The organism is Chryseobacterium sp. (assembly GCF_029240215.1).
Classification (GTDB): domain Bacteria; phylum Bacteroidota; class Bacteroidia; order Flavobacteriales; family Weeksellaceae; genus Chryseobacterium.
On the sequence record NZ_JARBTK010000008.1, the window covers coordinates 1 to 57,671 of the forward strand.

At 34.2% G+C, this 57,671-nt stretch carries 59 protein-coding genes and 1 riboswitch (1 of these 60 running past the window's edge); of the genes, 34 read left to right on the forward strand and 25 right to left on the reverse strand.

Annotation, left to right across the window (positions count from 1 at the left end; all coding sequences use genetic code 11):
* Nucleotides 1-31: 31 nt before the first annotated feature.
* From K0R77_RS17190 to K0R77_RS14735, 14 genes are all read left to right on the forward strand, one after another.
* Nucleotides 32-838, forward strand: a complete 807-nt coding sequence (locus K0R77_RS17190; protein WP_367182748.1) for an RHS repeat domain-containing protein — start codon at nt 32-34, stop codon at nt 836-838.
* A gap of 17 nt (nt 839-855) precedes the next feature.
* Nucleotides 856-1,395, forward strand: a complete 540-nt coding sequence (locus K0R77_RS14680) for a hypothetical protein (RefSeq protein ID WP_300353923.1) — start codon at nt 856-858, stop codon at nt 1,393-1,395.
* A 121-nt stretch (nt 1,396-1,516) separates the two neighbouring features.
* Nucleotides 1,517-1,654 carry a hypothetical protein gene (locus tag K0R77_RS17195; RefSeq protein WP_367182749.1) on the forward strand — a complete coding sequence of 46 codons (138 nt, stop codon included), beginning with the start codon at nt 1,517-1,519 and terminating at the stop codon, nt 1,652-1,654.
* 12 nt (nt 1,655-1,666) lie between these two features.
* On the forward strand, nt 1,667-1,810 hold the full coding sequence (locus K0R77_RS17200) for a hypothetical protein (protein WP_367182750.1): 144 nt from the start codon (nt 1,667-1,669) through the stop codon (nt 1,808-1,810).
* Nucleotides 1,811-2,082: 272 nt separating this feature from the next.
* Nucleotides 2,083-2,565 carry a hypothetical protein gene (locus tag K0R77_RS14690; protein WP_300353926.1) on the forward strand — a complete coding sequence of 161 codons (483 nt, stop codon included), beginning with the start codon at nt 2,083-2,085 and terminating at the stop codon, nt 2,563-2,565.
* A complete protein-coding gene (locus tag K0R77_RS14695) occupies nt 2,547-2,903 on the forward strand; it encodes a hypothetical protein (protein ID WP_300353928.1) in 357 nt (118 codons plus the stop codon). Before K0R77_RS14690 ends, K0R77_RS14695 begins: the two co-directional genes overlap by 19 nt.
* Before the next feature lie 9 nt (nt 2,904-2,912).
* Nucleotides 2,913-3,257 carry a hypothetical protein gene (locus K0R77_RS14700; RefSeq protein WP_300353931.1) on the forward strand — a complete coding sequence of 115 codons (345 nt, stop codon included), beginning with the start codon at nt 2,913-2,915 and terminating at the stop codon, nt 3,255-3,257.
* A 164-nt stretch (nt 3,258-3,421) separates the two neighbouring features.
* Nucleotides 3,422-3,775: a hypothetical protein gene (locus tag K0R77_RS14705; RefSeq protein WP_300353934.1), complete on the forward strand. Its 354-nt coding sequence runs from the start codon at nt 3,422-3,424 to the stop codon at nt 3,773-3,775.
* An 18-nt stretch (nt 3,776-3,793) separates the two neighbouring features.
* A complete protein-coding gene (locus K0R77_RS14710; RefSeq protein ID WP_300353937.1) occupies nt 3,794-4,159 on the forward strand; it encodes a hypothetical protein in 366 nt (121 codons plus the stop codon).
* Between the two features lie 19 nt (nt 4,160-4,178).
* Complete coding sequence (locus K0R77_RS14715) at nt 4,179-4,544, forward strand: hypothetical protein (RefSeq protein ID WP_300353940.1); 366 nt, start codon at nt 4,179-4,181, stop codon at nt 4,542-4,544.
* A gap of 189 nt (nt 4,545-4,733) precedes the next feature.
* The gene (locus tag K0R77_RS14720) at nt 4,734-5,639 is read left to right on the forward strand and encodes a hypothetical protein (RefSeq protein WP_300353943.1); all 906 of its coding nucleotides are present in this window, start codon (nt 4,734-4,736) and stop codon (nt 5,637-5,639) included.
* Between the two features lie 2 nt (nt 5,640-5,641).
* Nucleotides 5,642-5,983 carry a hypothetical protein gene (locus K0R77_RS14725; RefSeq protein WP_300353946.1) on the forward strand — a complete coding sequence of 114 codons (342 nt, stop codon included), beginning with the start codon at nt 5,642-5,644 and terminating at the stop codon, nt 5,981-5,983.
* 291 nt (nt 5,984-6,274) lie between these two features.
* Nucleotides 6,275-6,772 carry a hypothetical protein gene (locus tag K0R77_RS14730; RefSeq protein ID WP_300353949.1) on the forward strand — a complete coding sequence of 166 codons (498 nt, stop codon included), beginning with the start codon at nt 6,275-6,277 and terminating at the stop codon, nt 6,770-6,772.
* A 308-nt stretch (nt 6,773-7,080) separates the two neighbouring features.
* Nucleotides 7,081-7,749, forward strand: a complete 669-nt coding sequence (locus K0R77_RS14735) for an IS1 family transposase (protein ID WP_300353952.1) — start codon at nt 7,081-7,083, stop codon at nt 7,747-7,749.
* Between the two features lie 77 nt (nt 7,750-7,826).
* Here the strand turns inward: K0R77_RS14735 and K0R77_RS14740 are convergent, their stop codons facing one another.
* From K0R77_RS14740 to K0R77_RS14775, 8 genes are all read right to left on the reverse strand, one after another.
* On the reverse strand, nt 7,827-8,591 hold the full coding sequence (locus K0R77_RS14740) for a sulfite exporter TauE/SafE family protein (protein ID WP_300353955.1): 765 nt from the start codon (nt 8,589-8,591) through the stop codon (nt 7,827-7,829).
* On the reverse strand, nt 8,582-9,034 hold the full coding sequence (locus tag K0R77_RS14745) for a FixH family protein (RefSeq protein ID WP_300353958.1): 453 nt from the start codon (nt 9,032-9,034) through the stop codon (nt 8,582-8,584). The genes K0R77_RS14740 and K0R77_RS14745 overlap by 10 nt, the downstream gene beginning before the upstream one ends.
* Before the next feature lie 12 nt (nt 9,035-9,046).
* A complete protein-coding gene (ccoG, locus tag K0R77_RS14750; protein ID WP_300353960.1) occupies nt 9,047-10,501 on the reverse strand; it encodes a cytochrome c oxidase accessory protein CcoG in 1,455 nt (484 codons plus the stop codon).
* A 100-nt stretch (nt 10,502-10,601) separates the two neighbouring features.
* Nucleotides 10,602-11,480 (reverse strand): c-type cytochrome, encoded by an 879-nt coding sequence (locus tag K0R77_RS14755; protein WP_300353962.1) that lies wholly within the window; start codon nt 11,478-11,480, stop codon nt 10,602-10,604.
* A 10-nt stretch (nt 11,481-11,490) separates the two neighbouring features.
* Nucleotides 11,491-11,688: a cbb3-type cytochrome c oxidase subunit 3 gene (locus K0R77_RS14760; RefSeq protein WP_300353964.1), complete on the reverse strand. Its 198-nt coding sequence runs from the start codon at nt 11,686-11,688 to the stop codon at nt 11,491-11,493.
* Nucleotides 11,689-11,703: 15 nt separating this feature from the next.
* On the reverse strand, nt 11,704-13,965 hold the full coding sequence (ccoN, locus tag K0R77_RS14765; protein WP_300353965.1) for a cytochrome-c oxidase, cbb3-type subunit I: 2,262 nt from the start codon (nt 13,963-13,965) through the stop codon (nt 11,704-11,706).
* A 5-nt stretch (nt 13,966-13,970) separates the two neighbouring features.
* Complete coding sequence (gene ccoS / locus K0R77_RS14770) at nt 13,971-14,198, reverse strand: cbb3-type cytochrome oxidase assembly protein CcoS (protein WP_300353967.1); 228 nt, start codon at nt 14,196-14,198, stop codon at nt 13,971-13,973.
* Nucleotides 14,199-14,307: 109 nt separating this feature from the next.
* Nucleotides 14,308-16,686 carry a heavy metal translocating P-type ATPase metal-binding domain-containing protein gene (locus tag K0R77_RS14775; RefSeq protein ID WP_300353969.1) on the reverse strand — a complete coding sequence of 793 codons (2,379 nt, stop codon included), beginning with the start codon at nt 16,684-16,686 and terminating at the stop codon, nt 14,308-14,310.
* A 90-nt stretch (nt 16,687-16,776) separates the two neighbouring features.
* On the opposite strand from K0R77_RS14775, the gene K0R77_RS14780 reads away from it, so the two are divergent.
* The 5 genes from K0R77_RS14780 (at nt 16,777) to K0R77_RS14800 (ending at nt 22,380) form a co-directional block, all read left to right on the forward strand.
* On the forward strand, nt 16,777-17,490 hold the full coding sequence (locus K0R77_RS14780; protein ID WP_300353971.1) for a Crp/Fnr family transcriptional regulator: 714 nt from the start codon (nt 16,777-16,779) through the stop codon (nt 17,488-17,490).
* Between the two features lie 59 nt (nt 17,491-17,549).
* Nucleotides 17,550-18,365, forward strand: coding sequence for a 3-methyl-2-oxobutanoate hydroxymethyltransferase (panB, locus tag K0R77_RS14785; RefSeq protein WP_300353973.1), 816 nt, complete (start codon nt 17,550-17,552; stop codon nt 18,363-18,365).
* Nucleotides 18,365-18,691 carry a hypothetical protein gene (locus tag K0R77_RS14790; protein WP_300353975.1) on the forward strand — a complete coding sequence of 109 codons (327 nt, stop codon included), beginning with the start codon at nt 18,365-18,367 and terminating at the stop codon, nt 18,689-18,691. Before panB ends, K0R77_RS14790 begins: the two co-directional genes overlap by 1 nt.
* A 2-nt stretch (nt 18,692-18,693) precedes the next feature.
* On the forward strand, nt 18,694-19,371 hold the full coding sequence (locus K0R77_RS14795; RefSeq protein WP_300353976.1) for an RluA family pseudouridine synthase: 678 nt from the start codon (nt 18,694-18,696) through the stop codon (nt 19,369-19,371).
* A 168-nt stretch (nt 19,372-19,539) separates the two neighbouring features.
* Nucleotides 19,540-22,380, forward strand: a complete 2,841-nt coding sequence (locus K0R77_RS14800) for a fibronectin type III domain-containing protein (protein WP_300353977.1) — start codon at nt 19,540-19,542, stop codon at nt 22,378-22,380.
* A 70-nt stretch (nt 22,381-22,450) separates the two neighbouring features.
* Here K0R77_RS14800 and K0R77_RS14805 read toward each other — a convergent pair whose 3' ends face one another.
* Both K0R77_RS14805 and K0R77_RS14810 read right to left on the reverse strand, forming a co-directional pair.
* Nucleotides 22,451-24,595: an outer membrane beta-barrel family protein gene (locus K0R77_RS14805; protein ID WP_300353979.1), complete on the reverse strand. Its 2,145-nt coding sequence runs from the start codon at nt 24,593-24,595 to the stop codon at nt 22,451-22,453.
* Between the two features lie 288 nt (nt 24,596-24,883).
* Nucleotides 24,884-25,723, reverse strand: coding sequence for a DUF5694 domain-containing protein (locus K0R77_RS14810; protein WP_300353981.1), 840 nt, complete (start codon nt 25,721-25,723; stop codon nt 24,884-24,886).
* Between the two features lie 158 nt (nt 25,724-25,881).
* Here K0R77_RS14810 and K0R77_RS14815 point away from each other — a divergent pair, with 158 nt between their 5' ends.
* Together K0R77_RS14815 and K0R77_RS14820 are read left to right on the forward strand one after the other, a co-directional pair.
* On the forward strand, nt 25,882-26,898 hold the full coding sequence (locus K0R77_RS14815; protein ID WP_300353983.1) for a sensor histidine kinase: 1,017 nt from the start codon (nt 25,882-25,884) through the stop codon (nt 26,896-26,898).
* Nucleotides 26,885-27,568 (forward strand): LytTR family DNA-binding domain-containing protein, encoded by a 684-nt coding sequence (locus tag K0R77_RS14820; protein ID WP_300353985.1) that lies wholly within the window; start codon nt 26,885-26,887, stop codon nt 27,566-27,568. Before K0R77_RS14815 ends, K0R77_RS14820 begins: the two co-directional genes overlap by 14 nt.
* A gap of 81 nt (nt 27,569-27,649) precedes the next feature.
* Here K0R77_RS14820 and K0R77_RS14825 read toward each other — a convergent pair whose 3' ends face one another.
* Together K0R77_RS14825 and K0R77_RS14830 are read right to left on the reverse strand one after the other, a co-directional pair.
* A complete protein-coding gene (locus K0R77_RS14825) occupies nt 27,650-29,917 on the reverse strand; it encodes an aconitate hydratase (protein WP_300353987.1) in 2,268 nt (755 codons plus the stop codon).
* Nucleotides 29,918-30,228: 311 nt separating this feature from the next.
* Nucleotides 30,229-33,009 carry a bifunctional aconitate hydratase 2/2-methylisocitrate dehydratase gene (locus K0R77_RS14830; protein ID WP_300353989.1) on the reverse strand — a complete coding sequence of 927 codons (2,781 nt, stop codon included), beginning with the start codon at nt 33,007-33,009 and terminating at the stop codon, nt 30,229-30,231.
* Between the two features lie 409 nt (nt 33,010-33,418).
* Here K0R77_RS14830 and K0R77_RS14835 point away from each other — a divergent pair, with 409 nt between their 5' ends.
* From K0R77_RS14835 to K0R77_RS14870, 8 genes are all read left to right on the forward strand, one after another.
* Nucleotides 33,419-34,180, forward strand: coding sequence for a WG repeat-containing protein (locus tag K0R77_RS14835; protein WP_300353991.1), 762 nt, complete (start codon nt 33,419-33,421; stop codon nt 34,178-34,180).
* A 34-nt stretch (nt 34,181-34,214) separates the two neighbouring features.
* Nucleotides 34,215-34,308, forward strand: a riboswitch (TPP riboswitch).
* Nucleotides 34,309-34,352: 44 nt separating this feature from the next.
* On the forward strand, nt 34,353-36,455 hold the full coding sequence (locus tag K0R77_RS14840) for a TonB-dependent receptor (protein WP_300353993.1): 2,103 nt from the start codon (nt 34,353-34,355) through the stop codon (nt 36,453-36,455).
* Nucleotides 36,456-36,910: 455 nt separating this feature from the next.
* Nucleotides 36,911-37,672, forward strand: a complete 762-nt coding sequence (locus K0R77_RS14845; protein ID WP_300353994.1) for a hypothetical protein — start codon at nt 36,911-36,913, stop codon at nt 37,670-37,672.
* Nucleotides 37,660-38,187, forward strand: coding sequence for an acyl-CoA thioesterase (locus K0R77_RS14850; protein ID WP_300353995.1), 528 nt, complete (start codon nt 37,660-37,662; stop codon nt 38,185-38,187). The genes K0R77_RS14845 and K0R77_RS14850 overlap by 13 nt, the downstream gene beginning before the upstream one ends.
* Nucleotides 38,188-38,238: 51 nt before the next feature.
* Nucleotides 38,239-39,171 (forward strand): 2-hydroxyacid dehydrogenase, encoded by a 933-nt coding sequence (locus K0R77_RS14855; protein ID WP_300353996.1) that lies wholly within the window; start codon nt 38,239-38,241, stop codon nt 39,169-39,171.
* A gap of 93 nt (nt 39,172-39,264) precedes the next feature.
* Nucleotides 39,265-40,527, forward strand: coding sequence for a serine hydrolase (locus K0R77_RS14860; protein WP_300353997.1), 1,263 nt, complete (start codon nt 39,265-39,267; stop codon nt 40,525-40,527).
* Between the two features lie 25 nt (nt 40,528-40,552).
* The gene (locus K0R77_RS14865) at nt 40,553-42,310 is read left to right on the forward strand and encodes an Ig-like domain-containing protein (protein ID WP_300353999.1); all 1,758 of its coding nucleotides are present in this window, start codon (nt 40,553-40,555) and stop codon (nt 42,308-42,310) included.
* Nucleotides 42,310-42,768: a heme-binding domain-containing protein gene (locus K0R77_RS14870; protein WP_300354000.1), complete on the forward strand. Its 459-nt coding sequence runs from the start codon at nt 42,310-42,312 to the stop codon at nt 42,766-42,768. Before K0R77_RS14865 ends, K0R77_RS14870 begins: the two co-directional genes overlap by 1 nt.
* Nucleotides 42,769-42,818: 50 nt before the next feature.
* Here K0R77_RS14870 and K0R77_RS14875 read toward each other — a convergent pair whose 3' ends face one another.
* From K0R77_RS14875 to K0R77_RS14895, 5 genes are all read right to left on the reverse strand, one after another.
* Nucleotides 42,819-43,334: an NUDIX domain-containing protein gene (locus K0R77_RS14875; RefSeq protein ID WP_300354003.1), complete on the reverse strand. Its 516-nt coding sequence runs from the start codon at nt 43,332-43,334 to the stop codon at nt 42,819-42,821.
* On the reverse strand, nt 43,331-44,248 hold the full coding sequence (gene xerD, locus K0R77_RS14880; RefSeq protein ID WP_300354006.1) for a site-specific tyrosine recombinase XerD: 918 nt from the start codon (nt 44,246-44,248) through the stop codon (nt 43,331-43,333). The genes K0R77_RS14875 and xerD overlap by 4 nt, the downstream gene beginning before the upstream one ends.
* A 19-nt stretch (nt 44,249-44,267) precedes the next feature.
* The gene (locus K0R77_RS14885) at nt 44,268-44,693 is read right to left on the reverse strand and encodes a dCMP deaminase family protein (RefSeq protein WP_300354191.1); all 426 of its coding nucleotides are present in this window, start codon (nt 44,691-44,693) and stop codon (nt 44,268-44,270) included.
* A gap of 32 nt (nt 44,694-44,725) precedes the next feature.
* The gene (locus K0R77_RS14890) at nt 44,726-45,493 is read right to left on the reverse strand and encodes an enoyl-CoA hydratase-related protein (protein ID WP_300354009.1); all 768 of its coding nucleotides are present in this window, start codon (nt 45,491-45,493) and stop codon (nt 44,726-44,728) included.
* Nucleotides 45,494-45,593: 100 nt separating this feature from the next.
* A complete protein-coding gene (locus tag K0R77_RS14895; protein WP_300354012.1) occupies nt 45,594-47,081 on the reverse strand; it encodes a catalase in 1,488 nt (495 codons plus the stop codon).
* A gap of 128 nt (nt 47,082-47,209) precedes the next feature.
* Between K0R77_RS14895 and K0R77_RS14900 the strand changes: the two genes are divergently transcribed.
* The 5 genes from K0R77_RS14900 (at nt 47,210) to K0R77_RS14920 (ending at nt 51,918) form a co-directional block, all read left to right on the forward strand.
* Complete coding sequence (locus tag K0R77_RS14900) at nt 47,210-48,160, forward strand: LysR substrate-binding domain-containing protein (protein WP_300354014.1); 951 nt, start codon at nt 47,210-47,212, stop codon at nt 48,158-48,160.
* Between the two features lie 233 nt (nt 48,161-48,393).
* Nucleotides 48,394-49,674, forward strand: a complete 1,281-nt coding sequence (metK, locus tag K0R77_RS14905) for a methionine adenosyltransferase (protein ID WP_300354016.1) — start codon at nt 48,394-48,396, stop codon at nt 49,672-49,674.
* An 83-nt stretch (nt 49,675-49,757) separates the two neighbouring features.
* The gene (locus K0R77_RS14910; protein ID WP_300354019.1) at nt 49,758-50,249 is read left to right on the forward strand and encodes a hypothetical protein; all 492 of its coding nucleotides are present in this window, start codon (nt 49,758-49,760) and stop codon (nt 50,247-50,249) included.
* A 188-nt stretch (nt 50,250-50,437) separates the two neighbouring features.
* Nucleotides 50,438-51,025, forward strand: coding sequence for a sigma-70 family RNA polymerase sigma factor (locus K0R77_RS14915; RefSeq protein ID WP_300354022.1), 588 nt, complete (start codon nt 50,438-50,440; stop codon nt 51,023-51,025).
* 197 nt (nt 51,026-51,222) lie between these two features.
* The gene (locus K0R77_RS14920; protein ID WP_300354025.1) at nt 51,223-51,918 is read left to right on the forward strand and encodes a YjjG family noncanonical pyrimidine nucleotidase; all 696 of its coding nucleotides are present in this window, start codon (nt 51,223-51,225) and stop codon (nt 51,916-51,918) included.
* An 87-nt stretch (nt 51,919-52,005) separates the two neighbouring features.
* On the opposite strand, the gene trpS is transcribed toward K0R77_RS14920, so the two are convergent.
* The 8 genes from trpS to ileS form a co-directional block, all read right to left on the reverse strand.
* Nucleotides 52,006-52,974: a tryptophan--tRNA ligase gene (gene trpS / locus K0R77_RS14925; protein WP_300354028.1), complete on the reverse strand. Its 969-nt coding sequence runs from the start codon at nt 52,972-52,974 to the stop codon at nt 52,006-52,008.
* Nucleotides 52,975-53,216: 242 nt separating this feature from the next.
* On the reverse strand, nt 53,217-53,636 hold the full coding sequence (locus K0R77_RS14930; RefSeq protein ID WP_367182751.1) for a vancomycin high temperature exclusion protein: 420 nt from the start codon (nt 53,634-53,636) through the stop codon (nt 53,217-53,219).
* A 4-nt stretch (nt 53,637-53,640) separates the two neighbouring features.
* Complete coding sequence (locus tag K0R77_RS14935; protein ID WP_300354031.1) at nt 53,641-53,853, reverse strand: hypothetical protein; 213 nt, start codon at nt 53,851-53,853, stop codon at nt 53,641-53,643.
* 14 nt (nt 53,854-53,867) lie between these two features.
* Nucleotides 53,868-54,506 (reverse strand): lipoprotein signal peptidase, encoded by a 639-nt coding sequence (locus K0R77_RS14940; RefSeq protein ID WP_300354034.1) that lies wholly within the window; start codon nt 54,504-54,506, stop codon nt 53,868-53,870.
* Nucleotides 54,506-54,700 (reverse strand): DUF2683 family protein, encoded by a 195-nt coding sequence (locus K0R77_RS14945; protein ID WP_300354037.1) that lies wholly within the window; start codon nt 54,698-54,700, stop codon nt 54,506-54,508. The genes K0R77_RS14940 and K0R77_RS14945 overlap by 1 nt, the downstream gene beginning before the upstream one ends.
* 47 nt (nt 54,701-54,747) lie before the next feature.
* Nucleotides 54,748-54,993, reverse strand: coding sequence for a DUF6576 domain-containing protein (locus tag K0R77_RS14950; RefSeq protein WP_300354040.1), 246 nt, complete (start codon nt 54,991-54,993; stop codon nt 54,748-54,750).
* An 85-nt stretch (nt 54,994-55,078) separates the two neighbouring features.
* A complete protein-coding gene (locus K0R77_RS14955; RefSeq protein ID WP_300354042.1) occupies nt 55,079-55,459 on the reverse strand; it encodes a TraR/DksA C4-type zinc finger protein in 381 nt (126 codons plus the stop codon).
* Between the two features lie 59 nt (nt 55,460-55,518).
* Nucleotides 55,519-57,671 carry the 3' portion of an isoleucine--tRNA ligase gene (ileS, locus tag K0R77_RS14960; RefSeq protein ID WP_300354045.1) on the reverse strand. 1,285 nt of this gene lie beyond the right edge of the window, so only the last 2,153 of its 3,438 coding nucleotides appear in the window; the start codon falls outside the window, past its right edge; it ends in the stop codon at nt 55,519-55,521.

A 57,671-nucleotide genomic window follows, 5' to 3' on the forward strand; every position in this document is an offset into this window, starting at 1 on the left:
TGCATATTCTTATCAATAAAATGCTAAAGAATTGCAGAAAGAAACCGGATGGAACGATTACGGCGCAAGAATGTATATGCCCGAAATCGGAAGATGGGGTGTCATAGATCCTTTGGCAGAAGCTCTAAGAAGACATACACCATACAATTACGGCGTTAATAATCCTGTAATGTTTATCGATCCCGATGGAAGATTGTCACAATCTTTTATTGACGGAATGATGAGTTCGGGAAGTGGTACGCATTACAATACAGGAAGTGGTTTCAGCAATGGGTTAGCTTATGATGAAAGACTGGGAGGAAATAATAAAGCCAGTGGGGTTAATAATTCTTTTGGGGATAATGAGAATACTAATTTTAATGCTTTCAATACAGCGCAGTTTGGTGGTGATGATGAGAAGACAGCGCTTGCATACAAAAAACAGTATGAACTTAATCGAAACATTCAAATGGCTGAAACTATATTATCCGAAGCTTTATTAGAAAGTACTTATGATGGTAAAATTCTTCGATATGGTCAAGCTCTTGAATATTCAAGAAAAGCATTAGTTAAAGTGTATGGAAATGATGATATAAAATCTATAAACAAAGTTTATTCTATATTGGTAAATAAACTTAATTTTTATAAAAAAAGCTTAGTGGGTTCAGATGGTGTAGCTTATTCTATAGTCGTTTCAGGTATTATAGTGGCACTTGGAGCAAATACTCTAAAATTAGAAATGAAAAACGAATATATTCTACATCAAATAAAAAAAACAGATATTAACGTATATAAATCGATTTTCCCCACATATGAAACAAGTCGTTTTGGTGGTGGTGGATCAAAAGGAAAATGGTAATTAAATAATAACAATATATGAACAGAACTACAAAAGGTTGCTTAATATCTTTCATTATAATAATTTTCAGCATATTTGGTATTATGTTTTTGATAATTCAAAGAATTGATAAATCCTTTGTTTCAGATAAACAAGAAGTTGATATATCTTGGGAAAACTACATAAAAAAAATACGCTATAGAGATAGTGTTTTATTAAATAATTACAATATAGAAAATATTAATGCTCAAATTAATAAGACAGAAAATTACTTGAAAGATTATCAGTTAAAAAAAGATTTGCTTAATAATGAATACACTTTGAATGATAGTTTAATAAAATATGTAAATATTCCTCATATCAATGATAAATTAAATAGATCATTGTCAATTTATAATTCTAATGTAAAAGAGTTTAATGCAAAATACTCCTCTTTCCCTTATAATTATTTACGTATTAAAAAGTCTGTTGATTTATATGATTATTTTGAAATTCAATATGGCTTGAATAATGATGAAATTATAAAAAAGGATCAAAAAATTAATGATTGGATAAAGAACGGCGGAGAGTTAAAATAAAAAGTGGTAATGTATCAGAAGTGTTGTTTTCTTTTATTAATGAATATTTAAGAAAATATTACTCATAAAATGAATAAAAAGAGTAACTATTTGGTTGCTCTTTTTAAACTAATATGACCATTTGGGAAATATCAGGTTAAGTTATTATAACAGCGCAGGTGTCCCTGCTATTTTAGAAGAAAACAACTATTATCCTTTTGGGATGAAGCATGACGGGTATAATGCTTTGGCTGGAAATCCTGCATATTCTTATCAATAAAATGCTAAAGAATTGCATACTCCTTACAATTATGGCGTTAATAATCCTGTGATGTTTATCGATCCTGACGGAAGATTGTCACAGTCTTTCATAGACGGGATGATGAGTTCGGGAAGTGGTACGCATTACAATACAGTGGTTTCAGCAATGGGTTAGCTTATGATGAGAAACTTCCGGGTGGTAATAAAGCGAGTTTTGCAAGCTCCTCAACAGATCCTGGTCCTTCAACGTGGCAGTCTATTAAAAGCTTCTTCAGTAATATTTTTAGTGGAAATAAGAAAGGCGCAGGTATTTCAACTTTTGCACCAGGTGCTATTGTAACGCGTATACCTCCTGTTCAAGTAGGCCCTTTAATTTCTGAAGGAGTAGCTACGGAAGCAATCGCCAGTATTGAAGCTACAGTTGCAGCTATTACATCTGCTGGAGCATTGACACTTGGAGCAATTTTAATACCTACAATGGGGCATTGCCCAACAACAGATTGGACGAAAACCGCTTATGGGGATGTACCAATAACAACAACGGATAAACCAAATACGGAAAATTTATATTTATATAGAAATATGTTGGCAATTGGAAATTTTCCAGTGTTAGGTCAAAACAGATTTACTTTAGGAATTAGACCACTTGACATCGGTGGTAAAATAGGAACAGAATACGTATATCCTTCTTCTTTAGATGGGTTGTCAACAACATTAGGAATAGGAAATGTAATACCTCCAAATGTACCAAATGCGACTAATAAAACGACTTTATTTAGAATAAATGCAGCTACTCTACCTGCTCAAGGATTAGTTCCTGCACCAATTGAAGGAAATTACTATAGAGTAATTCCTGCATATAGAATGACTGCTCAAGAGTTTAACTTAAGAATACAAGCAACAGCACCATTATGGACACCGGTAAGATAAAAATTGAAGAATTAAAAGATATCATTAGCGAAAAACTAAATTATAATATTATAAGTAAATTATCTGTCGATGAATATCGTAAATTTATTTATGATTTTTTTAATATTCTATCCTTGTATAAGCAACAAGGAGTTAAAAGAGAAGATATTGAGGGCTTTATTAATAAACTTTATACCAATCAGTCTTCCCATTTTAGCGGAGATATAATTAAAGAAGATATGTTTAGTTTTATTACTGAAGAAATATTAAATTTTTGTCCATCACCTTTTTTTTGGAATATATCATTGGAAGAATATATGCAAAAATGGGAAAAAATTTATTTTTCTAGCTTAAATTAAAGCATAACTATGGAAACCAATAAGATGATAAACCAATTGAATTATCTATTTGAATTATTAGATTTTGAAACTATTTCGTCGTTAAGCAATGAGAATTATAAAATATTAATATTAGATTTTTTTATAAAAGTTAAAAAACTTAAATATGAAGGTTTAAATTTAAATGAAGATTTAAAAAGTTTTATAAATAATAAACACATTCAGTACTATGATTATTATGAAAAAAATCATATTTATGAAGAAAGGATGCAAATGATACTTTCAGAATTAATGGGATTTTGTTCACCACCAAAATTTTGGAACGTTTCTTTTGAAGAATATATGAAATTAAAATGGGGAATAGACATTAATTAGCAAAGCCCCGATCTCGCAGATTTCTAATTTTTGATTATCTATTCCGAAAACTTTAAATTCTAAATAATGGACAGATTCAATCTGCAATTTCCATTACCACAGGGATATTTATAACATTAATTCAAAGTACTTCCCCAACTTGGCAACCTGTAAAATAATTAGATATGGAAGAAAGAGAAATAATTATACAACAAATTAAAGAAAAATTAAAAACAGATTTAATTCCAGAAAATATTTGTTCATTGACTTTAGATGAATATAGAAACTTCGTTATATCATTATTTGAGCACATAAATTTATACAAAGATAAATATGTTTTAACATACTATGATTTTAGGGAGTATGCGGATACTATTTATAGAGAAAATGAATTCGAAGATAATTGTTCAGAAAGATTAGCATTTATAGTTGATGAATTGGGCGTTTTCTATACTCAATCTCCTCATTTTTGGGATTCTAATTTTGATGATTTCAAATATAAAATGAAAAGACATATCTCGGAAGGTAGTGGTTTATAAAAATTCTCAAAAGATTATATGGAAGAAAGAGAAGTTATTATAAGAAAAATTTTAGAAAAATTATATATTGAATTTAATCCGAAAAATCTATATCAGTTGACTCTGGACCAATACGGAGATTTCTTGATTTCAATATTTGAATATATAAATTTGTACAAAGACAAGTACCATTTGAGTGAAAAGGATTTTGTAGAATTTAGTGAGGTTATTCATCATAAATATGATTATGATGAATATGAAGATAATTGTTGGGAAAGAGTAGCATTTTTTATGGATGAATTAATATTCTGTTTTTCTACACCTGCTCCATATTTTTTTGATTCCAACTTTGAAGATTTTAAAAATAAAATTAAAAAAGATATGAGGCAAGGTAATGGTTTATGAAAATTTTTGAGCGATTATTATGAAAAAAAGAGACGTAATCATAAAGCAAATTCAAGAAAAATTAGAAATTGAACTAAGACCAGAAAATATTTCCAAGATGACCTTGGATGAATATAGAGATTTTATTATTTCTATGTTTGAGTATATAAATTTATACAAGGATAAATATCTTTTAACATCCTTAGATTTTAGGGAATTTGCAAATGATTTTATTTATAATTATGACGATGATGATTATGACGATAATTGTGGCGAAAGAGTAAGATTTTTTATGGATGAATTAGCTATTTTGTATACTTATCATCCCCCATTTTTTTGGGATTCTAACTTTGAAGATTTCAAATATAAAATGAAAAGACATGTCTCAAAAGGTAATGGTTTATAAAACTGGAGTTTCTATCTTTTTTAGGACAAAAAGTATATACTTCTTATACTCCTAAATTGAGGTAATATTTAAAGATTAGGGTATTGAAATCTCAATATCCTAATTTCATCATAAAAACAGCGCAGAAGTTCTAACGGTAAAGAAGTACAGAAAGAAACAGGCTGGAACGATTACGGGGCAAGAATTTATATGCCGGAAATCGGTAGATGGGGTGTTATAGATCCTTTGGCTGAACAATACAGAAAATGGACACCCTATAATTATGTAATGAATAATCCTATTAAGTTTACTGATCCCGATGGAATGAGAGCAGGTACTGACTTTTATAGTATGATAAATGGTTGGGCAGAAAGTGTGAATAATGCAAATGGTAATAATCCTGATGGAAGTAAACCTCCAGATTGGTATCAAAAAAATGGAACAAATAACGTAGAATGGAAAGATACTAATAAAGCAGTAGAGGGTTACACAAGTTTAGGTAGAAGCAATACAATTGGAGCTTCTGCTGATGGTTACGCTAGAATGTATTATCTACATGCAAATGGTTCTGCTACAGCAACAACAGGAGATGGTGAAACCACTCTTTTATATGCGGAGGGTGGTGAAACTTTAAGTATAATTTCAGGTGGCACAATCACTACATCTGCAACAAGTGCGAGTGGTTTAGCTGCTCAAATTTCATATAATAGACAATTTTTGGGACCCATTGGGCTTACAGGAAGCGTTGGTTATGTAGCAGATTCCTATAAAGGAACTTTTGGAGGGAAGTTCTATTTTTCTTATGGCTTTTCCTTATCGAATAGCAGTGGTTTTTCGGCTGAATTTAATACTATAAAAGCTGCAAACCCCGATACTTTGTTTAAAGTTAGTGACTTTAAAGGTTTTGGAAATAGTTTTACTTCTGGATTTGGAGGGGGATATTCATGGGGAGGATCTTCTCAAGTTCAAGCACATGATGGCGTAAATATGGCAACTAAGGAAGAATGGGGAAGATATCCAGGAGGATATTCTACCTTTGGAGTTTCATACGGATTATCAAAACCTGCATTTGGAATTTCATTATCAAGAACAGAAACTAGATTTTTTAAAGATTAATGATGAGTAGAAATAAAAATACTTTAATTATATTGATTTTCATTGCGATATTATTTTTATATAATATCATTTCTCCCTCAAAAAATAGTGAAAGTTTTTTAGATAAAATGAGAGAAAGGGAAATAAAATCAATAATTAGTAAAAAATATATTAATTATGCGAATCACAATATACCATTTTTAGTTTATGGTAATCAAGACAGTATAGTGATTTACAGAGACTGGTATGATGAGGTCTCTGTCGGAGATTCAATAATAAAACCAAATGGTTCCTTAGAGATAGTTATCAAAAGTTCTAATGAAATTAAAAGATTTAATTATAAAGATAAATTTGGTTTAGAATAGTTAGGATAGGACGAGTAATATTTAAACGGATTATTTTTCACTTATGCTAATTATGTTCATGATTTTAGTTGAAACGGAGAATTTCAGTTTCTTATGGAAAGGCTAACGGATAAATGTTAGGAATAGGAGGTGATTTTATTCCTATTAAACTACAAATCCGGATCAAGTGTTTCATGTTAATAATTTTGCAGGGTATGGCAATTTATACTCCGCGGGTTTTGGAGCAACTATTAGCTATGGAGGAACTACAGATAAGAAAACCTCCTTTTCTGAAAATATTGATCCAAACCAATGGGGAAAAACGATAGAGGATATACAATAAAAGGAGGGGCAAATGGATGGGGATTAGAAGCCGGTGCTACGTGGATGAGAACTAATACTAAATTCTTTAAAAAAAGAGAAATAATGAACATTAATAGAAGGAGTAGTTCTGTTTTTATATTATTATCTGCCCTTGCGGTAGTTTGTATATTTTTATTAATTAATTTTTATTTTTACTTATTTCCAACCAATGATGAAAATAAAGAGTTATTTGAAAAAATCAAAAGTAGAAATATAAGATCATTGGTAGTGCGTAAAAGCATTGATTACAGTAATCATGGAGCTACATATGTTATATATGAAAAAGATAGTTTGCCAATTCATTCCGATTGGGAAGAAAAGATAGAGATAGGAGATTCAATAATTAAACCTTTAGAATCTTTAAAGTTAGTTATAAAAAGTCCTCTTAAAATAGATACATTAGATTATGAAAAACAAAAAGAAGTAAGATTAACAACTAATTTTTAAATATTGATCAAAAAACAGCATTTAACTTTTTGCCGAAATGCAGAATGGAACTGTTGATGTTCCTGATAGTGTTGCAGGTTCAATTAATGAAGTTATAAATGATTCTAAAGTTAATAGTGGCGATTATAATGATAAAGGTTTTAATTGTTTTTTATGCGCCATAAATGTGGGTAATGTATCAAAGTTAGTGATGAACATTTTCGAAAGATTAACTCACTGAATTTCAGAACTTATTTAATTTTAAGTAATCAAAACAAGAGTAGGCATTCCCTGCTCTTGTTTATTTTTGTTGATAAAAACATATCTAAATGACTGAAGATCATTCCTCGTGTATCAGAGTTAGTGATACAGGAATTTGTAAAAACTGTTATTCAAAAAATATTATCAAAAACGGAACTACAAAAACTAAAAAACAGCAGTATATCTGTAAGAACTGTAATAAACGATTTTTAGAATCTTACAGTTATAAAGCTTATCATAAGAATATCAATTCAAAAATAATTCAACTGACAAAAGAAGGTTTAGGAATCAGAAGTATAGCCAGAGTATTAGAGATTTCCGCAACAACTTTACTTAGAAGAATTATTAAAATTGCAGCGGATATTACTCAACCTAAAATCTGCTATTATCAATCTTACGAACTTGATGAAATGAGACTTTTCATCAGAAAGAAATCAAATATGCAATGGTTGGTTTATGCTATTGATAAAAAAAGTAAAAGAGTTGCTAGCTTCTACATAGATAAACGAACAAATAAAACCTTAAACACTGTAATAAAAACTCTTCTCAATTCTAATCCGGAAAAGATTTATACCGATAATCTCAGGAATTACAAGTATTTAATTCCAAAAGAAATTCATGAAACCAAAAGATTTGGGACAAATTCCATTGAGCGGAAAAATTTAAGTATAAGAACGCATCTGAAAAGATTTAACAGAGGAAAACAATCTGTTTTAGTAGAAGTGTTCTCGTATTAACGTCTATTCTGAAACTCTATTTTTGGTCATAATTTAAGTCTCCCACGATCACATGTAAAATTGATCATTATTATTAATCAATGACAATTCGCATTATGCGGATGTGTGCTGTGGTCTCCCGGCAAATGACATTCACCATTGTTGTCTTTAGAAATCGTCATCGCTTCAGCTCTCGGAGAAATGTAAGGAATACCCAATTCTAAACCTCTTACGATGAACAGACCTCCAAGAATAATCATAATGACCGGAACTGCTTTTAAAATCTTAAGTCTGAACGCCTGATTCATCAGGTTTCCGACCAAAACTACGGTAAACATGAATGGAAGTGTTCCCAAACCGAATAAAGCCATATATGAAGCTCCCTGCCAAATTCCACCGGATGCTAAACTTGCAGTTAAAGCCATGTAAACCATTCCGCAGGGAAGAAATCCGTTGAGAATTCCTGTAGTGAATCTTGAGCGGTAATCTGCCTTCTGTAAAAGTTTTCCTAAATTGGATTTTACTTTAAACAAAAATTTAGAAAAGAAAGGAATTTTTGAAGCAAAATCTTTCCCTCCAAATGAAAATAAAGCCATTACAATCAACAGAATTCCTACTGCAATTGTCAAATACTGTTGAAAACCCGCCATTTCAAAACCTTCGCCGATAATTCCTAAAATTCCGCCTAATAAAGCATAGGTGAAAATTCTTCCGAACTGATAGGTTAAATTCTGAAGATAAAAATTAGTAGACTGTTTTTTCGTTAATCCCATCGATAATGCAATAGGACCACACATTCCGATACAGTGAAAACCGGAAGCAAAACCTAAAGCGATTGCCGATATTACAAGTGCTATTTCCATATCACATCATAGTCGAGTCGATAGTCTGTCTTGTCGATAGTCCACATCAATCGTAACGTATAATTTCCTTTTGTTAAAACTTTTGCAGGAATGGTAAATGATTGATTGGCATCAAGCTGCTCAGATCTTTTGATGTCTAAATTCTGATCATCAGATCTGTTTAGTACAAATTTAATCTTAGAATTTGCGTTGTTGATATTTTTAGGAAAAGTCAAAGTAATTCCTGATGCATTCTGAGAAAATGCAGGTTTTTCTTTCAAAGTATCTGCTCTTCTCTTTGCATCGATTACGGTTTGATATTCCAGCTCTTCTTCGTAATACTTATCGGTTACCATTTCGGAATTTTTTTGTCCGTTAGGAAATAAGAAAAGCATGGATAAAATAAATATAATAAAAGAACCAAGTGCTATCAATACACCGTGTCCCCAAGTGAAATTTTTCATTTTTAAAAAAAATTAAAATTGTAATTTAAATGGTCCTTCGAAATACGTTTCATAAGAATCTATAAGCTCACCTTTCATGTCATAAACACCGATGGTGATATTTTGTTTAGACAATTTCATGGCATCTTCCGGGAAACTTATATTAATCGTTCCTTTTGTGATCTTATCTCTGTTTACTGTAATTTTGCTTGATGCACTGGAGCTGATTTCGCCTCTTGCAGGTTCTATCACTTTGATGGTAACGATTTTTTTATCGTTGGTCTTATTCAGGAAAGTATAGTTGTACGTATTGGTGATTTTTCCTTCTCTTACAAAGAATGTACTTCCTGCAGGTTTAATGAATTTAGCTTCCATCTCGCCGCGACTTGATAAAAGATACCCTAAGAACCCTACCAATACAACAAGAACAATGGCAAAGCCTTTCATTCTTCCGGTAAATTTATATGGAGCTCCGGTTTCTATTTCTTTTTCTGATGCATAACGTACCAAACCTTTTGGTAAGCCTACTTTTTCCATGACTTCATCACATGCATCGATACAAGCGGTACAGTTAATACATTCTAATTGCTGTCCGTCTCTGATGTCGATTCCTGTAGGACAAACGACCACGCATTGATAACAATCAATACAATCGCCTTTTCCGGCGGCTTTCCGGTCTTCACCTTTTCTCCATTTCGAACGGTTTTCACCTCTGTTGAAATCGTAAAAAACATTGATTGTTTCTTTATCGATCAAAACTCCCTGCAATCTTCCATATGGACAAACCAATGTACAAACCTGCTCTCTGAACCATGCAAACACAAAATAAAATGCTGCGGTAAAAAGAATCATCACGATAAAATTGGTAGGATGTGCAAAAGGACCATCAGAAACAATATTGAGTACCTGTTCGTAACCCACAATATACATAAACATAAAGTGCGTAATGATCAATGAAATGACAACGTAGATTGACCATTTCAGGCTTCTCTTCCAGATTTTTTCACTGTCCCATTCTTGTCTGTCAAGCTTCATCTGCTTATTTCGGTCTCCTTCAATCAGATATTCAATTTTACGAAAAATAGATTCCATAAAAATTGTCTGAGGGCATATCCACCCGCAGAAAATTCTTCCGAATGCAATCGTAAAAATGATTATAAATAGGAGAGACGCAATAGCTCCTAAAGTAAGGATGAAAAAGTCCTGAGGATAAAAAGGCTGTCCAACAATGAAAAACTCTCTATCAATTACATTAAATAAAAAGAAAGGATTCCCGTTGATTTTTATAAACGGTACAATGAAATAAACTGCCAGTAATAAATAACTGACGATGTTTCGGTAATTGGTGTATTTACCTTTTGGTTTTTTAGGAAAAACCCATTTTCTTTTTCCGGATTGTTCCATTGTTCCTATAGAGTCTCTATAGGTTTCAGGATCTAAAACCTGTCCCTGTCCGCCGCGTAGAATTTCTACTTCTTTTTCTGACATTTTTAGTGTGGTTTTATTATTAAAAAAGAAAAAACATAATTCGTTACTATTTTTAATTTAATAACAAATTATGTTTAATCATATATTTTTAAGTTTTAATTTACTGTTTCTCCCACTTTGCTTCATCACCGTAAGCTGGTGCACCGCCTTGAGCAGGAGTAATTGGTGGCTGTTCCTGGTTGATGTGATATACATACGCTGCAACATTCTGAATGTCTCTTCCTGTAAGTACACCATTTTTACCCCAAGCCTGCATTGCAGTTCCTGTAACACCATTTTCAACAACGTGGAAAACGTTTTTGAATAATGTTTTTTCAGGTTGGTTGTGCCAGAAGTTATCTGTAAGGTTAGGACCGATACCTCCTTTACCACCGTCTGAGTGACAAGAGACACAGTTGGTTTTGAAAACTTCCTCACCTGCTGCGATATTGTCTTCAGAGAATTCTGCAGTCTCTATCGTCACCTGTGGCTGGGTTTCTTCATACTTTGCAATACTTGCAATCTGCTCTTTGTATTCAGTTTCATATTCATTTAATGGATGTGCAAAATCTGTGAATGAATAAGCGCAGATATACACTGCACAAAATACCGTTCCGAACCAGAATAAACCTACCCACCATTTTGGTAATTGATTATCCAATTCCATGATCCCGTCAAAACCATGATCAATAAGGATATCTTTTTCTTCAGTTTCAGACTGCTTTTTGAAAGCCGCATCATACTGTCTTTTTAAGAAAGGAATTTTCTTTTCGTTAAGGTATGCTGCTTTTTCTTCTGCAGTTAGTTTTTTGAATTTATTGTTTTCAATCAAATCTCCGATTGCACTGTGGATGTATGCCAAGATTGCACTGATCACCACAGTTCCCCAGAAATATGGCGAAGCTAAAAACGAATAGCTTTGTACAAATAGATAATAAAAAACTATCAGAAGTCCTATTATTATCAAGATGTTTACAAAAACTGGTGTTCTTTGTTTCATAATAAATAGTTTAATTTTTTAAATTAAAATCATCTTCATCATCCTCAAGAGGGGCATGCTCTTCTTCTTTGTAATATTTTTTAGGCCTGCTAAAAACATAGATCACCAAAGCAATGAAGAACATCATAAAGAAAATCAGAGCCAAAGTTTGATACAAACCTGCATTTTCCGTATTGGATAATATATCTTTAAAGTTCTGAGGAATCATATGAGCTTTTAATGTTTAGTTATTACTAGCTGTTTTTATTTCTGTAGTTTTAATATCTGTACCCAATCTTTGTAGATAAGAGATCAATGCTACGATTTCTTTTTTCTCAAGCTTTACATCTGGTCTCTTAGCATACTCAGTTTTCAAGTCAGCTGCTTCAAAGAAGATATCTTTTACAATTTTAGCTGCCTGATTGTCTGCCCATTTATCTGCTGAATCAATCTGAGCTTTTGTATAAGGTACATCAAAAGATTTTTTCATCAGCGTCATTTTGTCGATCATCTTTGATCTGTCTAAGTTAGTTGCAATCAACCAAGGATAACGAGGCATGATAGAACCTGCAGATGTAGATCTTGGGTTGTACATATGCTTGTAATGCCATGAACTCGGGTTTTTACCACCTTCTCTATGCAAATCCGGTCCTGTTCTTTTAGAACCCCAAAGAAATGGTCTGTCATAAATGAATTCTCCTGCCTTTGAATATTGTCCGTTTTTACCGTTAAATCTTACAATCTCGTCTCTGAAAGGTCTGATCATCTGAGAGTGACAAGCATTACAACCTTCACGGATGTAAATATCTCTACCTTCCAATTCTAACGGAGAGTAAGGTTTTACCGCAGAAATTGTAGGTACACTCTTATCCAGTGAAAGCGTAGGAACAATTTCGATTAAACTACCTATAGATATTGTGATGAAAGATAAAATACCTAATAAAACCGGCATTCTTTCTAACCAAAGGTGGGTACCTTCTCCTTCTTTTCTTTTCTTGCTGATAATTGCTAAAGCCGGAGCTTCTGCAGGAACTTCTTTTTGGAATGAGCCTTTTCTAACTGTAGCAAAAACATTGACTACCATCAACAAACCTCCTGAAAGATATAGGAAACCTCCTAAAAATCTTAATTTATAATAAGGAATAATTGCAGTTACTGTATCTAACCAGTTTTTCCACAATAATGTTCCGTCCGGATTAAATTGTTTCCACATCAAACCTTGAGTGAATCCTGCAATATACATTGGTACTGCGTAGAAAATGATTCCTAAAGTACCTAACCAGAAATGCCAGTTAGCTAATTTTACAGACCAGATTTTTGTTCTCCACATAATCGGTACTAAATAATAGATCACACCGAATGCCATGAAACCATTCCATCCTAATGCACCTAAATGTACGTGACCGATAACCCAGTCAGTAAAGTGGCCGATTTTGTTGATGTTTTTTGTTGCTAAAAGCGGTCCTTCAAAAGTTGCCATACCATAACAGGTAACTGCAACCACGAAGAATTTCAATATTGGGTTTTCTCTTACTTTATCCCAAGCTCCTCTCAAAGTAAGAAGACCATTTAGCATACCTCCCCAAGATGGAGCAATAAGCATAATAGAGAAACCTGTAGATACTGCCTGTACCCAAGCCGGAAGAGCTGTGTACTGAAGGTGGTGAGGTCCTGCCCAGATATAAACGAAAATTAATGACCAGAAGTGAATAATTGATAATTTGTAAGAAAATACAGGTCTGTCAGCTGCTTTTGGTAAGAAGTAATACATCAAACCTAAAACCGGTGTTGTCAATACGAATGCAACTGCATTGTGACCATACCACCACTGAACGATAGCATCTTTTACCCCTGCATAAACTGAATAAGATTTCCATCCTGAGAATGATAACGGAACTTCAAGGTTATTGAAGATGTGCAGCATTGCTACCGCGATCCATGTACCGATATAAAACCAGATTGCTACATACAGGTGTCTTACTCTTCTTTTTGCGATAGTAAGGAACATATTTGCTCCGAATATAATCCAAGAGAATGCAATCAATATATCGATTGGCCACTCGTGTTCAGCATATTCTTTTGAGGTGTTGATCCCCATAAAGAATGTGATAAACGTAGCAACAATCATCAACTGCCAAGTCCAGAAATGTAACCAAGACAATGTATCGCTGTACATTCTTGATTTTAATAATCTTTGTAATGAGTAATAAATACCGGTATAAACGATATTACATACAAATGCCCAAATAACAGTGTTGGTGTGCAACATTCTTATTCTTCCGAAACCAAACGCACCATGGGTGTTGATCAAACCTTGAATATCACCTGATGACAGACTTTTTATTGTCGTATCATCGGTCCCGAATAAAAATTCAGGAAGTTCAGGGTAGAAAAGCATTAATGCTGCCGTAAGCCCAAACACGAATCCTATAATTCCAAAAACTATGGTCGCGTATAGGAATGCCCGAACAATACTGTTGTCATAACTAAACTTTTGTGTCTCCATACTAACTATTCACTTTTTTCTTCAATTTTATTATTTTCTCCTTTTTCCTCTTTATCGTTTTTGTTGCCAGAATCTACCTTTTTATCTTCTTTTACTTCATCTTCAAAAAGTATGCGAACAGCGGGAGATTCATCATCCTCAAACTGTCCTTTTCTCGCATTTACTATAAAAACGATCAGGAAAACTGCAGCCAAAGAAGCACTACATAAGATCATTAAATATAGAATATCCATCAGACAACAAAATTAACCTATTTTCGGGGTTCAAAATTAGTGAAAAATAATGACATTAATCACGAAATAGCGCTTCTTGCTAATTTAAAACCAGTCTAAATAAGAGCGTTTAAGCGGTTTTTCTGAAATATTTGCGGCCAAGAATCCAGGTCGAAAGTGTAGTAAAAGAAATCACCGTGATCGAACTTAGCGGCATTAAGATGGCGGCAAATAACGGTGACATATGTCCGGTGACTGCAAAACTCAGCCCTACAATATTGTAAAGAAAACTGATTACGAATGTCAATTTAACAATAGTGATCGATCCCTTGCAAACGTTCAGATAGTTATCTAGTTGTGATACTTTTTCACCGTTCATAATAACGTCTGAAGATGGCGTAAAGCTGTTGGTGTCATCAGAAATAGCGATTCCAACGTTGCTTTGTTTTAATGCTCCGGCGTCATTCAATCCGTCTCCAAGCATGGCTACTTTCATTCCTCCGTTTTGTAAGTCTTGAATGTAATTCAGCTTGTCTTCCGGGCTTTGGTTAAATGCCATTGAATTGACATTAGGAATAATTGCTTTAAGCTGATTTTCCTCCGAAGAATTGTCTCCGCTTAAGATAAATATCTTGTAAAGATTTAGTTTACTGAAAAGATTTTTCAAGTTTTCGCGGTATTCATTTTTAAAAATAAATTTCCCTAAAAACTCATTGTTTTTACTGATGTAAACTGCGGTTTCAAGATTTTTAGATTCCTGATCGTTGTATTTTGCAGAACCTATTTTATATAAATTTCCACGAATGTTGGCTTGGTAACCCTTTCCTGAAATTTCCACGAAGTTTTCCACAGGGAAATATTCATCATCGATTTCTATAAATTCATAAAGAGATTTTGAAAGCGGATGATTAGAATTTTTAAGTAAAGTTTTGATATTCAATAAATCAAAGTCAGAAATTTCAGAACCTTCAAATTTGATATTGGTTTTTTTTCTTTCAGTAATCGTCCCGGTCTTGTCAAAAACGATGGCGTTGATTTTTGAAATTTTTTCGATCGTCAAAGTATCTTTTACATAGAATTTATTTCGGCCTAAAATTCTCATAATGTGCCCGAAAGTGAACGGAGAAGAAAGTGCCAATGCACACGGACAAGCGATAATCAGAATTGCAGAAATTACCTGAAACATTTTTTCTAAATCTATAAACAACCAGTAAATCCCTGAGATTAAAGCAATACCTAAAATAATGAATGTGAAATATTTACTGATGTTATTGATTAGTGTATCCAGTCCTGTTTCATGTTTTTTAAAAGCTTCTTTGTTCCAAAGCTGGGTAAGGTAGCTTTGATCTACATTTTTGATCACTTCAAGCTCGAGAGATGAACCAATCTGTTTTCCGCCAGCAAAAATTTTATCCCCGGGCTGTTTGCTGATACTTTCACTTTCTCCTGTGATAAAACTGTTGTCGATGTTTCCTTCACCATTAATTAAAATAGCATCTACAGGAATGATTTCCTGATTTCGAACCAAAATTCTATCTCCGATTTTAATTTCAGAAAGCAAAATATTTTCCTGTTTTCCGCCAAAATCAACTTTGGTAACGGCGATTGGGTAGAACGATTTGTAATCTCTGTCGTAAGAAAGCGAACTGTACGTTCTTTTCTGAAACATTTTCCCCAGAAGCATAAAGAATAAAAGTCCGCACAAAGTATCAAAATATCCTGGTCCGTAATCAGTTACCACTTCATAAACACTTCGTCCGAACAGAACGAATATTCCCAAAACAATCGGAACATCAATATTGACGATTTTATTTTTTAAACCATACCAAGCTGATTTGTAATAATCTGAAGCGGAATAAAGTACCACAGGAATCGCCAGCAAAAACATCAGAAATCTGAATAAACCCTTATAGTGTTCCATCCAGACATCTTCACCGCCAATGTACTCCGGAAATGCAAGGAACATTCCGTTACCGAAAGCAAATCCGGCAATTGCCAGTTTTACCAACAAAGATTTGTCTAGATGATCTTCGTTTTTTTCGGCAGTTTCTAAACTGATGGCAGGTTTGTAGCCTAAATTGGTTAGAAACTTAGCTAATTCGCTTAATTTTAAATCGTTATGGTTGAATGAGATCTGTAAGGTCTTTCTCGTAAAGTTAACCTGAGAATATTTGATGTCTTTATGTAAAGTGTGAAGACTTTCTAAAAGCCAGATGCAAGATGAGCAGTGAATGACAGGAATTTTAAAAGTAACAAGACTCGTGTTTCCTTCGGAGAAATCTGTGATTTTTTCAAAAATTTCAGGAGTATCGAGATAATCAAACTGAGAAGAATTTTCATCGCTTGGCCGTATTCCCGCTCTCTTATTTAATTCATAGAAATTACTTAGATTGTTGATATTCAGGATTTCATAGACAGATTTGCAACCGTTGCAACAGAAAATTTTGTCATCAAAAGGAATTCTTTCCTTTTCTATGTCTTGCCCGCAATGAAAACAGTTCTCGCTCACCTTCATAAATTATTGACTGACAAAATTATAACATTTTTTTTTGTTTATCGAGTTAAAATGTTCTATTTTTGTGATAAATGTCATATTAAAATGTCGCAGGAAAAACAGATTGCTATTGAAGAAAGATTTGCCAGGGTTTTTAACGATAAATCCTTCAAAGAGAGGCTTTCTAATACTGATTTTGAAAGATACTTGAATGCCAAAAAAAAGATGAGTTTTCAGAAACATGATATCATTTTTGATGATGGTGAAATTCCGAAAGGGGTTTATGTTTTAGAAAAAGGAGCAGCAAAATTGTCAAAATCAGGTTCTTTTGGTAAAGATCAGATCTTAAGGTTTATAAAAGAAGGCGATATCATCGGTTATCGTGCATTGCTTTGTGGAGAAAATTTTCAGGCAAAAGCTGAAGCAATGACAGATATAGAATGTACTTTTCTTCCGGCGGATGTTTTTATGGATCTTCTTGAGGTAGATCCTCAACTTTCATTCATTATGCTTCAGAAGATTTCTTATGAGTTGGGAGAATCTTCGAATACAATCACATTCTTAGCACAGAAAACGGTAAGAGAACGTTTGGCGGAGATTTTAATTCTTCTGGAACAAAAATTAGGTACAGATCCTGAAGGTTTTATTAAAATTTCATTAACCAGAGAAGAAATTGCGAATATAATCGGTACGGCAACAGAAAGTGCTATTAGGTTAATTTCTGAATTCAAAGGAGACAGCCTCATTGAAGTGGACGGAAGAAATATCAAGATCCTAAATCACGATAAACTCATGAAACTCGGTCACGTAGTTTTATAATCATACACAATACAAGTCGGCGAAAGCCGACTTTTTAACTTTTAAACAATACATATATTATGTCTGTTCATTCTGAAATTAAAAGAGTTACTACTGAAACCTTACGAAAAATGAAATTCGATAAGGAGAAAATAACCATGCTTACTGCGTATGATTTTACAACTGCAAAAATGGTAGATGCAGGCGGAATTGATGCCGTTCTGATCGGAGACTCTGCAGCCAATGTGATGGCAGGTTTTGAAACTACTTTGCCGATTACTTTAGATCAGATGATTTATCATACTCAAAGTGTGGTGAGAGGAATAGACCGAGCTTTGATCGTTGCTGATTTACCTTTCGGAACTTACCAGAGTAATCCTGACAAAGCATTAGAATCATCTGTAAGAATGATGAAAGAAGGTGGTGCACACGCTATAAAAATTGAAGGAGGAAAAGAAATTTCAAAATCCATAAAGAAAATCATCAATGCCGGAATTCCTGTGATGGGACATTTGGGTTTGACACCACAGTCTATTTATCAATTCGGAACTTATAAAGTAAGAGCTAAAGACGAAGAAGAGGCTGAAAAATTGATCAGTGATGCAAAGCTTTTGGAAGAATTAGGCTGTTTTTCTATCGTTTTAGAAAAAATTCCTGCAGATTTAGCTAAAAAAGTTTCAGAAAGCATCAGTATTCCAACGATTGGAATTGGAGCAGGTCCTGATTGTGACGGGCAGGTTTTGGTTTATCATGATATGGTGGGAATGAACAAAGGTTTTTCTCCAAAATTTTTAAGAAGATATCTCGATTTATATACTGAAATCACAGGAGCTGTGGCGCAGTACGTGAAAGATGTGAAAAGTGCTGATTTTCCTAACCAAAATGAAAGTTACTAATGAGAAATAATTTACAAATGGCTCAAGGAGTGATTTCTATTTTAGCCATATTATGTTTAGTTATTGGTTGGTTTCATTTGTTTTCACCGGAAATCAATGATATTCTTTCCAGAAAATTATTTTATCTTTTAATAGGTTTGAGTTTCATTTTGCAGGCACCTTTGCTTACCAATGAAAAATTTAAATATCCGATGTACGGAGCGGCAGCTTTATGTATCATCGGAGCGTTTTTGCCTATAGATTCCAGTTTATCATTTATCAAAACGATTGGTTTGCTTGGCGGAGTGATTATTTCGTTTACAAACAGATCTGCGACCCGTCAGTAAATATGGAAGAACAGATTCTCTATGAAGATAATCACCTTTTGGTTATCAATAAAAAAGTCGGGCAATTGGTGCAGGGAGACAAAACTGGTGATGAGCCACTTTTAGAATCCATTAAAAATTTTATAAAAAAAAGAGATGATAAACCGGGAAATGTTTTTCTTGGTTTGGTTCATCGTATTGATCGTCCGACTTCAGGTTTGGTGATTTATGCTAAAACTTCCAAGGCTCTCTCTCGTTTGACGCAAATGGTGAAAAACAGGGAAATCAAAAAAACATATTGGGCAGTCGTAGCTAAGGAAATGATTCCCCAAAGTCAAAGGCTGGTTCATTATTTAAAAAAGAACGAGAAAAATAACAAAGCAATTGTTTTTACTAAAGTTACGGAAGGTGCAAAAGAGTCTATTCTTACTTATCATGTGATCAGGACTTTAGATAATTATCTTCTTCTTGAGATTGATCTTGAAACGGGTAGACATCATCAGATTCGTGCTCAGCTATCTAAAATGGGAGTTCCTATCAAAGGTGATCTAAAATACGGTTCGCCGCGATCAAATCCTGATGGTGGAATAAATCTTCATGCCAGAAAATTGGAATTTCTACACCCGGTTACAAAAGAAAATATACAAATTGTTGCTCCCGTTCCGCAGAATGATGCGGTTTGGAGTGCGTGTGAACCGTAATTTATTTTTTCAAAAATGGTAGTATGTTTTTATAAAGCAATTGTGCGATTTTATGTGAATAACTCATTTTAATACTGTTTATATTGTGGTTTTTGTGTTTTATTTAAAATTTTATTAATTTATTTTGAAAAAGGAGTATATTTGTTTCGAAACTAATTTAAATTTTTTATGAAACATTTTTACAAACATTTTTCACCTCCAAAAAAGACAAGAAATTGTTTAAGGAGTGTTGCGGCTGGGCTAGTATGTTTATTTACGGGCTTTAGTAATGTTAATGCGCAGGTAAGTTCTTATTCATTTGCGCAGTCTTCAGGAACTTTCACACCAATTACGGGAACAGTTTTGGATACGGCTACAGGGAATGCATCGGCAACTAATTTGAATAGCGAAGTATATCCTGTTACTTTGCCTTTTGCATTCATTTTCGATGGTACATCTTATACTTCGCTGAATGTATCTTCTAATGGGTTTGTGACTTTTGGAGCAACTGCCCCCTCAACCACAAACACAACACCGATATCAAATTCGGCTGCATATGATGGCAGTATTGCGGCCTTCGGTAGAGATTTGAATAGTGTATTTAATGTAAACGGTGTTACAGGAAACATAAGTTGGGAAGTTGTAGGAACTGCACCCAACAGAGAAATTGTTATTCAATGGAAAGATTTCAGACCTACTAATGTTACGGTTACAACATCAGTCTACACTTTTTCTTTTCAGGTACGTTTGCAGGAAACTTCAAATGTAATTAAAACAGTTTATACTAATGGATCTTACGTCATAGGTAGTACTGCCTATAACTCTACTGCTCAAGTAGGTCTAAGAGGAGCTACTAATGCTGATTTTAACAACAGGCTCAATGCTACAACATTAGAATTTGTAAATTCCACAGCGGGAACAGCAAACAATAGTTCGCAAGCTTTTCATACGGTAAATGCTATTCCTGGAATGCCAAGTTCCGGATTGACTTATACTTGGACGCCACCGTCTTGTTTAAGACCAACGTCAATTACAAATCCTAGCAGTACATTAAACAGTGTAGATGTACAATGGGTAGCTCCTGCAATAGCACCGGCAACCGGATATGAAATTTATTATAGCACGACTAATACAGCTCCTACTTCAAGTACGAATGCTTTAATAACTGGAATCACTGGTACTTCTGCAACTATACCTAGTTTAGCATCAAGTACAACATATTATGTTTGGGTGAGATCAGTATGTACAGCACCAGATAAAAGTGAATGGTCACTATCGGGTATTGCAAAAACTTTATGCGGTCCTGCAACGTCAATGTTTGAAAATTTTGACAGCTATGCAACAGGAAATATTGTTCCTGACTGTTGGACGAGAATTGTAGGAGCAAGCAATACTGCACAAACTATCAGTTCAACAAGTCCTGCATCGGGAACAAGAAACTTATACCAAATCACTTCTACTCCTGCTAATGCTACTGTGGTTGTACTTCCAGAATTTAGCAACGTTAGTGCAGGAACGCATTGGTTGAGATTCAAGGCTAGAGTTGCTTCTGCAACAGGTTCTTTAGATGTTGGATACATTACTAATATTACAGATGCTTCTACGTTTGTAAATATTCAAACTGTAAATATTTTAAACACTTCTTACGCAGCACAAGATTCAGAATATACTGTAATTGTTCCAAATACAGTTCCGGCAAATGCAAGATTGGCTATTAGAAATAGTGGTACCTCAACTGTAGGTCATTTTTATGATGATGTATATTGGGAAGCGAAACCTTCTTGCATTTCACCTACAAATATTAATATATCTAATATCACTCCTACATCAGCAGAAGTACAGTGGACAGCTTCTGTATCTGCTCCATCAAACGGATATGATATTTATTACAGTACGAGCGATACACCACCCACACAGTCTACACCACCGTCAAATACTGTCGCTACCGGACTGTCTGGAGTAATTAGCCCATTAACACCTTCAACTAAATATTATGTTTGGGTGAGGTCAAGATGTTCTACAACTGATTTTAGTGCTTGGTCTACTCAGATTGTCACATTTACCACTTTATGTCAACCACCAACAATTACAGCAACAACAGGTGCAACAGTATGCCCAAATAACACTGCTACACTCACGGCAACATCAACAGGTTCTCTTACTTGGTATGATGCTCCAACAGCAGGTAATGTTGTAGGTACTGGAGCTTCATTTACAACTCCTTCTCTTACTGCAACAACTCCTTATTATGTTTCGGCAGCGACTTCTACCATTGCAAGTGCAGCACTCCCAAATGCAATTTCTGATAGTGGATATACATTAGAAGCGGGTTTATTCTTTGATGTTTATTCATCATTTACGATACATGGAGTATATGTTTATCCTATAGGTACGGGTGCGGGTACGGTTACTATTGCTTTACAAGATGGAAGCGTTACACCTGCAACAACACTTCAAAGTATAACGGTAAATTTAACTGGTACAGCTGCGCCATATGTAAAAACATATGTTCCACTAAACTTTACAATAGCACCAGGCAGCAATTACAAACTAATGATGCTCAGTAAAACAGGTGGAGTAACAAGTCTCGTTAGAGAGTCAGGAAGTACATGGGGGAATTATCCGCTTACAGTTCCGGGTCAATTTGCAATCACGAATGGTAATTGTTGTTCTGCTAATGCAACTTCAACTTCATACTATTATTTCTATGACTGGCAAGTAAGTTTAATTTGTGAATCTGCAAGAACAATGGTTACTGCAACGGTAGACAGTGGCTGTCTTTCAACTTCAGAAACTGATAAAAAAGAGATGATTAAGGTATATCCAAACCCGTTTTCAGAAATTGTTAATATTAGCAAGCCTGAATTGGTAAAATCTATCAGAGTTTCAGATGTTTCTGGTAAATTGATCAGAACATTCAATCAGGCAGAATCTGTTTTAAGATTAAATGATCTTTCTGCAGGAATGTATATCTTACAGCTTGATATGAAAGATGGTTCTAAGCAGACAATAAAAATCATAAAGAAATAATCTTCATTGATATTTAAATAAAGATCGGCTCTAAATTTCTAGAGCCGATTTGTTTTTATAAAACTGAATTTTATTGTCCCGGTTGCAATACTCCACCATTGGTATCACTTTGAGTGGTTTGCTTGATCATATTCGGATCTTCTTTCGCCAGTTTATTTTTAGTTGGGATTTTATAATTTACCGAAATTCCAAAACTTCTGCTGTCGTATTTATTGGAAGTATAAACATTTCCTCCAGGAGATACTGCCTTGATTACACTTTTGTTCTGATTAAATATATCTCGTGCATACAAAGAAACATTGAGACGTTCGCTCATGAATTTTCTGGATACAGTAAGATCAAAAGCATTGTTTAGAGGCTTTTCGATTTCAAAATAATAAAAATTTCCTCTTGGTGCGATGACGTTATAATTTGCCTGAAGTCTGATGTCTTTTGGAAGAATAAATTGCCCCATCAAACTGAACGACCAAAAACCTTTTGTTTTTATATCCGGCATCTGCTGAAGCTGATAACCTGTGTAGATGTAAAGCAAATTCATTTTATCAGGATTCACATTAAATTTCATCAGTTCGCTGAAAGATGTTGTGAAAAGCATGAACGGAATCGGCATTCCAAAATTAAAATTGTGAGTTCTCAAACTGCTTACCTGTACCTGTTCATTCGTAATGAGATTATTTTCTCTGGAAACTTTCTGTACAATCTGATTTTTTACCCAACTTGTGCTATAACTTATGTAAGCATAGTCAAAGGCACTGATTTTGAATTCTGCATTGTCATAAATAGTAGGCTGCAGATTTGGGTTTCCGCTCGAAGTAAGGGTGTTGTTACGGAGAGTTGTGTTGTTCGGATTTAATAATGAAACACTCGGCAAGCTGATCTTTTTGTTATAATTAAGGTTGACAAAAAGTTGTTTCATCAGATTATATTGCACACTCGCATTCGGGAAAATTTTGAATTTTTTGAAAGAATTCAAATCTTTCTGTTCCAAATCTCCGTTATTGTTAAACGCTCTTGTAATCCCTGTGATATCATAATTTTCGGCTCTTGCTCCTGCAATAAAGTCAAACTTTTTCAAGGTTGCCTGAAATTCCAGATACGCAGAAGTGGTCTGTCTTGTATAATCTAAATTGGTGACATCTCTGTCTTTGGTCTCAAAATTCTGCTGATCATACAATCCTCCGAAACTTACTTTGCCTTCATCTAAAATTTTCAAAGGCTGAGAATAATCTATTTTGAAATTGTACAGATTAAATTGAGACGAGTTATCAAGCCAGCTTATACTGTTTGTATTTTTTTGGTTGAATTCGGAATTGCTGTTGTTGTAAACGAATCTAAAATCCAACTTTTTATTTTTATCAGTAAATTTTTTCTGATAAGTTGCGGCTACTTCCTGTCGTAAACCTTCGGATTCGCTCATAAAATTAGAGGTTGTGATTCCGTTCAAAAATTCGTCTGAGGTAATTTCAGAACCACCATTGTTATGGTTGATGTCGTAATTTAGCAACAATCTGTCTTTTCCGAGCTCAAAAGTGAATGCAGAATTCATATAGTAAGTTCTCCCCACAGAACTTGAGTGGTTTCTGCTGAGAGCATCAAATTCAGAATCAGATAAGCTTTCTCTATAATATTGACCTAAATTTACCTGCCATCCGAACCATTTGTTTCTTGAGTTTAAAGCAATTGAATTATTAAACCTGCTTCTGTATTTGTCATAGCTTGAGAAACGATAACCTCCATTGTAGACTGCAGTCAGATAATTCTTGGCTGATTTACTCGTAATAATATTTAAAATTGCACCGCCTGATGTTGCCGGAAATTCTGCACCTGGCTGGGTGATTATTTCAATTCTATCTACAGAATTTGCAGGCATTCCTTCCAGAAATGCATTGAGTTCATTGCTTGAAATATTCAAAGGACGACCATCCATATAAACATCAAGCGGTTTTCCTTGGTACATCATCCCTACCATATCAGAAACAACCAGACCCGGAAGCTTTTTCACACCTTCCATCAAAGATCCCGAATTAAGACTCGGTTGCTCAGAAAAATCAAAAATGGTACGGTCTGCCTTTTGTTCTATGGCTTTTTTGGTTTTGGTCATTACCACCGCTTCAATCTCCTTTTCTTTTATTTTTGTGTCTTTATTATCTTTGGTTTCCTGTGCAAGACTAAATGTTGAGGCTGCAATAGAAAGAGCAAGTATAGTTTTTTTCATCGGATAGTTTATAATTACTCAGTTAGACGCTAAAAAAGCGGAAATGTTACATTATATTGATTCACAATTATGGGATGATGATGCGAGAATTTTTTCATTTTAAATATTTAAAGATATTTTCAAGCTTGTATTTCGGACTGCGTTTTAAAAATCCATGAAGAATGCTGTGTGAGTTCCGTCCATGAGAATTAACACGCGATCATTTCATTAAATTCAAATTTCTGTGCAGTTAATGAAGCGAAAAAGGTGGAAATAATGATGATCGTTATTTTTTTCATTTAGTTCTGATTACTTTAATGAATCAAATTCTATATAATCAAACTCCGGAGATGAAGTAAATAGCTGTCTTAAAATTGATGCATGACTGTTTCCGGCAATCACCAGTATTCTGTCTTCTGAGGTATGCGGAATATTCTGGATGTTTCTAAAAATTCTCAGATTTCTGTCGTACCAATATAAAGCCAGCATATCTGCACCGTCGTGATCTCTCAATTTAAAATCTCCGCTCAGATAAGCACCATATTCATATTTGTGATATTCTTTGCTGTTCATAAATTTAAAAAGATCCAACATCGAATTGAAATTTTTTCGTTCAGAACTTTTAAAGAAAACATTATACTGCTTTGAAATAACGTCATCACTCAAAAAGTCATAATCCGCACTTATATTTTTGAAATACATTGAGTCTGTCTTGCCAAATTTTTCTTCAAGATCACCCCAGATAGAATTTGCATCAATGCTGTATAATTCATTAAGGTGAAGTTCTTTTGCGATACGCATTGCGATCTGGTAACGTTCATCTCTTTGATCTGCGTATTTGCCTTCTTTGTATTCTTTTAATTTTTGATTGGCATTCCAGTTTGGGAATGCTTCGATGGCAATTTTTGTAGGCTTAAATTTCTTGAGATAATCAATAAGCTCTGTTACTTCTTTTGCTGTTTTTGGTGACAAAACATCTACCTGATCTCCTTTTTCGGTTTTATGGGCATCAAGATTGGGATAATCAAAATGAAATGATCCGACGATGAGAACTTTGGCTTTCGGATCTGGAAAATATTCTGACGGCTTTTTCTGGGCAGAAATTAGTGAAGACAGACAAATTAAAAAGGTATATAACAATGTTTTCATAAGATTTATTTTTGACAAAATTATAGTTCTGTGCTAGAGAATAAAACAGCATTTCGATCAACAGAACAAGAAATGGTATGAAATAATCTTCATCGGAAAAAACAAACTGTTTGTCGAAAAAACAGGGTGAAATTTCGCAAAAAATCTATTTTTGTTCTATGAAAATCACCAAGCTCCTTTATCTGCATGTTTTCTTCTGGTCAATTTATATAATTGGTTCGCTTATTATTCCGTATTTTGTTTTTGACTCTCCGAATACGATTTTTAATCTTACTTTCTTTATCACGAGCATCATTTGTTTTTATGTTAATTATTTTGTGGTCGTTCCTAAGTTTTTTGACGGAGATAAAATTTATAAATCCATCATTGTGTTTTTCCTGAGTACAAGTTGTTTTGTCGGTGTCCGCTATTTTATGGAAGAATGGTTTTTGCCAACTTTTTTCGGAATCAGGAATTATGCGGAAGGAACACAATTTATTTATTATTATTTTGATAATGTTTTCTACAGCAGTACAACGATTTTTATCAGTACTACATTCTGGTTTTTAAAATATTTTATCAATACTGAAGTTGAAAAAACAGAATTGGTAAGGGCAAGGAAAAATGCAGAATTACAGGCTTTGAAAACGCAAATCAATCCGCATTTTATTTTTAATTCGCTCAATAATATTTATTCACTGGTCTACCAAAATTCAGATAAAGCTTTACCTGCGATTGAAGAATTGGGAAAATTATTGAGGTACAGTACAAAAGATCTGGAAAAAGATTTCATCACTTTAGAAAAAGAAATCGGCTATCTCGACAGTCTGATTGCTTTAGAGAAGCTTAGAATTAAAAATCCCGAACTATTGATTATTAAAAAAAACATCAATTATCCTGATCTTAACATTTCACCTATGATTTTGGTTCCATTTGTTGAGAATGCTTTTAAACATGGTGATTTTAGAAATAAAGGTTTCGAAATGAAAATCTCAGACGAAAACAAAATTCTTCATTTTTATCTTTTGAATTATAAAAAAGAAAGAATGAGAGATGTGCTTTCAGGAATCGGTATTGAAAATGTGAAAAAACGGCTGTCAATTTTATATCCGAAAATGCATCAATTGGATATAAAAGATTCGGAAACGGAATTTATCGTAGATTTAAAAATTAATTTGCGAAATGAGAAAAATTAAATGTATCATCGTAGATGACGAGCCGCTTGCAGTTTCTCTGTTGGAAAATTATGTTGAAAAAATTCCGTTTCTTGAATTTGTTTTCTCTTCAGAAAATCCTATTGAAGCTTTAGAATACATTCAGAAAAATGAGGTGGATTTGGTTTTTCTTGATATCCAAATGCCTGAACTGAGCGGAATCAATTTCATGAAAATAGCTGGAGATAAGCAAAAATATATATTAACTACAGCTTATTCTGAATATGCTTTGGAAGGCTACGAGCACAATGTTGTGGATTATCTTTTAAAACCAGTTTCGTTTGAACGTTTTTATAAAAGTGCATTAAAAGCTCAGGAACGTTTTTCTGTTAATGAACGCCAAGGAGAATCTCATTTTTTTGTAAAATCTTCGGGACAGCAGCACCGCATTAATTTTGATGAAATTTTATATGTTGAAAGCCTGAAAGACTATGTCAATATAAAAACTGAAAACCAGGAATATATTATTCTTGATACTTTAAAATCTCTAGAGATACAACTTCCCGAATATTTTCTAAGAATTCACAAATCGTTTATCATCAATTTAAATAAAATCAAAAGTTTAAGTTCAAAAAAGGTAATTCTGATTTCCGACCATGAAGTTCCGGTAGGAGAGAGTTACAAATCTAGTTTTTTAGAAAAAATGAAGTAAATATTTACATCTACGTCAAGCATCTGAAATAAAAAAGCCAACTTCGATCGAAGCTGGCTTTATATATAATAAAAACTAAGATTAGTTTTCCTGTTGCTTAATTAAATTCAATGCAGAACCTGCTTTGAACCAGTCGATCTGCTGATCGTTATACGTGTGGTTTGCCATTACAATATCTTTAGTCCCATCAGTATGGATAAACTCTAAAGTCAATTGTTTTCCTGGAGCAAACTGATCTAAATCAAGGAAATTAACAACGTCATCTTCCTGAATTTTATCATAATCTGCCTCGTTAGCAAAAGTTAATCCCAGCATTCCTTGTTTTTTCAGGTTGGTCTCATGGATTCTTGCAAATGATTTTACCAAAACCGCTTTTACACCAAGATGTCTCGGCTCCATTGCAGCGTGTTCTCTTGAAGAACCTTCGCCATAGTTTTGATCTCCAACTACAATTGAAGGGATTCCTGCAGCTTTGTAAGCTCTCTGTACCGCAGGAACTTCACCGTAAGAACCGTCTAACTCGTTTTTTACACTATTGGTTTCCATGTTGTAGGCATTTACAGCCCCAATCAACATATTGTTTGAGATATTATCAAGGTGGCCTCTGTATTTCAACCATGGTCCTGCCATAGAAATATGGTCTGTTGTACATTTTCCGAAAGCTTTAATTAAAACTCTCGCTCCGGTAATATTTTTTCCGTCCCAAGCAGGGAATTCTTCCAACAGCTGAAGCCTGTCTGAAGTTGGGCTTACATTTACCTGAACCCCCGATCCGTCTTCCGAAGGAGCTTGGTATCCGTTGTCATCTACTGCAAATCCTTTTGATGGCAATTCAAAACCTTTAGGTTCATTTAATTTTATTTGTTCTCCGTTTTCTGCAGTTAAAGTATCTGTAATTGGGTTAAAATCTAATCTTCCTGAGATTGCAATGGCAGCTACCATTTCCGGAGAAGCTACGAAAGCATGAGTGTTTGGGTTTCCATCTGCTCTTTTTGCAAAATTTCTGTTGAATGAGTGAATGATTGAGTTTTTCTCACCTTTTTCAGCACCTTCTCTGTCCCACTGTCCGATACAAGGTCCACAAGCATTTGTAAAGATTCTTGCGTTTTCAAATTTCCTGAATGAATTTAAGAAACCGTCTCTTTCTGCGGTAAATTTCACTTGTTCAGAACCCGGGTTGATTCCTAAGATTGCTTTGGGCTTTACTCCTTTAGCAACAGCGTCTTCAACAATAGAAGCGGCTCTCGATAAATCTTCATAAGAAGAATTGGTGCAAGATCCTATCAGTGCCCATTCCACTTCAATTGGCCAACCGTTAGCTTCAGCTTTTTCTTTAAATTCAGAAACGGGAGTTGCCAGATCCGGAGTAAAGGGTCCGTTCAAATGTGGAGCTAATTCTGAAAGATTAATTTCAATAACCTGATCAAAATATTGTTCCGGGTTTGCATAAACCTCAGCATCACCTGTTAAATGCTCAGCAATTTTATCAGCAGCATCTACAACATCCTGTCTTCCTGTAGAAGAAAGATATCTTCTCATAGAATCATCATATCCGAAAGTGGAGGTGGTAGCACCAACTTCAGCACCCATGTTGCAAATTGTTCCTTTTCCTGTTGCCGAAAGCGACAGTGCTCCTTCTCCGAAATATTCTACGATGCAGCCGGTTCCACCTTTTACGGTCAAAATTCCTGCAACTTTTAAGATAACATCTTTTGCGGAAGTCCATCCGCTCATTTTTCCTGTTAATTTTACCCCGATTAATTTTGGCATTTTCAATTCCCAAGCCATTCCTGCCATTACATCTACTGCATCTGCACCACCAACTCCGATGGCAACCATTCCTAATCCACCTGCGTTTACGGTATGAGAATCAGTTCCGATCATCATACCTCCTGGAAATGCATAGTTTTCTAATACAACCTGATGAATAATTCCTGCTCCCGGTTTCCAAAAGCCGATGCCGTATTTATCACATACAGAACTTAAAAAATTGAAAACTTCTGAGTTTTTATTAATACCTTCCTGAAGATCTGATTCTGCACCTACTCGCGCCTGAATCAGGTGATCTGCATGAACTGTTGACGGAACTGCCACTTTAGCTTTTCCTGCCTGCATAAATTGTAAGAGTGCCATTTGTGCAGTTGCATCCTGCATGGCAACTCTGTCCGGAGCAAAATCCACGTAAGAATTTCCTCTTTCGTATTCCTGTGTTGAATTTCCTTCCCACAAATGTGTGTAAAGGATTTTTTCTGAAAGTGTCAAAGGTTTTCCTGTGATTTTTCTTGCTGCTGCAATACGTTCAGGATAGCGTTCGTACACTTTTTTGATCATGTCAATGTCGAAAGTCATATCTTAATTTAATTTTTCTTTTTTAATGAATTTTCCATTTTTAATTTAAAATGGATTATATTCTGATTCATCAAATTCTGTTCCTTCAATCCATTAAAAGGATATTAACGATGAATAATCAGGATATTTTATTTCTATCAAGGTAAGGAAAAATAAAATCGCAGTCATTGATTTAAGTTAAAATAAATGATTTAAAGGTTTAAATAGAAATGTTCTAAACAAAAAATGAAAGATTTTAAATCCAAATGGATCAAAATCTTTCATTTATATAATTTCTAAAACAGTCTTAAGGATGAATTTATCTCTGAGTATTAGTGCCCCACTGCTACTAATTCTTTAATCGGAGGAGCAAATTTAGTTAAGTCAATACCTTCAACTGCTGCTTTATATTCTTCAATATTAGGAATTCTTCCGATGATTGCAGAAAGGACAACAACCGGAGTGGAAGCCAATAAAGATTCTCCTTTTTTACGCTCAGAATCTTCAACCACTCTTCCCTGGAAAAGACGGGTAGAAGTTGCTAAAACAGTATCACCTTTTTCAGCTTTCTCCTGATTACCCATGCAAAGGTTACATCCGGGACGCTCAAGGTACATCATGTTTTTGTACTCTACACGAGCTGTACCTTTAGGAGCATTATCATCAAATTCAAAACCTGAATATTTCTCTAATAATTCCCAGTCTCCTTCAGCTTTTAACTCATCAATAATATTATAAGTTGGAGCCGCAACAACAAGTGGCGCTAAGAATTCAACTTTACCATTTTTTCTTTCAATATTTCTCAACATCTGAGAAACGATTTTCAAATCGCCTTTGTGAACCATACAAGATCCTACGAAACCAAGGTCAACTTTTTTGTCACCTCCGTAATAGGTAAGGTCTCTGATAGTATCGTGCGTATATCTTTTAGAAACATCTTCGTTGTTTACATCCGGATCAGCAATCATTGGCTCGATAATGATGTCAAGATCAACAACTACTTCTGCATAATAACTGGCATTTGAATCCGGCGTTAAAGCTGGTTTTTCACCTGACTTAATCTCTGTGATTCTCTTATTTGCTTTATTGATCAATCCCTGAAGAACCTGATTATGGTTATCCATTCCTTTGTCGATCATGATCTGGATTCTGCTTTTTGCAATTTCCAATGATTCGATCAAAGTATCATCTTCAGAAATACAGATTGAAGCTTTTGCTTTCATTTCTGCAGTCCAGTCTGTAAATGTAAATGCCTGATCAGCAGGAAGAGTTCCGATATGAACCTCAATAATTCTACCCTGGAATACATTTTCGCCTCCAAACTGTTGTAACATTTGCAGTTGAGTAGCATGTACCACATCACGGAAATCCATATGATGCTTCATGTCACCTTTGAAAGTTACTTTTACAGATTCTGGAATTGGCATAGATGCTTCACCAGTCGCCAAAGCAAGTGCAACAGTTCCAGAGTCAGCTCCAAAAGCAACACCTTTTGACATTCTTGTGTGAGAGTCACCACCAATGATGATTGCCCATTCGTCGATGGTAATATCGTTAAGAACCTTATGAATAACGTCTGTCATTGCATGATATTCACCTTTCGGGTCACGAGCTGTAATCAATCCGAAATCATTCATGAATTTCATTAATCTCGGAATATTTGCCTGAGCTTTTTTATCCCAAACCGAAGCCGTATGACACCCTGATTGGTACGCACCGTCAACGATTGGAGAAATCACTGTTGCAGCCATTGATTCTAATTCCTGAGCGGTCATCAAACCGGTTGTGTCCTGAGAACCAACAATGTTGACTTCAACACGAACGTCTGAACCAGCGTGTAAAACCTTCCCTGGAGCTAAACCAACAGCATTTTTATTAAATATTTTTTCAACGGCAGTAAGACCCACTCCTTCTTTAGTAATTTCTTTTGATGGCGCATAAACCGTAGGAATCTCTATTCCTAAGATATTTGAAGCCCAAGTCTGTAATTTTTTACCAAAAACGATAGCGTAAGATCCACCGGCTTTGATGAATTCCATCTTCTGTGGCGTAAATGACTTCGAAATGTCTTTCAATTCCTGATCGCCGTTGTATAATTTTTTGGTCTTGGTATTAATTGTAAGAACTGTTCCTGTTGCTACAGAATAAACTTCCTCAAGGATTGGTTCGTTGTTTTCATTACGAATCACATTACCATCTGCATCTAGTTTTTTTACCCAGTTCTGAAGATCGATTCCTATTCCGCCGGTAACATCAACCGTTGTAAGGAAAATCGGAGAAATGCCGTTTGTTCCGCCAACAATTGGTGCAAAATTCACAAATGGAATATAAGGACTCGCTTGTTTGCCTGTCCAAAGTGCAACGTTGTTTACACCAGACATTCTGGATGATCCCACACCCATTGTTCCTTTTTCAGCGATCAGCATTACGCTTTTGTCAGGATGCTGAGCTTGCAAAGCTTTGATTTCCTCTTGAGCTTCAGGTGTCATCATACACTTTCCATGAAGTTCCCGGTCAGATCTTGAGTGTGCCTGATTTCCAGGAGACAATAAATCTGTAGAAATGTCGCCTTCGCCGGCGATGTACGTTACCACTTTGATTTCTTCCGGAGCTTCCGGAAGTTTTGTGAAAAATTCAGCCTGAGCGTAGCTTTCAACAAGTTCTTTTGCGATTTCGTTACCTTTGTGGAAAGCTTCTTTCAAACGGTCTGTGTCAGCTTCGTAAAGAAAAACCTGTGTTTTAAGAACGTTTGCAGCTTCTTTAGCAATTTGAGCATTATTTCCTAATGCTAAATCCAGCAATACTTCAATTGAAGGGCCACCCTTCATGTGAGATAATAACTCAAATGCAAATGCCGGAGATATTTCTTCTAATACGGATTCACCTAAAATAATTTCTTTCAAAAATTTAGCTTTCACACCTGCAGCACTTGTAGTTCCCGGTAATGTATTGTAAATAAAAAATTTAAGAGAATCTGCTCTGTGTTCGTTATCCGAATCTTTAATTTGTGCAATGATTTCGCTAAGCAATTCTGCACTATCAATAGGTTTTGGATGAAGACCTTGGTTTTTTCTTTCTTCGATCTCTTGGATGTAATCCTGATAAATATTCATAAATAGAAGTTCTTTTCAAAGTTAATAGTAGATTGTAAAGAGTTGTTATTCAAACATTCACATTTAATGCAAATTGCTGCAACAAAACAAATATGACCTACTGCATTTTAGAACATGAGCTAATGTTCAGCCCCGAAAGTGAGAATAAAAGATTTTTTCTGAAAATGTAAATGACTTACAAGTGATCTGTCTTTTTGCAAAAACTCTCTTTTAGGTAACGTTCAGATATTATTTGATCATATTTATATCAAAAATCATCTTTCAAACGTTTTAAAAATTATCAGACATTTAAAAATGCTCCCAAAAATACGAATTTTTAATATTTTTTTGGGGTTAAATTATTTAGATTCTGTATAAATATGAATTTTATATTTTCTATTTTTGGCAGATATTTTGAACGCAAGTGATCATGAAGAAAATTTTTGATGTTATTTTTATTCTTTTATCTATAAGTCTGTTGTCGCAGTCTAAAAGTTTGAAAGATAATCAGTTATTAAATAAGAAAAATTCTGCAAAGAAGATTGTAAAAAAAACTCCTGAGAATAATTTGATTGTTCTCAATGAAAATGTTCCTTTGTTGATTCCGCAAAAAAAGAATGATAATTTTGGATATATTAATCAGAAAGGGAAATTCATCATCGCACCTGAATACCATATCGCAATGTTTTTTGCTGAAGATTGCAACCTTTTAAACTCTCCAAATCCTAAAGTCAAGAAATTTGGCACGGTCAAATTTGCCACTGTTGAGAAAAATAACATCTCATACAGAATTGATCAGACCGGAAAAAAAGTGTATCAATATAAAAATGCGGATCTGGGAAAATGCCAAAGTGAATTTAAAAAACAACTTTTCCATGCCTATATTTTAAACGGATTTTACGGAATTATCGAAGATTCAAAATTCAGTAATCCTGCAGATCGTTCTCATTTTAAGATTTATCCGAAATACCAGTATCTCCATATTCTTGAAGGTGATGATTTGTCAAATCCTATGATCGTAGCATCACATAAAGACAAATTTGGTGTCATCGATGTCAACAATAATATTATCATTCCTTTTGAATATGCTGATATTAAAAGAAATTACAGCTGGAAATTGGGCAAAATGTTTGAAGTTACAAAAGACGATATAAACTATTATTACATTGATTCTGATAACAAATCGTATTAAATTTGGAAGATCGGTAAATTTTTGTAATTTCGCGCTGAAATTAAAGGGGTGCTCCAATGGGGGCTGAGATTATACCCAATGAACCTGGAACAGATAATGCTGTTTAGGGATGTTGTATCATAATATCTTATCGATCCCCTTTTATTCCATTAAATTTTAAAAATTTATAAGAATGAAAGGATTATTTTTTTTAGGACTTACCGCAAGTTCGCTGAGTTTTGCACAAACTCAAAACACAGATTCTCTGAAAATCAGAGAAATTGAAGCCGTCAACTTTACCAGAAGGCTGCCTGTTGCCAAAGAGATCATCAACGTACAAAAAGATCTTGAGAGCAGAAATCTCGGACAGGATTTACCGATTCTCTTAAAAAACCAAACCTCAATTATCTCAACTTCCGATGCCGGAAACGGAGTAGGTTACACTGGTTTTAGAATTCGTGGAGTTGCCGGAAGGGGAATTAATGTGATGATGAACGGTGTTCCGTTCAACGATTCTGAAAGTCAGGGAACTTTCTTTGTGAACGTTCCGGATTTGACGAGTTCAGCATCACAGATTGTCATTCAAAGAGGTGTGGGAACTTCCAACAATGGAGTTTCTGCGTTTGGAGCCAGTATCAATGTAATTTCGAAAGACCCTGAAGAAAAGTTTTATTTTAAAACAGACGACAGTTACGGATCTTTTAATACTTACAAATATTCCGCTGAAGTTGGTTCCGGGAAATTTTGGAAAAACCGACTTTCTGTGATGGGAAGATATACCAATATTCATTCTGACGGATATATTGACCGTGCCTTTTCAGATTTAAACTCTTACAATTTTACTGCATTATTTGAAGAAGCAAAAACAAAAATCCGTTTGATGGCTTTTGGCGGAAAAGAAAAAACGTATCAGGCATGGAACGGAGTCGATAGAAAAACATGGGAAACCAATCCCAGATATAATGTTTCCGGTGCTATTTATGATGCAAACTGGGAAAATGTTGTTGGATTTTACGATAATGAAACTGATAATTACAGACAAAACCATTATCAATTACTTTGGGAGCAAGGATTAAATGAAAGATGGAATTTAGAAACCACTTTACACTACACTAAAGGAAGAGGATATTACGAAAACTATAAACAGGGAGATCCTTACGCAAGATACGCTCTGCCTGATTTCAACGGTGAAGAATATTCAGATTTTATCAGAAAAAAATGGCTGAATAATGACTTCTACGGAATTGTTTCAACGCTATACGGAAAATTTGACAATCTCGATTTGAATTTCGGAGTTGTAGGAAATCAATATTACGGAAGACATTATGGAAATGTAACCGATGTTTTTGTTCCGCAGATTCAGGAGCATGAGTATTACAGAAACCGTTCTGTGAAAAATGAGGTGGCGGGTTTTGCTAAAGCTTTGGTAAAAGTAAATAATTTCGAATTCTTCGGGGATCTTCAATTAAGAAACATCGATTATGATACGAAAATCTTAATGGAAGGCGATGGCGAAGGCGCAAATTTAGAAAAAAACTGGCTGTTTTTTAATCCAAAAGCCGGTGTCAATTACAAATTAGGCAACGGAAAAGTATTCGTTTCTTACGCTCATGCGCAGAGAGAACCGAATCGTGATGATTTGATCGCAAACAACGATGTGAAATCGGAAAAGCTACACGATTTTGAGGCGGGAATAGAAAAACAGTTTGGGAAAGTCGCTTTCACAGCCAATCTATATTATATGTATTACCTGAATCAGTTGGTTTTAAACGGACAGATCAGCAATATAGGTGAATTCATCAGAACCAATTCAGGGAAAAGTTACAGAAGAGGAATTGAAGTCGGCGCTTTGGCGAAATTTTCAAAACAATGGGAAATTTCAGGAAATGTAAGTTTGAGTCAAAACAGAAATTTAGATTTCAGGATTGAAAACGAAAGCGGCATCAATGCTTTAGGAAACACTGAAATATCTTTTTCACCAAATGTAATTGCCAATTTAAGTCTGAAATTTAATCCTACTAAAAATTTCCAGCTTGCTTTGATGAATCAGTATGTCGGGAAACAGTATTTAGACAATACGGAAACTCAGGATTTGCAGTTGAAAGATTATCTTCTGACAGATTTTAATGCTCAGTATCAGTTTAAAGTGGCAAGACATGACGTTGCTTTAAAACTTTTGGTCAATAATGTTTTTAATCAGAAATATGTCAACAACGGATATGTCTATGAAGGGCCAATCTATTTTTCTCAGGCAGGAACCAACTTTATGTTCGGGATCAGCTGGAAAATTCAGTAATGCTATTTAAACACCATTTCATATTATTATATTTCAGTAAAGTTCAGATTAAATTTTGAAGGCTGCTTCGGCAGTCTTTTTTTGTTTTATATTTAAAATTATTGATCCATTTTTAAATCTATTCAAGTTTTTGATCTAGGCAATATATTTTGTTTTTCTTTATTAAATGAAATGCCTTTGTTTCTCTTTATCTAAATGTTGCTTACTGAAAAAAAGCGTTGTCTTTCTTTGCGTTAAATAATCGCAAGGAAAGACAAAGAATTATATGATGAAGAAAATAAAATAAGTTAGACAAAGGCGTTTCACTTATTTTCGAAATACAAAGATTTGTAATGCAGGATAAGTTTATGATAAATTTATACAGATCTGTGTAATCTGTGGGAAGCTCATTTCATAATATATGATACAAACAAATCTCTGAAAAAGTCACGAAAAAGTTATAAATTTGCGACCAAATGAATATTTCAGCTTACATTTTAGACTATTTGAAACAATTTGGAACGGCTACCGTTCCGAAGTTTGGTGTATTTTCTCTGGAAAATTCTAAAGCGGTCATCAACTCAGAAAACGGAAGCATTCTTCCGCCTTCTACAAAAATTGCTTTTCATTCTGATTATCAGGTTTTATCTGATGATTTGGTTCAGTTTATCAGCAGTCAGAAAGCGGTTTCAAAAGAAGCTGCAGAAAACGAATTGCAGATTCAAACCGATTTTTGGAAAAAGAAATTGCAGGCAGAACAGGTTTTGGAGATTCAAGATCTTGGAACTATTTTCATCGAAGACGGACAGTTTCATTTTAAAGGAAACCGTTTAGAATCTGATCATCCCGATTTTTATGGTTTAGAAGAAATCCACTTTTCAGATATTAACAAAGGTGAGACTTTTGAAACGCCTAAAAATATAGAGAAAGATTACAAATTTAATAAATCAATCCTTTGGATTTTCTTGTTCATCGTTCCGGTTTTAGGAATGTTGTATTTAGCATACACTCAGCAGGAATTGATCTTTGGAAAAAAATCTTTTGATGATGTTTCGGTACAGACCAAAACGAAAAGGATTGAAAAGAAAATTCCGGTAAAAATTGATTCAGTTCAGATAAAAAAAGCAGATTCTGTAAAAGCTTTTAAGGCAGATTCTTTAAGAAAAGATTCAATCAAACAAGCTGCAAAAACTTGGAAACCAAGCTCCCAAAAAAGAAAATCAAGATGGCAAAAATAAAAAAAGCGTCAGAATCTCTGACGGTGATGACCAATATCGTACTTCCCAATGATACCAATCAGTTGAGAAATCTTTTCGGAGGCGAATTATTGGCAAGAATGGATCGTTGTGCGTCAATCTCTGCAACAAGACATTGTGAAAGAAGAGTAGTTACAGCTTCTGTTAATCACGTTTCATTTGATCACCCAATTCCTGAAGGCGGAATTGTTGTGATGGAATCTAAAGTTTCGCGCGCATTTTCTACTTCAATGGAGATTTATGTAGATGTTTGGTTAGATGATCCGATCAATCATAAAAAAATACAGACCAATAAAGGAATATACACTTTTGTTGCCGTAGACGAATTCAACAGACCAATTCCGATTCCTGCAATGGAGCCGGAAACTGAGCTTGAAGTAGAAAGATTCGATGCTGCTTTAAGAAGAAAAGAACTTTCTTTAATTCTGTCGGGAAGAATGAAGCCAACAGATTCGGTAGAGCTGAAAAAATTGTTTGCAGGAGAAATTGATGTATAAATAGTGACGGAAGATTTTTCTTCCGTTTATTTTTAAATGTAATCTGAGATCATGAGAATCTTACTTTTAGATAAAAATCACCCACTCATCACCGAACAACTTTTAGAAAAAAACTTTATTCTGGAAGAAGATTTTACGTCTTCTTACAATGAGGTTTGCCATAAAATTGAAAATTATGATGGGGTAATTATCAGAAGCAGAATTCCTTTAGACCAAAACTTTTTAGAGAAAGCGAAAAATCTGAAATTCATCGCAAGAGTAGGAGCCGGAATGGAAAATATCGACATTCTTGTTGCTGAAAAGTTGGGAATTCAGTTGATCAATTCTCCGGAAGGAAACAGAGATTCTGTTGCAGAGCATGTGGTTGGAATGCTTTTAATTTTAATGAACCGACTTTTCATCGCATCCAATGAAGTGAAAAACGGAATCTGGCTGCGTGAAGAAAATCGTGGTGACGAATTATTAGGAAAAACTGTAGGATTAATCGGTTACGGAAATATGGGAAAAGCTACGGGAAAAAGACTTTCGGGTTTTGGATGTAAGGTAATTTTTCATGATATTCTTCCCAATCTTTCTGATGAATTTGCATCGCAGGTTTCTTTAGAAGAATTAAAAAATCAAGCTGAGATTTTAAGCTTACATATTCCTTTAACGGCAGAGACAAATTATTTAATTGATGGTCGGTTTATTTCAGAAATGAAAAAAGATTTCTATTTTGTAAATACAGCAAGAGGAAAAAATGTTGAAACGAAAAGTTTAGTCAAAGCTTTGAAATCCGGAAAAGTAAAAGGAGCTTGTCTTGATGTTTTGGAATATGAGAAAGCTTCTTTTGAAAATCTAGAGACAAATAATGAAGATTTAAACTACCTTTTAAATTCTGAAAAAGTAATCGTAACACCTCATATTGCAGGCTGGACTCATCAAAGCAAAGAAAAACTGGCGCAGGTGATAGTTGATAAAATTCTTTTGTCCTATTCAAATTAATGTTTTTAGATTATGTTAAATAATTCATAATTTACATTCATGTTTACCTATTTATTTTGAGTTTTATTAAATTGCCATTCATTTTTGAAACTCATGAAGAAGCTTACTTTTGTACTCGCTGCAACCTTATTTTTATTTCTTTTTTCCTGTAAAAACAAATCCGAAAACAAAGAATCTTTAACAGAGAACAATACCAATCTTCCGAATTATGGAAATGTAGATCTGGGTAAAGTGTTTTCACCACAGGACGGGGTTCTTTCAAACAAAGATTTTGTCATCAATTATATCGACCAGTATTATAAAAAAGTTTGGGAAGGAAGCGATCTTAGTGGCGGAATTTTAGTTGCAAAAGGAAACGATATTTTATTTGAAAATTATAGAGGTTTTGGAAGAGAGGGTAATCAGATGCCAATTGACAAAAATACACCTTTACACGTTGCTTCGGTTTCAAAAACTTTGACTGCGATGGCAATGCTGAAATTGGTAGAAGCAGGAAAAATAAAATTATCTGATCGCCTGACACAATTTTTTCCGGGATTTCCTTATCCGAATGTTACGGTTCAGACGTTATTGGATCAAAGAAGCGGGCTTCCGAAGTACGAATATTTCATCACCAAAATTCAACCCGCTCCGGCAGAGCTTTCAAAGACTTACATTACCAATCAGGATGTTCTGAATATGATCATCAAATACAAACCTGAATTGGCAAGAGACACCGATACGGGTTTTATGTATTGCAATACCAACTTTGCTCTTTTGGCTTTGTTGATTGAAAAAGTGACTAAGACTTCTTTTCCGCAGGCAATGCAAGAAATGGTTTTTACTCCTTTAAAAATGACAAATACTTACATTTTTCAGGAAAAAGATATTCCTACAGCAGCTCAGTCATTTTATTATGGTGGAAACAGATTGTATCCTTTAGACCGTTTGGATTTGATTTATGGTGACAAAAATGTATATACAACGCCTAGAGATTTATATACTTTTTCAAAAGCAATGTTTTCGAAGGATTTCCTGAAACCGGAATTAAAAGATATGATTTTTGCTCCTTACAGCAATGAAAAAGCAGGACAAAATAATTATGGCTTAGGATTCAGAATGAAAATTTTTGATAACGGAGAAAAATTAACGTATCATAACGGTTGGTGGCACGGAACCAATTCTGTATTTGCTCATCTTTTAAAATCTAAAGTAACCATTGTCGCTATTGGGAATAAATATTCGGGGAAAGTCTACTCGGCTTTGGCGTTGTCGGGATTATTTGAAGATTTCCCGCCTCAAAAAGACAAGCTCAATCACATTATGAATGATAATAAAGACACATTAAAAACAGGAACTGAAGTTTTTGGAGAATAATGTTTATTTTTGCTCAAATATATTCATGAAAAGAATTCTTCTCTTACTGATCGTCAGTTTTCTTGTGCATTCCTGTGCAAGAGTAGGTTCTCCCATTGGCGGGCCAAAAGATACTTTGGCTCCGAAGTTTCTAAGTTCAAATATTGATACCACAAGAGTGAATGTAAGAAGAGACATCAAGGAACTCAGAATCGATTTTGATGAATATATTACACTGAAAGATATCAATAAAAACCTTAATATTTCTCCGCCAATAGAGAATATTACGAGAATTCTTCCGTCAAATATTGCTAATAAATATCTGATCATTCAATGGTCTGATACGCTTCAGGCAAATACTACATATAATTTTAATTTTGGAAATTCAATAGCAGATAACAGTGAATCAAACATTCTGAGATATTTTAATTTTGCTTTTTCTACAGGTGAAAAACTTGATGATCTCTACATAAGTGGTGAAGTGAAAGATGCTTTTGCCATTACAAAGCAGAACAGCAGCGAAAATAAAATGGTTGTAGGCTTGTATCAGCTGAAAGATACGATCAATTATAAAAAGAAACCTTATTACATCACCAAAGTTGATGACGATGGATATTATGAATTAAATTATCTCGCTCCCGGAAAATACAAGATCATTGCGTACGATGATGAAAACGGAAACTCAATCTATGATCCGGGTAAGGAAAAAATTGGCTTCAGAAAAGATACGGTAACTATAGAAAAATCGATTTCAGGTTTAAATTTAAAATTATATCCGTCTAAAAAAGCATTTAAAAAACCTGAATTAAAAGAAGTTCCGGGAGGTATTCTCATGACATTTGAAGGGAATCCTACTGATGCGAAAGTTATTTCACGAAACGAAAAGCTTCAGGATTTTAAAGTTACACATATACCAAAATCAGATTCTGTGCGTATTTGGTTTGATGCTGCGAAAAGTAATGTAGGACAAACGGTGACCGAAAATTTGAAATTCGGATACGAAGCGGATGGTAAAAAAGATTCTACTTCGGTTTTCTATAAGTATAACGCAAAAAATACGATGACTGTCGAAAATAATATCGGCGGTTCTCTTCTTCCTCCTAAAACTGATTTCAAACTGATTTCAAATTATGTTGTAGATAAGATCAATCCTGAAAAATGGACGCTGAAGACTGATAGTGTAAGCCAGAATTTTACAGCTAAAATATCTGCTTCCAATCCTTACGAAATTTTGGTTCAGTCTGATTTCGTGGCGGGTAAAAAATATCAGCTTACAATTCCCAAAACTACGGTCTCTTCTTTTTATGAAAAAAATGCAGAATCAAAAAGATTTGATTTTGAAGCTGATAAAGTTGAAAACTATGGAAGCCTCAACTTTACTCTTACTAATGCACCAAAAACAAAATTCTGGATTCAATTGTTAGATTCTTCTGAAAAAGCTGTTTATCAAAAATATACAAGTGGAACACAAGCCAATTTTGACATCGTAAAACCGGGTGATTATATTGTCAGGATTTTGGTAGATAACAATGAAAATAAACATTGGGATGAGGCGGATTTTGTCAATGATATTTTTGCTGAAGATTCTTATGTCTACTACAAAATGGTAGTAGCAAGACCATTATGGGAAACAAAAGAAGATTGGGACCTGAATGATAAAAGAGTATTTGAAGGTGTCAAAGCTCCAAAACCTAATCAAAAAGATGAAACCCAGACAAGTCCTGGTCTTTTGAATAACAATAATAACGGTACTAATTTAAATAACAGTACGAGGTTGAACAACACGAGACAATTAACCCGATAATGAAAACATTGAAAAAAATAGTTTTCTGGATTTTTGTTTCTTTTGCGATCATTCAGTTTATACCCATTGAAAAAACAAATCAACCGATCAATAAGTCTGTTAATTTTGTTGATGTTAAAAAGTCGCCACCAAAAGTTGTGACATTGCTAAAAAATGCTTGCTACGATTGTCATTCAAATGAAACGGTTTATCCGAAGTACGCCTATATTGCGCCGTTTTCCTGGTCTGTAAAAGATCATATCAATGAAGGTCGGGAACATCTCAATTTCTCGGTTTGGAACTCTTATAATAAAGACCTAAAGGAAAGTATGTTGAATAAGGCTGTTCAGACTTTAAAAGATAAGTCGATGCCTTTACCTGCTTATATTGTTTATCATAACGAAGCAAATTTATCTGATGCGGAACGAACAGTTTTGATCAAATATTTTGAGGAAATTCTGAAGACAAAATCTTATTAAATTAAAAATAAAAACTCCCACATATTTTGTAAATGCGGGAGTTTTTTAGCTTAAAAATTCTTTAAATATTCTCTGAAAAATATTTTCTGAGAATCAAATGCTAAATCGTCAAGATTGATTTCGTTTAAAGGAATCCAATGTGTTTCCGAAATTTCTGAAAGCGCTAAACTTACTTCAAATTTTTCTGAAACGCTGTATTCATAAAATAAGTCGATCGTATTGTAGTCAATTTCTTTATATTGATAAACATTGGGAAGACTTGTAAGATATTTCAGATTTTTAACATCTATATCGAGTTGCAGTTCTTCGGAAAGTTCACGTTTGCAGGTTTGCTCCGCACTTTCTCTTGGGTCAACAAATCCTCCTGCTAAATCAAGTTTTCCTTTTTTGGGTTCCTGATTTCTTCTGGTAAGATATACTTCATCTCCACATCTTATCACCACCGCAACGGCTCCTGCAACGTTATTATATAGAGTGAAATTGCAATTGGAACAGCTCCATTTTTTTTCGCTGTCCCAATTCAATGATTCTTTGCCGCAATTAGGGCAAAATTTCAATATTTTCATTCAACAATTTTAGTCTTATTTCTCGGATGGAAGGTTAAAATCACATCACGAAGCTCTTCAGTTTTAAGATGGGTATAAACCTGCGTTGTCGTAATGCTAGAATGTCCCAGCATTTCCTGGATGAAACGAAGATCTGCACCATTCTGCATCAGATGTGTCGCAAATGAATGTCTGAATGTGTGTGGAGATATTTTCTTGCTTACACCCGCTTTGTCTGTAAGTTCTTTAATGATAAGAAATACAATCACTCTGGACATTGAAGTTCCTCTGCTGTTTAAAAACAAAGTGTCTTCATGTTTTTTATTGATCTTAATTTTTGAACGTACCTCACGGATGTAAATCTGTAGCAAATCTGCGGTATAATGAGCTAAAGGAACAAAACGTACCTTATTTCCTTTTCCAATAACTTTAATGTAGTTCTCTTTAAAATTGATGTTTGAAATTTTTACATCAATTAATTCGGAAACACGCAGGCCGCAACCGTATAATACCTCGATAATGCATTGATTCCGCTTTCCAAGATCCGAACTGGTATCTATTGCATCAATAATTTTATTGATGTCGGCTAGGCTTAAAGTATCAGGAAGGTATAATCCCAATTTAGGTCCTTCAAGCAATGATGAAGGATTGTCTTCACGAATTTCGTCCTCCATCAGAAATCTGAAAAAAGCTTTGATAGACGAGATCCATCTCGCCTGTGATCTTTCACTGAATTTCTGTTTGGATAATGTGAAGATGTACTCTTGCAGGTTTTCATAAGAGATAACGTCAGGACCTGTGTTTTCCAGATCTTCTTCTGCGTATTCTTTTAGTTTTTTGATGTCTCTTACGTAAGCATCAAGTGTGTTTTCTGAGAAATTTCTTTCGAATCTTAGAAAAATTTCAAAATCTTTAATTTTTTCATCCCAATTCATTGTGTTGTGTTTTTTTTATTTATAATTCATTTTCTGTAACCTGTATTATTTCAATACCATGTTCTTGTAAAAATGATATTCCTTCATTATCAGAATAAGCATTTATGTATACGAGTCTTTCTATTCCTGCCTGTAATATCAGCTTGCTGCAGTCTTTGCAGGGTGAGAGCGTAAGATATAAAGTCGCTCCCCGGGCTGATTGTGTAGAACCGGCTAATTTAAGAATCGCATTTGCTTCCGCATGTAAGACGTACCAGTGAGTTTTACCGTTTTCGTCTTCACAGCAGTTTTCTGATCCAGAAGGGGTACCATTGTAACCGTCTGAAATAATCATCCTATCTTTTACGATAAGAGCTCCTACTTGTTTTCTTTCACAGTAGGAAAGTTTTGCCCATTCGAGAGCCATTTTTAGATAAGCTTTATCAAACTTACTATACGTCTGCATCATTTTCGAAATAATCTGTGATATGGTATATTTTAGAAGTTTGGTTTTCTTTTTTCAAGAAAAGCAGAAACTCCTTCTTTTTTATCTTTCATTTCAAAAAGTTCTCCGAAATACTTGATTTCAGCTTCAAAGCCTTTATCCGTATCAGATAGATTAGTTGCTTGTATTGCTTTAGAAATTGCCATTGGAGAATTGCTAGAAATTATCTTAGCCAATTCTTTTGTCTTACTTAATAATTCTTCAATAGGGTAAACCTCATTTACCAGACCAATTTCTTTTGCTTTTTGTGCAGGAACCATCTTAGCTGAGAAAATCATCTCGTTGGCTATTCCTTTTCCTACTAATTTTGGAAGTCTTTGTGTACCTCCGTATCCCGGAATTAATCCTAAAGTCACCTCGGGAAGACCTAGTTTAGCATTTTCGGATGCATATCTTATATGACATGCCATTGCTAATTCTAATCCTCCACCCAGAGCAAAACCATTTACAGCAGCAATTACCGGTTTAGATAGACTTTCAATTTTATTGAAAAGATTATTATGACCGTTTCTTGCAAGCTCTTCTGCTTTTTCCTGATTAAGATTGGTGAATTCTTTAATATCAGCTCCGGCTACAAACGATTTTTCTCCGCTTCCTGTTAATATGATAACTCTTACTTCATGATCAGATGCTAACTCATCTAACGCAGAACTGATTTCTTTTATTGTATTAGCATTTAATGCATTTAAGCTTTCAGGTCTGTTGATTGTGATGATTGCAGTCTTATCTTCTTTGCTTAAAATTATATTTTCGTAACTCATTCAGTTATCTATATCTTTAATAACCTGCAAATTAAAAATTATTTTGCAAAAAAAAGGGAAAAAATTTATTTTTTTCCCTTTTTTGTTTATTTATAATAGTTTATTTTGAATGATTCATCATGTTTGAATCAATATTGATGTGTAAACCTGAAGCTACTTTCATGCCAAGCTCAATATTTGCTCTGAAGAAGTGACACAATTGACGGTTGATAATTTCATCTCTTTTTGGCCCGTCAATCCCGCTCATATGATCAATAATATTTTTAACCAAATGATCTCTGTCTTCCTGATTCATTGCTTTTGTATATAGTAATCCGGGTTGAGTGTAATGGTCGTCATCATTTTCGTTACGATTGTAGTTTGCCACATGATTACTGTCTAATTCATATTCGAAATTCTTATATGAAGAATCCGGTTGTATGTCATCAAAACTATTGGGATGATAATTGGGCTTGTCTTGGTATTCGCTCGAATCTGCCATAAAACCGTCTCTTTGATAATTATTGACTGCAAAAGGACATCTGTTTACTTCTAATTGATGAGAATTTACACCCACTCTGTATCGATGGGCGTCAGGATAAGAAAATAATCTTCCCTGAAGCATTTTATCTGGTGAAAAACTGATTCCGTTGATTAAATTACTCGGTGAAAAAGTTGACTGTTCTACATGAGCAAAGAAGTTATTCGGAATTTCATTGAGTTCCATTTCTCCGACCTCAATAAGTGGGAAATCTCCTTGAAACCATACTTTGGTAATATCAAAAGGATTCCATCTAAACTCTTTTGCCTGCTCTTCCGTCATGGTTTGAATATACATCGTCCATTTTGGAAAATCACCGTTTTCGATAGCGTTACAAAGATCTTCCTGGGCAAAATCAGGATTTTCTCCTGCCATTTTAGTAGCATCTTCGTTGCTGAAGTTTTTAATTCCCTGTTTTGTTTTAAAATGGAATTTCACCCAGATTCTTTCATTCTTTTCATTAATCATCGAAAAAGTATGCGATCCAAAACCGTGCATGTGTCTGTAACCATGTGGAGTTCCTCTGTCTGACATTAAAATCAGAACCTGATGGAGTGATTCCGGATTTAAACTCCAGAAATCCCACATCATTGTTGCGCTTTTAAGATTAGTTTTAGGAACTCTTTTTTGAGTGTGAATAAAATCGGGGAATTTTTTAGCGTCCTTAATAAAGAAAACCGGGGTGTTGTTTCCTACTAAATCCCAGTTTCCGTCTTCGGTATAAAATTTTAAAGCAAAGCCTCGTGGGTCTCTTGCTGTGTCTGCACTTCCTTTTTCACCTCCGACAGTTGAAAAACGGGCAAACATTTTACAGGAATTTCCTACTTGAGAAAAAAGTTTTGCTTTTGTGTATTTTGAAATATCATGAGTTACCGTAAATTTTCCATAAGCACCGCTTCCTTTGGCGTGAACTATCCTTTCGGGAATTCTTTCTCTCACAAAATGAGCAAGATTTTCCTGTAAGATAAAGTCTTGCAGCAAAACCGGACCTCTTGAACCTACGGTTTGAGAATCCTGATGCTCATAATAAGGAGCACCGCTGCTTGAAGTTAATTTTTTAGAATCCATAGAATTATATTTGATTGATTTTTCAGTTTTCAGGAGCTGCAATCTGCTTAATAATTATCAAATTTACTCGAATTTTTAATTGGTTCTGACAAAAACATCATATCTTTGTCATAGATAATATTAATCAAATGAACATTCAGCAATTGGAATATCTTATCGCTGTCGATAAGTATAAACATTTTGGTAAAGCTGCTCAGGCTTGTTTTATTACCCAGCCGACATTAAGTGCAATGATACAGAAGTTTGAAGATGAGCTGGATGTAAAAGTCTTTGACAGAACGACTCATCCCATTCGTACAACAGATGTAGGGCTGCAAATCATAGATCAGGCTAAAGTGATTATCGAAGCCGTCAACGAGCTGAAGAATAAAGCTAATTTATTGAATAATATTTTAGGCGGAACGATTAATTTGGGAATTATCCCAACGGTATCGTCATTTATTTTGCCAACAGAAATTTTCCATTTTCTTGAAGATAACCCCAAGATTCTGATGAATGTGAAAGAAATGACTACGGATAATATCATCAAAGCTCTGAAAGCCGGAGAATTGGATGCCGGAATTATTTCTACACCATACGATAATGCTAACGAATTTTATCAGGATTTTCTATTCAATGAAGAATTGATGATTTACAGTTCGGATACCGAAGCCAACAAGAAGAATACGTTTATCGTTCCTGACGAATTAAACGTTGAAAAAGTTTGGCTTTTGGAAGAAGGAAACTGTCTTAGAAATCAGTTTGAAAATATTTGTCATTTAAAAGAAAACAGATTAAAACCTAAAAATTTAGATTTCTTAGCTTCAAATATTCAGACTTTAGTTCATATGGTTGATAAAGTAGGCGGAATCAGTATTTTACCTGAATTGGCTTTAAATCAATTGTCTGAAGAGCAAAAAAGTAAAGTTTTCAGATTCAAAAAGCCTTTTCCTTACAGAGAAATAAGCATTATTTATTATAAGCCGACTTTCAAGCAGAAAATTATTGACGAATTAGGTTCATTTATCAAAAACTCGCTCAGCAAAAAACTGAATTTTAACGAAAATCCTAAAGATTATGTGAGCATCAAGCCTCAATAATCACTCTCAATATTGATATAAATCATTAATTTCAAGAAAATTATAATTACCGTTCAAAAGTTTTGAGTATTAAGAAAATAGTACTTAAATTTGCCAGCGTTATTAACGAGGAAAAATTTGACCTGATTGCAACCTCTCTAAAAAAATGCTAAAACAGTATATTCTTTTTAGCTTTTTCTGGGCAATTATTCATTTTTTTCTTCTACATTTAATTTTAAAAATACAAGAATAATATGTCTTATTTATTTACGTCTGAATCAGTTTCAGAAGGGCATCCAGATAAAATTGCCGACCAGATTTCCGATGCATTAATCGATAACTTTTTAGCATATGACAAAACTTCAAAAGTAGCTTGCGAAACTTTGGTGACGACAGGACAGGTTGTTTTGGCTGGTGAGGTAAAATCTGATGCTTATCTTGATGTACAAACGATTGCCAGAGAAGTAATCAACGGAATTGGTTATACGAAGGGTGAATATATGTTCAACGGTGATTCTTGTGGTGTAATCTCTGCAATTCACGAACAATCTCCGGATATCAATCAAGGTGTTGACAGAGCTGTAAATGACGAGTCTTTCGAAGCTAAAGCAAATGCACAGGGAGCAGGAGATCAGGGAATGATGTTCGGATATGCAACCAACGAGACGGCAAACTATATGCCTTTGGCTTTAGATTTAGCCCATACGATTCTGAAAGAACTTTCTGCGATCAGAAGAGAAGATTCTGAAATCAAATATCTTCGTCCTGATGCAAAATCTCAGGTGACGATTGAATATTCTGATGATCACAAACCGGTAAGAATAGATTCTATCGTAGTTTCTACTCAGCACGATGATTTTGCTGCTGAAGAAGAAATGCTGAACAAGATCAGAGAAGATATCAAAAATATTTTGATTCCGAGAGTTGTTGCTTTGCAGACTGAGGAAATTAAAGCTTTATTCAATGATCAAATTAAATATCACATCAACCCAACTGGAAAATTCGTAATCGGAGGTCCTCACGGAGATACAGGTTTGACAGGAAGAAAAATCATCGTAGATACTTACGGTGGAAAAGGAGCTCACGGTGGTGGTGCATTTTCAGGGAAAGATCCTTCAAAAGTAGACAGAAGTGCTGCTTATGCTACGAGACACATCGCAAAAAACTTAGTTGCAGCAGGTGTTGCAGATGAGGTTTTGGTACAGGTTTCTTATGCAATTGGTGTTGCCGAACCATGTGGTTTATACATTAATACTTACGGAACTTCAAAAGTAGGTTTACATGATGGTGAAATTGCTAAAAAAGTGTCTACAGTATTTGATCTTAGACCTTACGCAATCGAGCAGAATCTTAAACTAAGAAATCCTATCTACCAAGAGACTGCATCTTACGGTCACATGGGAAGAGAGCATTTTGTTGCTGATAAGACTTTCAATAAAGGTCATAAAAACGAATTGACTTTAACAGGTTTGGAATTCTTTACCTGGGAAAAATTAGACAAAGTAGAAGAAATTAAATCCGCATTTGGAATTTAATCAATTCTTTTAAATATTTAAACTGCCTTATCTAACGAAAGATAAGGCAGTTTTTTTTAAATTTACGTTTTAAATAAAATAAGATGAAGAACTTTTGTTGGATAGTGGCAATTGTATTTGTATGTTTTCTAAGTGCTTTTTCAAAAGCTCAGGTTACGATACATAAAATGGTGAATGTAGGATATGTCTACCAGAATCAAAGCTTTGGTGAAGTAGGAGTAAAGTTACTTTTCTTGAAAACCGATGATGTCATCTACAGATTGGGTGCCTCTGCATTAATGGGTTCTGCAAATTCTGAATTTGCCATCATGCCAAAAGTGAATGCAGATGTTTTATTAAATTTTGAAAAAAATGTAGACTTCAAACATTCTTATTATTTTTTGGCAGGAGTTGAAGGAACAAATAAATATATAGCTCCAAAAATCGGAGTTTCTATATTCGGTCTTTTAGATTTGACAGGAGGTTATGCTTTTTCGATTGCAGACAGCAGATTAAATGGCAAAGAATTGAAAGGTTTAAATATTAATTTCACATTAAATATTCCTACAGCATTCTTACATGACATGTTTAAGTAGATTTTTTTATAGAATTCTTTGAAATATTTAATAATTAGTTAACAGTTATTAAAATTTTATTTATATTTACAACATAATTTGATGCTTATAGAATAGACTTTACTTTTTAAACAACTTTGTAGCTACGATAAACCAGTCAGAATGACGGGAGACAGCTTGGCTACAAGTATATACTGAGAAGAAAAGTCATGAAATCAACAGATAGCCTATTAATATCTCTTTACCAGAAAGGAGACGAAGAAGCATTATCAACCCTTATACATCGTCATCAGAAAGACCTTTTTTCATTTATTCTTTACAAAATAAATGATGAATATTTGGCAAACGACGTTTTCCAGGATACTTTTATTAAAATTATCGTCATGCTAAAGGAGGGACGTTATAATGAGGAAGGAAAGTTTATTCTTTGGGCAAAAAGAATTGCACAAAATCTTATTATTGACCATTTCAGAGCTAAATCTAAAAATGTAAAAGTTTCTGAAACTACTTTTGATAATGATGAGTTTTCTATTTTTGATTTGATCAGAGAGCCGTCTGAAAATATCGAGGATCAATTAGTAAGTATGCAGATTCAGGAAGATCTGCTGAAAATGCTTCAGTGTCTTCCCGAAAATCAGCAAGAGGTGATAAAACTCAGGTTTTTCGACGGATTGAGTTTTAAAGAGATCGCAGATCATACGGATATGAGTATTAATACGACTTTAGGCAGGGTTCGCTATGCACTGATCAACTTAAGAAAAATCATGGAAGAAAATAATATTATTTTAACGAGATAATAATTCACTCACTTTCACGTTTTAAAGAAAAAACATTTTTTGCCTATGAAAAATAACGATTCTTTAAAAATGAAAAGTTTGAAACCCAAAAAACAAACCATTGATTTTTTGCTTAGTTTCTCAAAAAGTCTTGACGTGGTAAAGATTAAAAACAATCATTATCACCTTTCAAAAAATTAATCATTAATTTGTGCTGTATGAAAATTCAGCACATTTTTTTTGATCTCGATAATACGCTTTGGGATCACCGTAAAAACGCTTATCTCACGATCAACAGTCTTTTCGAAAAAGAAGAAATTACTTTAAAATATAATATTGATTTTGAAGAATTTCATTCTGTATATCATGAGATCAACGAAAAACTTTGGGAGCAAATTCGAGACGGTGAAATTGATAAAGATTACCTCCGAAAACACCGATTTTATGATACATTTAAACGGTTTGGAATTGATGATTTAAAATTATCAATGTTTTTTGAAGAACATTTTTTAGATAAAATTCTTAATTACAACTATTTGGTAGAAGGTGCAGAATATATTCTGGATTATTTAAAATCCAAAAACTATACTTTACATATTATTTCCAACGGTTTTCAGGAAGTCACAGAAAGAAAATGTATTCTATCAGGAATTGATCATTACTTTAATACGATTACAAGTGCCGATTCTGTTGGTGTGAGAAAACCAAATCCTGAAATATTTGAATATTCTTTAGATCTTTCCAAAGCTAAGAAAGAAGAAAGTATTCTAATCGGTGACGATTGGATCGCAGATGTCGTAGGAGCCCAGAATTTCGGGATAGATGTGATTTTCTTTGATGTTTTTAATGAAAATCCAAAGCAGGAAAATTTGAAAGTTATTAAACATCTTTTACAGATTAAAGAATATTTGTAAGAAATGCTTTATCAATAAATTATTTTTAAAAAGTTTCGGCGACACCAAAGGTGCCGCCGAAACTTTATTCGGTTGAAAAAATTTAGATTAGATTCCCAAACTCTCTCTTACTCTTTTAATAGTCTCTGTAGCAATCGCTCTTGTTTTCACAGCGCCTTCCTGAAGTTTTGCTTCCAGTTCTTCAAGATTATTCATGTAGTAAGAAAATAACTCTCTTTCTTTTTCAAATCTTGTTAAAATTAAATCTAAGAGCTCTTTTTTTGCATGACCGTAACCAAAGTTTCCGGCTAGATATTTAGCTCTCAATTCTTCTGTTTGCTCTGGAGTTGCAATCAGCTCATAGATTGCAAAAGTCTTATCAGTGGAGGGATCTTTTGGTTCTTCCAAAGATTTAGAATCACTTTCGATGCTCATTACCTGTTTTTTCAATTGCTTTTCAGGTAAGAAAATATTGATGATATTTCCTCTTGATTTCGACATTTTGTGTCCGTCGATTCCGGGAACATATTTCGTGTTTTCCTGAAGCTCGGCTTGAGGTAAAACCAATACTTCACCCATTTGATTATTAAACCTTGAAGCTACATCACGGGCAATTTCCAAATGTTGAAGCTGATCTTTTCCAACAGGTACAATTTCGGCATCGTACAACAAAATATCTGCCGCCATCAAAATAGGATAGGTAAACAAACCTGCGTTTACGTCCTGCAAACGGTCAGCTTTATCTTTAAAAGAATGCGCTAAAGTTAGTCTCTGATAAGGAAAAAAACATGATAAATGCCAAGATAGTTCACAGGTTTCAGGGATGTCGCTCTGTCTGTAAAAGAATGTTTTTTCGGTATCAAGTCCGCAGGCAAGCCAAGCTGCAGCAATTTCGTACGTGTTGTTTTTAAGTTCTTTTGCATCTTTTATCTGTGTAAGCGAATGAAGATTCGCAATAAATAAAAATGATTCGTTTCCTGATTGCTTTGATAGTTCAATCGCAGGAATAATAGCACCTAAAAGGTTTCCAAGGTGCGGTGTTCCGGTGGCTTGTATGCCGGTAAGAATTCTTGACATTTGTTTTGAATTATTTATAAAAATTAATGAATTGCAAATTTAATGAAACTATTTAAAGTCTAATAATGTAATGCTTATTTCCTTTATTTGTCATCCTGAAAAGTATAACTGTTGAGATTCTTTCAGAATGACAAAGATTACGTTTATAGATGTTATTTATGAAGATAGCAATTATTCAGTCTGTTTGTTCATCCTGAAAAGATCTCAACTTTATTTATAATTGTTTTAAAATTACGCAGGAATTAAAATCTTATCCCCTCCATATTTCGTTCAACGCCAAAAATCAGATCCCAATAAACTTTTGCTTTTGCGAGATATTCTCGGCTGTTGGTCTTGAGTCCTGCATATTTATTCACATCCTTTGCATTGTAACCGTAAGCTTCAATTCCGTTTTTTCTTGCTAAAAATACTGCCCTTTCATTATGAAATTTTTGCGAAATGATAATCAGCTTTTTCTGTCCGAAAATTTCTTTTGCTCTTACAACAGAATCCAAAGTCCTGAAACCCGCAAAATCAAGAAAAATCTTATCTTCTGGGATTCCGTATTGCATTAAAGTAAGCTGCATGTCTTCAGGTTCATTATAATCTTTTCGGCTGTTGTCGCCACTCACAATGATGTATTCTATCCTACCACTTTTATAGAGATCAACAGTCGCTTTTATCCTGTTATAGAAATAAGCATTTGGTTGTCCGTTTGTTAAGTTTTTTGCTTGTTCCTAATAATAAAGCTGTTTTCGTTTTGGGAATTTCTTCAAGATAGTTGGAAACATAGGCATTGCTGTATTTCTTAATGCTGTAATTGGCAAAAGCAATAAAAATAATTCCTGCGACGAAAAGAAGCAGGAAAAATTTTAAAATATTTTTAAAAACTTTTTTCATTAAATATGAATTGTTTAAAATTCAAGACCATTCGGGAAAGCTTTCTTTCTGAAGATCAATAATAATGCAGCTCCCACAGTAATTGCAGAGTCAGCAACATTGAAGATATATTTAAAAAATTCGATGTGTTTTCCACCGATTATTGGCCAGCTTTCAGGAACCGTCCAATCAACTAAAGGAAAGTGAAGCATATCAACAACGCACCCTTTCATAAAATTAGAATAACCGTCACCGATAGATGTTATTTTTGAAACTCCACCATAATCAATCCATCTTCCAATACTTTCGTCATAAACTGTTCCGCTGTCGAAAATCAGTCCGTAGAACATTCCGTCAATAATATTTCCGATTGCTCCTGCAAAAATGATAGACATTGGTATAATTAAATAATTTGAAGCTCCCTGTTTCAGCCATTTTTTAAATAAATAGATCATTCCTCCGATTAAGAAAAGCCTTAAGACTACCAGAAGATATTTACCAATCAGTCCGCCAAAATGGAGTCCGTAAGCCATACCCGGATTTTCAACAAAAGTAAGTTTAAAAAAAGGTAAAACAGAAACGCTTTCTCCTAAACTAAAATGAGTTTTGATATAAATTTTTGAAGCCTGATCTATAAATAATATTAGAAAAGTGACAGCTAAGATCTTTTTCATTACAAATTAGTCTTTGGTTTGTCTTTAAAACTTTTCCCTGTATTTTCTTTTTTAACAGGAGTTTTTTTCTCGAAAGTTTGAGTTTTCATTCCTCTTGTATGAAATTTTTCGTAACGAATTCCCATATCTTTCATCACGCTTTTCAGTGCGTTCAGCTCCATTTGGTTTTTGGGGTGTACAATTAATGCTTCCATTTTTTTTATTTAATTCTTTTTTGTCAGTCTGAGCCATAGTCGAAGACTTATTTTTTAGACAGTTCGTCTAATCTTTTTCGGTCTTTTGCAGACAGATCATTGATTCCGTTTTTGCCCATTTTGCTCAGAAGTTTGTCGATTTCCTTTTCTCTTTCGCGTTTATCAGAATTAAACTGTTGATCTATCGTCAGATTTTTTGGCTTGTCGGGATAGAATCTGTTTTTGATTCTGTCTCTGTTGAAAAACCATAAAATGGCGATAAGAATAATTCCTAAAATCAAATATTCGCTCATAGATATAATTAAAAATTAGGTTTATAAAATGTCATACAACATTTCATAAACCCAATAATTTATTTACAAAAATAAGATAAAAATATTATCTCTGCATATTTTTAGCCTCGATGCTCAAAGTAGCGTGCGGAACTGCCAAAAGTCTTTCTTTCGGAATCAGTTTTCCGGTCACTCTACATACACCGTAAGTTTTATTTTCTATTCTGATCAAAGCATTTTTCAGATCTCTGACAAATTTTTCCTGTCTTCCTGCCAAAATAGAGTTTTGCTCTTTACTCAAAGTTTCTGCACCTTCTTCAAAGGCTTTGAATGTTGGTGAAGTATCATCAGTCCCGTTATTCTGGTCGTTGATGAAGCTTTCTCTGATTAGCTGCAGATCTTTCTCTGCTTTTTCTATTTTTTCTCTAATAACTTTTTTAAATTCCTGTAAATCAGAGTCATTATATCTTACCCTTTCGTCTTGCATGGTCTTTTTCTTTTTTAATAAAATTATGAAATGGAGTTTGAAAAAACAATAACTATACGTTAATTTTTTTCAACATTTACTTTAAAATTAATGTCATCAATGTCGATTTCGTTAAAATTTGAAAGTGAAGATACAATTTCTATTTTATTTGACAAGACTTCAGATGAAATATATTCTTCATTTTGCTTAATTTGATCCAAAAACGGGCTGTTTTCTTCCAAAATGATGCTTATTCTGTCTGTTAATTCAAAATCTTTGTCTTTTCTCAGATTTTGGATCCTGTTAATAAACTCTCTTGCGATACCTTCAGATTTTAACTCATCAGTCATCTTCAAATCTAATGCCACAGTTGTTTTTCCGTCAGAAGTTACTGTCCATCCCGGAATATCTTTTGTGGAAATCTCAACATCAGCAACTGTGATTTCATAACCTTGCAGCTCAATTTTTCCTTCTTTTTCTAAAGATGATATCTGCTCAGCTGAAAGATTAGTAATTTCATTACCAACAACTTTCATGTCTTTTCCAAGCCTGGAACCTAAAGTTTTGAAGTTAGGTTTGATTTGTTTTACAATTAAATGAGATGCTTCTTCGGCATTGATTAATTGTAATTCTTTAACGTTAACTTCCTGTTTAATTAATTCGGCAACTGCTAAAATTTGCTCCTCAGTCTTTTTATCCAAAACAGGAATCAATACTTTTTGCAAAGGCTGACGCACTTTTACATTTTCCTTTTTTCTCAAAGAGAAAACCATACTTGTAATATTTTGTGCTAAATGAGTTTTTTCAACCAAATCTTGGTCGATTAAACTTTCATCCGCAACCGGGAAGTCTGTTAAATGTACAGATTCTGAACTTTCTTTTCCTGTTACTTTGTTCAAATCCTGATACAATTGATCCATAAAGAATGGAGCGATTGGCGCAGATAATTTAGCAACGGTTTCAAGACAGGTATATAAAGTTTGGTAAGCAGAGATCTTGTCATCAGAGTAATCTCCTTTCCAGAAACGTCTTCTGCATAATCTTACGTACCAGTTACTTAAATTATCATTGACGAAATTGCTGATTGCTCTTGCAACTCTTGTCGGTTCGTAATCTTCATAGAATGCTTTTACTTCTTTGATTAAAAGATTTAATTCAGATAAAATCCAACGGTCAATTTCAGGACGGTTTTCTATTTCTTTTTCAGAATAATTAAATCCGTCAACATTTGCATACAAGGCAAAGAATGAATACGTGTTGTAAAGTGTTCCGAAAAATTTTCTTCTTACTTCATCAATTCCTTCAATGTCAAATTTCAAATTTTCCCAGGGATTTGCGTTTGAAATCATGTACCAACGCGTTGCATCGGGACCGTAAACGGCAAGCGTTTCAAACGGGTCAACAGCATTTCCTAAACGTTTTGACATTTTCTGACCGTTTTTATCCAAAACAAGTCCGTTACTCATTACATTTTTATAAGCAACTGAATCAAAAACCGCAGTTCCTATGGCGTGAAGCGTATAAAACCATCCACGAGTCTGATCAACTCCTTCAGCAATAAAATCTGCCGGGAAAGCTTTATGGTTGTCAATTAATTCTTTATTCTCAAAAGGATAATGCAACTGTGCATAAGGCATTGAACCTGAATCGAACCAAACGTCAATCAGGTCGCTTTCACGGTTCATTGCTTTTCCGGAATCTGAAACCAAAACAACTTTGTCAACAATGTTTTTGTGTAAGTCAACCAAAGAATAATTTTCTTCAGACATGTTTCCGATTTCAAAGCCTTTGAACGGATTTTCTTTCATCAATCCTGCGGCAACAGATTTTTCGATCTCATTGTACAACTCTTCTACAGAACCGATTATTTTTTCTTCTGCCTGTCCCGAACCTATCGAAGGGTCTGTTCTCCAGATCGGCAAAGGAATTCCCCAATATCTTGAGCGGGATAAATTCCAGTCGTTGACGTTTTCTAGCCAGTTGGCAAAACGACCTTCTCCGGTAGCTTTTGGCTTCCAGTTGATTTCTTTGTTTAAATCTACTAAACGGTCTTTTACAGCCGTCATTTTCACAAACCAAGAATCCAAAGGATAATATAAGACGGGTTTGTCGGTTCTCCAGCAATGAGGGTAGCTGTGAACATATTTTTCAACCTTGAAGGCTTTGTTTTCTGTTTTTAAAACAATTGCCAGTTCTACATCCCAAGATTTTTCAGGAGCAGTTCCGTCATCGT

Bases quoted from the DNA above. Each gene is read 5' to 3' on its own strand.
- K0R77_RS14680 (WP_300353923.1), top strand. From the start codon at position 856: ATGAACAGAACTACAAAAGGTTGCTTAATATCTTTCATTATAATAATT.
- K0R77_RS14695 (WP_300353928.1), top strand. From the start codon at position 2,547: ATGGACACCGGTAAGATAAAAATTGAAGAATTAAAAGATATCATTAGC.
- K0R77_RS14700 (WP_300353931.1), top strand. From the start codon at position 2,913: ATGGAAACCAATAAGATGATAAACCAATTGAATTATCTATTTGAATTA.
- K0R77_RS14705 (WP_300353934.1), top strand. From the start codon at position 3,422: ATGGAAGAAAGAGAAATAATTATACAACAAATTAAAGAAAAATTAAAA.
- K0R77_RS14710 (WP_300353937.1), top strand. From the start codon at position 3,794: ATGGAAGAAAGAGAAGTTATTATAAGAAAAATTTTAGAAAAATTATAT.
- K0R77_RS14715 (WP_300353940.1), top strand. From the start codon at position 4,179: ATGAAAAAAAGAGACGTAATCATAAAGCAAATTCAAGAAAAATTAGAA.
- K0R77_RS14720 (WP_300353943.1), top strand. From the start codon at position 4,734: ATGCCGGAAATCGGTAGATGGGGTGTTATAGATCCTTTGGCTGAACAA.
- K0R77_RS14725 (WP_300353946.1), top strand. From the start codon at position 5,642: ATGAGTAGAAATAAAAATACTTTAATTATATTGATTTTCATTGCGATA.
- K0R77_RS14730 (WP_300353949.1), top strand. From the start codon at position 6,275: ATGGGGAAAAACGATAGAGGATATACAATAAAAGGAGGGGCAAATGGA.
- K0R77_RS14735 (WP_300353952.1), top strand. From the start codon at position 7,081: ATGACTGAAGATCATTCCTCGTGTATCAGAGTTAGTGATACAGGAATT.
- K0R77_RS14740 (WP_300353955.1), bottom strand. From the start codon at position 8,591: ATGGAAATAGCACTTGTAATATCGGCAATCGCTTTAGGTTTTGCTTCC.
- K0R77_RS14745 (WP_300353958.1), bottom strand. From the start codon at position 9,034: ATGAAAAATTTCACTTGGGGACACGGTGTATTGATAGCACTTGGTTCT.
- ccoG (WP_300353960.1), bottom strand. From the start codon at position 10,501: ATGTCAGAAAAAGAAGTAGAAATTCTACGCGGCGGACAGGGACAGGTT.
- K0R77_RS14755 (WP_300353962.1), bottom strand. From the start codon at position 11,480: ATGAAACAAAGAACACCAGTTTTTGTAAACATCTTGATAATAATAGGA.
- K0R77_RS14760 (WP_300353964.1), bottom strand. From the start codon at position 11,688: ATGATTCCTCAGAACTTTAAAGATATATTATCCAATACGGAAAATGCA.
- ccoN (WP_300353965.1), bottom strand. From the start codon at position 13,965: ATGGAGACACAAAAGTTTAGTTATGACAACAGTATTGTTCGGGCATTC.
- ccoS (WP_300353967.1), bottom strand. From the start codon at position 14,198: ATGGATATTCTATATTTAATGATCTTATGTAGTGCTTCTTTGGCTGCA.
- K0R77_RS14780 (WP_300353971.1), top strand. From the start codon at position 16,777: ATGTCGCAGGAAAAACAGATTGCTATTGAAGAAAGATTTGCCAGGGTT.
- panB (WP_300353973.1), top strand. From the start codon at position 17,550: ATGTCTGTTCATTCTGAAATTAAAAGAGTTACTACTGAAACCTTACGA.
- K0R77_RS14790 (WP_300353975.1), top strand. From the start codon at position 18,365: ATGAGAAATAATTTACAAATGGCTCAAGGAGTGATTTCTATTTTAGCC.
- K0R77_RS14795 (WP_300353976.1), top strand. From the start codon at position 18,694: ATGGAAGAACAGATTCTCTATGAAGATAATCACCTTTTGGTTATCAAT.
- K0R77_RS14800 (WP_300353977.1), top strand. From the start codon at position 19,540: ATGAAACATTTTTACAAACATTTTTCACCTCCAAAAAAGACAAGAAAT.
- K0R77_RS14805 (WP_300353979.1), bottom strand. From the start codon at position 24,595: ATGAAAAAAACTATACTTGCTCTTTCTATTGCAGCCTCAACATTTAGT.
- K0R77_RS14810 (WP_300353981.1), bottom strand. From the start codon at position 25,723: ATGAAAACATTGTTATATACCTTTTTAATTTGTCTGTCTTCACTAATT.
- K0R77_RS14815 (WP_300353983.1), top strand. From the start codon at position 25,882: ATGAAAATCACCAAGCTCCTTTATCTGCATGTTTTCTTCTGGTCAATT.
- K0R77_RS14820 (WP_300353985.1), top strand. From the start codon at position 26,885: ATGAGAAAAATTAAATGTATCATCGTAGATGACGAGCCGCTTGCAGTT.
- K0R77_RS14825 (WP_300353987.1), bottom strand. From the start codon at position 29,917: ATGACTTTCGACATTGACATGATCAAAAAAGTGTACGAACGCTATCCT.
- K0R77_RS14830 (WP_300353989.1), bottom strand. From the start codon at position 33,009: ATGAATATTTATCAGGATTACATCCAAGAGATCGAAGAAAGAAAAAAC.
- K0R77_RS14835 (WP_300353991.1), top strand. From the start codon at position 33,419: ATGAAGAAAATTTTTGATGTTATTTTTATTCTTTTATCTATAAGTCTG.
- K0R77_RS14840 (WP_300353993.1), top strand. From the start codon at position 34,353: ATGAAAGGATTATTTTTTTTAGGACTTACCGCAAGTTCGCTGAGTTTT.
- K0R77_RS14845 (WP_300353994.1), top strand. From the start codon at position 36,911: ATGAATATTTCAGCTTACATTTTAGACTATTTGAAACAATTTGGAACG.
- K0R77_RS14850 (WP_300353995.1), top strand. From the start codon at position 37,660: ATGGCAAAAATAAAAAAAGCGTCAGAATCTCTGACGGTGATGACCAAT.
- K0R77_RS14855 (WP_300353996.1), top strand. From the start codon at position 38,239: ATGAGAATCTTACTTTTAGATAAAAATCACCCACTCATCACCGAACAA.
- K0R77_RS14860 (WP_300353997.1), top strand. From the start codon at position 39,265: ATGAAGAAGCTTACTTTTGTACTCGCTGCAACCTTATTTTTATTTCTT.
- K0R77_RS14865 (WP_300353999.1), top strand. From the start codon at position 40,553: ATGAAAAGAATTCTTCTCTTACTGATCGTCAGTTTTCTTGTGCATTCC.
- K0R77_RS14870 (WP_300354000.1), top strand. From the start codon at position 42,310: ATGAAAACATTGAAAAAAATAGTTTTCTGGATTTTTGTTTCTTTTGCG.
- K0R77_RS14875 (WP_300354003.1), bottom strand. From the start codon at position 43,334: ATGAAAATATTGAAATTTTGCCCTAATTGCGGCAAAGAATCATTGAAT.
- xerD (WP_300354006.1), bottom strand. From the start codon at position 44,248: ATGAATTGGGATGAAAAAATTAAAGATTTTGAAATTTTTCTAAGATTC.
- K0R77_RS14885 (WP_300354191.1), bottom strand. From the start codon at position 44,693: ATGCAGACGTATAGTAAGTTTGATAAAGCTTATCTAAAAATGGCTCTC.
- K0R77_RS14890 (WP_300354009.1), bottom strand. From the start codon at position 45,493: ATGAGTTACGAAAATATAATTTTAAGCAAAGAAGATAAGACTGCAATC.
- K0R77_RS14895 (WP_300354012.1), bottom strand. From the start codon at position 47,081: ATGGATTCTAAAAAATTAACTTCAAGCAGCGGTGCTCCTTATTATGAG.
- K0R77_RS14900 (WP_300354014.1), top strand. From the start codon at position 47,210: ATGAACATTCAGCAATTGGAATATCTTATCGCTGTCGATAAGTATAAA.
- metK (WP_300354016.1), top strand. From the start codon at position 48,394: ATGTCTTATTTATTTACGTCTGAATCAGTTTCAGAAGGGCATCCAGAT.
- K0R77_RS14910 (WP_300354019.1), top strand. From the start codon at position 49,758: ATGAAGAACTTTTGTTGGATAGTGGCAATTGTATTTGTATGTTTTCTA.
- K0R77_RS14915 (WP_300354022.1), top strand. From the start codon at position 50,438: ATGAAATCAACAGATAGCCTATTAATATCTCTTTACCAGAAAGGAGAC.
- K0R77_RS14920 (WP_300354025.1), top strand. From the start codon at position 51,223: ATGAAAATTCAGCACATTTTTTTTGATCTCGATAATACGCTTTGGGAT.
- trpS (WP_300354028.1), bottom strand. From the start codon at position 52,974: ATGTCAAGAATTCTTACCGGCATACAAGCCACCGGAACACCGCACCTT.
- K0R77_RS14935 (WP_300354031.1), bottom strand. From the start codon at position 53,853: ATGAAAAAAGTTTTTAAAAATATTTTAAAATTTTTCCTGCTTCTTTTC.
- K0R77_RS14940 (WP_300354034.1), bottom strand. From the start codon at position 54,506: ATGAAAAAGATCTTAGCTGTCACTTTTCTAATATTATTTATAGATCAG.
- K0R77_RS14945 (WP_300354037.1), bottom strand. From the start codon at position 54,700: ATGGAAGCATTAATTGTACACCCCAAAAACCAAATGGAGCTGAACGCA.
- K0R77_RS14950 (WP_300354040.1), bottom strand. From the start codon at position 54,993: ATGAGCGAATATTTGATTTTAGGAATTATTCTTATCGCCATTTTATGG.
- K0R77_RS14955 (WP_300354042.1), bottom strand. From the start codon at position 55,459: ATGCAAGACGAAAGGGTAAGATATAATGACTCTGATTTACAGGAATTT.